This window comes from Crossiella sp. CA198 (assembly GCF_052078295.1).
Classification (GTDB): Bacteria; Actinomycetota; Actinomycetes; order Mycobacteriales; family Pseudonocardiaceae; genus Crossiella.
Genome location: NZ_JBQJIM010000043.1, coordinates 1 through 57671, shown reverse-complemented (window position 1 = coordinate 57671; position 57671 = coordinate 1). Strand labels below are relative to the sequence as shown.

The 57671-nt window shown below is 71.2% G+C and carries 46 protein-coding genes, 3 tRNA genes, 2 pseudogenes and 1 riboswitch (1 of these 52 running past the window's edge); of the genes and pseudogenes, 18 read left to right on the top strand and 33 right to left on the bottom strand.

From position 1 onward, the window contains the following. Positions 1-33 carry the 5' end (the start) of an anti-sigma factor domain-containing protein gene (locus ACTOWY_RS41960; protein WP_441315160.1) on the bottom strand. 822 nt of this gene lie to the left of the window's left edge, so the window shows 33 of its 855 coding nt (coding positions 1-33); its start codon is at positions 31-33; its stop codon lies off the left edge, out of view. Further along, complete coding sequence (locus ACTOWY_RS41955) at positions 30-608, bottom strand: sigma-70 family RNA polymerase sigma factor (protein WP_441315159.1); 579 nt, start codon at positions 606-608, stop codon at positions 30-32. Before ACTOWY_RS41955 ends, ACTOWY_RS41960 begins: the two co-directional genes overlap by 4 nt. 332 nt (positions 609-940) lie before the next feature. Here ACTOWY_RS41955 and ACTOWY_RS41950 point away from each other — a divergent pair, with 332 nt between their 5' ends. From ACTOWY_RS41950 to ACTOWY_RS41935, 4 genes are all read left to right on the top strand, one after another. Continuing rightward, a complete protein-coding gene (locus tag ACTOWY_RS41950) occupies positions 941-1366 on the top strand; it encodes an SsgA family sporulation/cell division regulator (protein WP_185007996.1) in 426 nt (141 codons plus the stop codon). Between the two features lie 160 nt (positions 1367-1526). Beyond that, positions 1527-1599 (top strand) — tRNA-Gly (locus tag ACTOWY_RS41945). Between the two features lie 70 nt (positions 1600-1669). After that, positions 1670-1741 (top strand) — tRNA-Cys (locus ACTOWY_RS41940). A 1-nt stretch (position 1742) separates the two neighbouring features. Then, a tRNA-Val gene (locus tag ACTOWY_RS41935) sits at positions 1743-1817 on the top strand. Positions 1818-1862: 45 nt separating this feature from the next. On the opposite strand, the gene ACTOWY_RS41930 is transcribed toward ACTOWY_RS41935, so the two are convergent. From ACTOWY_RS41930 to ACTOWY_RS41890, 9 genes and pseudogenes are all read right to left on the bottom strand, one after another. Next, positions 1863-2786 (bottom strand): MerR family transcriptional regulator, encoded by a 924-nt coding sequence (locus tag ACTOWY_RS41930; RefSeq protein WP_441315158.1) that lies wholly within the window; start codon positions 2784-2786, stop codon positions 1863-1865. After that, the gene (locus tag ACTOWY_RS41925) at positions 2787-3524 is read right to left on the bottom strand and encodes a hypothetical protein (protein WP_441315157.1); all 738 of its coding nucleotides are present in this window, start codon (positions 3522-3524) and stop codon (positions 2787-2789) included. It lies immediately after the preceding gene. Next, positions 3488-3694 carry a hypothetical protein gene (locus tag ACTOWY_RS41920; RefSeq protein ID WP_441315156.1) on the bottom strand — a complete coding sequence of 69 codons (207 nt, stop codon included), beginning with the start codon at positions 3692-3694 and terminating at the stop codon, positions 3488-3490. The genes ACTOWY_RS41925 and ACTOWY_RS41920 overlap by 37 nt, the downstream gene beginning before the upstream one ends. A 58-nt stretch (positions 3695-3752) precedes the next feature. Beyond that, positions 3753-4763, bottom strand: coding sequence for an MsnO8 family LLM class oxidoreductase (locus ACTOWY_RS41915; protein ID WP_441315155.1), 1011 nt, complete (start codon positions 4761-4763; stop codon positions 3753-3755). Positions 4764-4833: 70 nt separating this feature from the next. Next, positions 4834-5616, bottom strand: coding sequence for a class I SAM-dependent methyltransferase (locus tag ACTOWY_RS41910; protein WP_441315154.1), 783 nt, complete (start codon positions 5614-5616; stop codon positions 4834-4836). A gap of 37 nt (positions 5617-5653) precedes the next feature. Further along, positions 5654-5965 (bottom strand): annotated as a pseudogene (locus ACTOWY_RS41905) (hypothetical protein); the annotation flags it as partial. Positions 5966-5991: 26 nt separating this feature from the next. Next, complete coding sequence (locus ACTOWY_RS41900) at positions 5992-7347, bottom strand: MmgE/PrpD family protein (RefSeq protein ID WP_441315153.1); 1356 nt, start codon at positions 7345-7347, stop codon at positions 5992-5994. Then, positions 7344-8033, bottom strand: coding sequence for a haloacid dehalogenase type II (locus ACTOWY_RS41895; protein ID WP_441315152.1), 690 nt, complete (start codon positions 8031-8033; stop codon positions 7344-7346). Before ACTOWY_RS41895 ends, ACTOWY_RS41900 begins: the two co-directional genes overlap by 4 nt. A gap of 53 nt (positions 8034-8086) precedes the next feature. Next, positions 8087-8644: a CGNR zinc finger domain-containing protein gene (locus ACTOWY_RS41890; protein WP_441315151.1), complete on the bottom strand. Its 558-nt coding sequence runs from the start codon at positions 8642-8644 to the stop codon at positions 8087-8089. A 179-nt stretch (positions 8645-8823) separates the two neighbouring features. Here ACTOWY_RS41890 and ACTOWY_RS41885 point away from each other — a divergent pair, with 179 nt between their 5' ends. Continuing rightward, positions 8824-9834: an SAM-dependent methyltransferase gene (locus ACTOWY_RS41885; RefSeq protein ID WP_441315150.1), complete on the top strand. Its 1011-nt coding sequence runs from the start codon at positions 8824-8826 to the stop codon at positions 9832-9834. Between the two features lie 70 nt (positions 9835-9904). After that, positions 9905-10090, top strand: coding sequence for a CsbD family protein (locus ACTOWY_RS41880; RefSeq protein WP_441315149.1), 186 nt, complete (start codon positions 9905-9907; stop codon positions 10088-10090). 43 nt (positions 10091-10133) lie between these two features. Here ACTOWY_RS41880 and ACTOWY_RS41875 read toward each other — a convergent pair whose 3' ends face one another. Beyond that, positions 10134-10757 carry a helix-turn-helix transcriptional regulator gene (locus ACTOWY_RS41875; protein WP_441315148.1) on the bottom strand — a complete coding sequence of 208 codons (624 nt, stop codon included), beginning with the start codon at positions 10755-10757 and terminating at the stop codon, positions 10134-10136. Positions 10758-10964: 207 nt separating this feature from the next. After that, entirely contained in the window at positions 10965-13781 is a 2817-nt protein-coding gene (locus ACTOWY_RS41870) for an ATP-binding protein (protein WP_441315169.1), read from the bottom strand. A 1061-nt stretch (positions 13782-14842) separates the two neighbouring features. On the opposite strand from ACTOWY_RS41870, the gene ACTOWY_RS41865 reads away from it, so the two are divergent. Beyond that, positions 14843-15160, top strand: coding sequence for a hypothetical protein (locus tag ACTOWY_RS41865; protein ID WP_441315147.1), 318 nt, complete (start codon positions 14843-14845; stop codon positions 15158-15160). Between the two features lie 178 nt (positions 15161-15338). Here the strand turns inward: ACTOWY_RS41865 and ACTOWY_RS41860 are convergent, their stop codons facing one another. After that, positions 15339-17396: a response regulator transcription factor gene (locus ACTOWY_RS41860; protein ID WP_441315146.1), complete on the bottom strand. Its 2058-nt coding sequence runs from the start codon at positions 17394-17396 to the stop codon at positions 15339-15341. A 91-nt stretch (positions 17397-17487) separates the two neighbouring features. Next, the gene (locus ACTOWY_RS41855; RefSeq protein ID WP_441315145.1) at positions 17488-18651 is read right to left on the bottom strand and encodes a cytochrome P450; all 1164 of its coding nucleotides are present in this window, start codon (positions 18649-18651) and stop codon (positions 17488-17490) included. A 175-nt stretch (positions 18652-18826) separates the two neighbouring features. Between ACTOWY_RS41855 and ACTOWY_RS41850 the strand changes: the two genes are divergently transcribed. Both ACTOWY_RS41850 and recQ read left to right on the top strand, forming a co-directional pair. Next, positions 18827-19597, top strand: a complete 771-nt coding sequence (locus ACTOWY_RS41850; RefSeq protein WP_441315144.1) for a hypothetical protein — start codon at positions 18827-18829, stop codon at positions 19595-19597. 171 nt (positions 19598-19768) lie between these two features. Then, the gene (gene recQ / locus ACTOWY_RS41845; protein WP_441315143.1) at positions 19769-21616 is read left to right on the top strand and encodes a DNA helicase RecQ; all 1848 of its coding nucleotides are present in this window, start codon (positions 19769-19771) and stop codon (positions 21614-21616) included. A gap of 9 nt (positions 21617-21625) precedes the next feature. Here recQ and ACTOWY_RS41840 read toward each other — a convergent pair whose 3' ends face one another. Further along, entirely contained in the window at positions 21626-24937 is a 3312-nt protein-coding gene (locus tag ACTOWY_RS41840) for a GH92 family glycosyl hydrolase (protein WP_441315142.1), read from the bottom strand. Between the two features lie 291 nt (positions 24938-25228). Between ACTOWY_RS41840 and ACTOWY_RS41835 the strand changes: the two genes are divergently transcribed. Together ACTOWY_RS41835 and ACTOWY_RS41830 are read left to right on the top strand one after the other, a co-directional pair. Beyond that, positions 25229-26167: an endonuclease/exonuclease/phosphatase family protein gene (locus ACTOWY_RS41835; RefSeq protein WP_441315141.1), complete on the top strand. Its 939-nt coding sequence runs from the start codon at positions 25229-25231 to the stop codon at positions 26165-26167. A 43-nt stretch (positions 26168-26210) separates the two neighbouring features. Then, a complete protein-coding gene (locus ACTOWY_RS41830) occupies positions 26211-26798 on the top strand; it encodes a TetR/AcrR family transcriptional regulator (RefSeq protein WP_441315140.1) in 588 nt (195 codons plus the stop codon). A gap of 178 nt (positions 26799-26976) precedes the next feature. Here the strand turns inward: ACTOWY_RS41830 and ACTOWY_RS41825 are convergent, their stop codons facing one another. Genes ACTOWY_RS41825 through ACTOWY_RS41790 form a run of 8 tightly spaced genes read right to left on the bottom strand, consistent with a single transcriptional unit; the run spans position 26977 to position 36307 of the window. Then, positions 26977-28353: a rhamnulokinase gene (locus tag ACTOWY_RS41825; protein ID WP_441315139.1), complete on the bottom strand. Its 1377-nt coding sequence runs from the start codon at positions 28351-28353 to the stop codon at positions 26977-26979. Further along, positions 28350-28571: a LuxR C-terminal-related transcriptional regulator gene (locus ACTOWY_RS41820; RefSeq protein ID WP_185008067.1), complete on the bottom strand. Its 222-nt coding sequence runs from the start codon at positions 28569-28571 to the stop codon at positions 28350-28352. The genes ACTOWY_RS41825 and ACTOWY_RS41820 overlap by 4 nt, the downstream gene beginning before the upstream one ends. 38 nt (positions 28572-28609) lie before the next feature. Further along, a complete protein-coding gene (locus tag ACTOWY_RS41815) occupies positions 28610-30637 on the bottom strand; it encodes a bifunctional aldolase/short-chain dehydrogenase (RefSeq protein WP_441315138.1) in 2028 nt (675 codons plus the stop codon). After that, positions 30634-31806: an L-rhamnose isomerase gene (gene rhaI, locus ACTOWY_RS41810; RefSeq protein WP_441315137.1), complete on the bottom strand. Its 1173-nt coding sequence runs from the start codon at positions 31804-31806 to the stop codon at positions 30634-30636. Before rhaI ends, ACTOWY_RS41815 begins: the two co-directional genes overlap by 4 nt. Positions 31807-31822: 16 nt before the next feature. Continuing rightward, on the bottom strand, positions 31823-32884 hold the full coding sequence (rhaS, locus tag ACTOWY_RS41805) for a rhamnose ABC transporter substrate-binding protein (protein ID WP_441315136.1): 1062 nt from the start codon (positions 32882-32884) through the stop codon (positions 31823-31825). After that, entirely contained in the window at positions 32881-33807 is a 927-nt protein-coding gene (locus ACTOWY_RS41800) for an ABC transporter permease (RefSeq protein WP_441315135.1), read from the bottom strand. Before ACTOWY_RS41800 ends, rhaS begins: the two co-directional genes overlap by 4 nt. Next, positions 33804-34796: an ABC transporter permease gene (locus tag ACTOWY_RS41795; protein WP_441315134.1), complete on the bottom strand. Its 993-nt coding sequence runs from the start codon at positions 34794-34796 to the stop codon at positions 33804-33806. Before ACTOWY_RS41795 ends, ACTOWY_RS41800 begins: the two co-directional genes overlap by 4 nt. Then, entirely contained in the window at positions 34793-36307 is a 1515-nt protein-coding gene (locus tag ACTOWY_RS41790) for a sugar ABC transporter ATP-binding protein (RefSeq protein ID WP_441315133.1), read from the bottom strand. Before ACTOWY_RS41790 ends, ACTOWY_RS41795 begins: the two co-directional genes overlap by 4 nt. Before the next feature lie 160 nt (positions 36308-36467). Here ACTOWY_RS41790 and ACTOWY_RS41785 point away from each other — a divergent pair, with 160 nt between their 5' ends. Next, positions 36468-37478 (top strand): LacI family DNA-binding transcriptional regulator, encoded by a 1011-nt coding sequence (locus tag ACTOWY_RS41785; RefSeq protein WP_441315132.1) that lies wholly within the window; start codon positions 36468-36470, stop codon positions 37476-37478. Between the two features lie 2 nt (positions 37479-37480). Here ACTOWY_RS41785 and ACTOWY_RS41780 read toward each other — a convergent pair whose 3' ends face one another. After that, the gene (locus ACTOWY_RS41780) at positions 37481-38692 is read right to left on the bottom strand and encodes a PucR family transcriptional regulator (RefSeq protein ID WP_441315131.1); all 1212 of its coding nucleotides are present in this window, start codon (positions 38690-38692) and stop codon (positions 37481-37483) included. 210 nt (positions 38693-38902) lie between these two features. On the opposite strand from ACTOWY_RS41780, the gene ACTOWY_RS41775 reads away from it, so the two are divergent. Further along, positions 38903-39217 carry a hypothetical protein gene (locus tag ACTOWY_RS41775; RefSeq protein ID WP_441315130.1) on the top strand — a complete coding sequence of 105 codons (315 nt, stop codon included), beginning with the start codon at positions 38903-38905 and terminating at the stop codon, positions 39215-39217. Here the strand turns inward: ACTOWY_RS41775 and ACTOWY_RS41770 are convergent. Further along, the gene (locus ACTOWY_RS41770; protein WP_441315129.1) at positions 39214-42390 is read right to left on the bottom strand and encodes a family 78 glycoside hydrolase catalytic domain; all 3177 of its coding nucleotides are present in this window, start codon (positions 42388-42390) and stop codon (positions 39214-39216) included. The genes ACTOWY_RS41775 and ACTOWY_RS41770 overlap by 4 nt on opposite strands. Before the next feature lie 158 nt (positions 42391-42548). On the opposite strand from ACTOWY_RS41770, the gene ACTOWY_RS41765 reads away from it, so the two are divergent. Beyond that, positions 42549-43382: a hypothetical protein gene (locus tag ACTOWY_RS41765; protein WP_441315128.1), complete on the top strand. Its 834-nt coding sequence runs from the start codon at positions 42549-42551 to the stop codon at positions 43380-43382. Here the strand turns inward: ACTOWY_RS41765 and ACTOWY_RS41760 are convergent, their stop codons facing one another. The 3 genes from ACTOWY_RS41760 to ACTOWY_RS41750 all read right to left on the bottom strand — a co-directional run bounded on the left by ACTOWY_RS41760 (position 43383) and on the right by ACTOWY_RS41750 (position 46657). Next, a complete protein-coding gene (locus ACTOWY_RS41760) occupies positions 43383-43988 on the bottom strand; it encodes a lytic polysaccharide monooxygenase auxiliary activity family 9 protein (RefSeq protein ID WP_441315127.1) in 606 nt (201 codons plus the stop codon). A gap of 158 nt (positions 43989-44146) precedes the next feature. Continuing rightward, positions 44147-45610, bottom strand: coding sequence for an NADP-dependent phosphogluconate dehydrogenase (gene gndA, locus ACTOWY_RS41755; protein ID WP_441315126.1), 1464 nt, complete (start codon positions 45608-45610; stop codon positions 44147-44149). Positions 45611-45706: 96 nt separating this feature from the next. Beyond that, positions 45707-46657: an alpha/beta hydrolase gene (locus ACTOWY_RS41750; RefSeq protein WP_441315125.1), complete on the bottom strand. Its 951-nt coding sequence runs from the start codon at positions 46655-46657 to the stop codon at positions 45707-45709. A gap of 92 nt (positions 46658-46749) precedes the next feature. Between ACTOWY_RS41750 and ACTOWY_RS41745 the strand changes: the two genes are divergently transcribed. After that, positions 46750-47763, top strand: coding sequence for a helix-turn-helix domain-containing protein (locus tag ACTOWY_RS41745; RefSeq protein ID WP_441315124.1), 1014 nt, complete (start codon positions 46750-46752; stop codon positions 47761-47763). A gap of 5 nt (positions 47764-47768) precedes the next feature. Here the strand turns inward: ACTOWY_RS41745 and ACTOWY_RS41740 are convergent, their stop codons facing one another. Both ACTOWY_RS41740 and cobN read right to left on the bottom strand, forming a co-directional pair. Continuing rightward, a complete protein-coding gene (locus ACTOWY_RS41740; RefSeq protein ID WP_441315123.1) occupies positions 47769-49709 on the bottom strand; it encodes a PIG-L family deacetylase in 1941 nt (646 codons plus the stop codon). A 91-nt stretch (positions 49710-49800) separates the two neighbouring features. Continuing rightward, the gene (cobN, locus tag ACTOWY_RS41735) at positions 49801-53406 is read right to left on the bottom strand and encodes a cobaltochelatase subunit CobN (RefSeq protein ID WP_441315122.1); all 3606 of its coding nucleotides are present in this window, start codon (positions 53404-53406) and stop codon (positions 49801-49803) included. A 35-nt stretch (positions 53407-53441) separates the two neighbouring features. Further along, positions 53442-53575: riboswitch (cobalamin riboswitch) on the bottom strand. Positions 53576-53581: 6 nt separating this feature from the next. On the opposite strand from cobN, the gene ACTOWY_RS41730 reads away from it, so the two are divergent. Genes ACTOWY_RS41730 through ACTOWY_RS41720 form a run of 3 tightly spaced genes read left to right on the top strand, consistent with a single transcriptional unit; the run spans position 53582 to position 56816 of the window. Beyond that, positions 53582-54697 carry a hypothetical protein gene (locus ACTOWY_RS41730; protein ID WP_441315121.1) on the top strand — a complete coding sequence of 372 codons (1116 nt, stop codon included), beginning with the start codon at positions 53582-53584 and terminating at the stop codon, positions 54695-54697. Beyond that, on the top strand, positions 54694-55320 hold the full coding sequence (locus ACTOWY_RS41725) for a precorrin-8X methylmutase (RefSeq protein ID WP_441315120.1): 627 nt from the start codon (positions 54694-54696) through the stop codon (positions 55318-55320). Before ACTOWY_RS41730 ends, ACTOWY_RS41725 begins: the two co-directional genes overlap by 4 nt. Further along, positions 55317-56816, top strand: a complete 1500-nt coding sequence (locus ACTOWY_RS41720) for a precorrin-2 C(20)-methyltransferase (RefSeq protein WP_441315119.1) — start codon at positions 55317-55319, stop codon at positions 56814-56816. Before ACTOWY_RS41725 ends, ACTOWY_RS41720 begins: the two co-directional genes overlap by 4 nt. Here ACTOWY_RS41720 and ACTOWY_RS41715 read toward each other — a convergent pair. Then, positions 56791-57537, bottom strand: a complete 747-nt coding sequence (locus tag ACTOWY_RS41715) for a cobalt-precorrin-6A reductase (protein ID WP_441315118.1) — start codon at positions 57535-57537, stop codon at positions 56791-56793. The two genes, ACTOWY_RS41720 and ACTOWY_RS41715, sit on opposite strands and share 26 nt — an antisense overlap. Before the next feature lie 9 nt (positions 57538-57546). Next, positions 57547-57671: pseudogene (locus tag ACTOWY_RS41710) on the bottom strand (IS630 family transposase); the annotation flags it as partial.

Genomic DNA, 57671 nt, shown 5'->3' with positions numbered 1-57671 from the left:
GGGGCAGTCCTGGCCCCGGTAGTCCGTGTTCACCGCTGCTCCCCGAGATCCCGGTCCTGTTCGTTCCCGCCGGTCAGCAGGGTGCGCAGCCTGCGCACCGCGGCGAACATGCGTGATTTCACCGTGCCGAGCGGGACACCGGTCAGCGCCGAGACCTCGCACTGGGTGTAGCCCCCGTAGTAGGCCAGCACGACCACTTCCCGCTGTTCCCCGGTCAGCTCGTGCAGGGCGTCGCGCACCTTCTCGCCGAGCACGCCCGCGATCGCCGCGATGTCGGCTCCGGGGTGCTCCTGCTCGCTGACCAGGGCCTGTTCGGCCTGGGCGGCCGATCGTTTGCGCTGGGTGTTCTCCCTGCGCACCGCGTCCACCGCGCGGTGGTGCACCACCGTCAGCAGCCAGGTGGACACGCTGCCGCGCTGCTCCTGGTAGCGGCCGGGATCCCGCCACAATGTGAGGAAAGCCTCCTGGACCACGTCCTCGGCGAGCTGGGTATCAACACAGACACGTTTGGCCAACGAGTACGCCTGTCGGCAGTACCGGTCGTACAGGCTTGCGAACGCTACGCGGTCGCCTTCCGCCAACCGGGTGACAAGCTCGCCGTCGGTCACTCCTCCGGCGGGCCTGTCAGTCTGGGCGGCGGTGCTAGCGTGGTCGAGCCGTGCAGCCGGGGATCTCGGCCGATCAGCAACCAAGGGGTTCCTCACATCCAGCGTTCGCACGAGGGCGCGGACCGGTTCAGGCTAGACCTCGATGCCAAATCCAGAGACGATGACTGACCACTCAGCGCAACATTCTGGTCGCCCACCGAAGTAGTTCTGCCCCGGATGGGTGATCTATCGACAATAGGCGAGCGCAACTGGCCACTCTCGCGTCACAAATACATCGCACGGCCGTTCCCAGGGCGGCAGGCAACGGCAGCAGTGCAGAAAGGCGGGCGACGATGCGCAACGACCATGTGACCCTCCGCTCCACGGCGGTCTTCGATCTTCTGGCCCCGCGGACCCCCGCGGTCCCGGTGCAGGTCGAGCTTCGCTACGACACCCGTGACCCGTACGCGGTGGTGGCCGCGTTCCGGACCGGGCGCACCGGCTGGGTCGACTGGGTCTTCTCCCGTGACCTGCTCGCCGACGGCCTGATCGCCGACGCGGGTGACGGCGACGTCCGCATCCGCCCGGCCGTGGACGACCCCGAGGTCGTCGTGATCGAACTCAGCTCCCCGTCCGGCCACGCCATGTTCGAGGCCTCCGCGCAGGAGCTGGCCGACTTCCTGGACCGGACCTACGACCTGGCCGCCCCGGGCAACGAGAACCTGTGGGTCAACATGGACGAGGCCCTCTCCCAGCTGCTCTCCAACGACCTGAGCTGAGGAAACGGCGCGCGGTGCGGCGCGCGCCCGCGGTGGGGGACCCCCCGATTTGATCCGGATCCCCCTCGTCGGATAAGGTTCTCCTCGTTGGACGGCAAGAGCGAAAACCCCCGGTAACACAGGGGGAAGCAGCACGGAAACTTCGCCAGGCCGAACGCACGCGGATGTAGCGCAGCTGGTAGCGCATCACCTTGCCAAGGTGAGGGTCGCGGGTTCGAATCCCGTCATCCGCTCTGGGCGGCTCGTTCACGGGCCGGACCTCTGGAGGATCACGATCTTCGGATCGGACGTCTGACAGGGAACGGCGGAGTGGCCGAGTGGCTTAGGCAAGGGCCTGCAAAGCCCTGTACGCGGGTTCGATTCCCGCCTCCGCCTCGGACGATTAGCTCAGCGGGAGAGCACTACCTTGACACGGTAGGGGTCACTGGTTCAATCCCAGTATCGTCCACCACCGGATAGCCGGATCATGTTCGCAGAAGGCGTGAACTTGGTCCGGCTATCTGTTTTGTGGGGCTTCGGCCCCACACCCCATCCGGGTGGGCTTTGCCCCCGGCGCCCAAATCTGGCCGCGTTGGTACGGCGGGTCGCCGTTGGGTTCCGGCCGCCATTGGGTTACCGGGGGGCAGTCGGACGGCGTTCTGTGGGGAATGGGTTGTTGTGGAAGGATTTCAGGGGTGCGCGGGGGCTGGACTCTGCCGGGTGCTCGCCAGGACTCGAAGAGGTGTTTCAGTAGTTGGGCGTGTGCGGGGGGTAGGCCTCGCGCCGTCGCGTCTGCGAGCGGATGGCGGAGAAGGGCTGGGGAGCGGATCAGGGCGGTGAGTTCGGTGGGTAGGAGTCGCAGTAGGTCGGCGGCGAGTGTGGTCACCCGAGGGTCCTCGGATTCGGCCTCGCTGATCTCGTCGAAGCGCTGGCACAGCCCTCGCAGGTGGGTCACCAACCGCGGGTCGGCGAGTAGGGACCGGCAGCGCGGCCAGCTCTGGGGTGGCGCGGCGGTCCAGCACGGTGAGGTAGTCGCGGTCTCGCGGGTCGCCGCCCTGTAGGGGAAGGCGTCCTGGATGAGCTGGGACAGTTCGGAGATCGGTTCGCTCGTGGTGGCGTCGTCGCGGTCCAGCAACCGGCGCAGCCTGCGTCGCCGGTCCCGCAGTTCGCGCTCCTCGCGGTCCAGGTCGGCCTCCAACCGGGCCAGGATGTTCGCCAGGCTCCGGGCCTCGTCCTCGGCGAGTGCGTCGCGTGCTTCAGCCAGGGTGAGTCCCAGTTCGGTCAGCTGGCGGATGCGGGCCAGGCGCACCGCGTCGCGCACCGTGTCGGACCGGTAGCGGTTCGCCAGCCGCGCCGGTTCCGGCAACAGCCCGATCTGGTGGTAGTACCGGATCGCGCGGGTGGACCCACCGCCGACCTCGGCCAGTTCTCCAATCAGCATTCACGGTCCAGACTGCTCGGCATCCCGGATCGAGACCAACTCGGCGGCGGCGTGCCGGAAGGTACGCGGATCATCAACGCCGACATGGATGACCCGCACCGGTCCGATGCGCTGTCCCAGCCGTGCCCGGACGGGCTCGGCCAGCCGGATGACCAGAGAGGTTGTGCCCCGGCCGTTGGGCAGGACGAACCTTCCCTCGGCTAGGTCGAGTCCCAGGTGGATGCGCTGTCGCTCGTTGTCGGTGATCATGTTGCTGTGCAAGGGCACCACCGCCACCACGTCGTACCCCGACCGCAGCACCAGGCAGTCTGGGGGCAGTTGGTGCGGCCGGGTCAGTGGCACCGCCCAGTAGCCGAGGACGATGCTCAGTGAGCAGACGCCGACGATGTCGTGGATCAACCGCACCGTCTGCCACGGGATCACGTTGTGCAGCAACACCATCTCGATGACGATGACCGACATGATGACCACGAAGACCCGGCCCCGCCCCACACTGTGGCCGAAGGTCCCGGCCTCTCGTCGGCGGCCGCGCAGCAGCAGGCGGAGCACCGCGGCGAGACTGGCGAACTCCCGGGTGATCGCCCAGGCCATCGGGGCCGGGAGTACTTGGTAGTAGGAACGCTGGAATGCCGTCCGGACTGGCATTCCGGCCCGACGGCGGCGAAAGGTCAGCACGGTCGCGTAGCCCATGGTGCCCGCGATCAGCGCGATGTGCGGCCCTTCCAGCGCGAGCAGCAACCACAGCGCGTCCCGCCACCGGACCAGCCCGCGAGCAGGACGATGGCCTCACGGGCAACGACGATAACCGGAATGACCACCAGCAGTCGCCGCCACCGCGCCGCCCAGGGGCCACCGGCGCCGGTGGGCAGTTCGGTGACCAGCGGCGGGCCAGACGCGATGGCGACCATGACACCGCATGGCCAACCTTGACGCCGCGACAATGTCAAATGGCGACCATGGCGCCGTCTAGCGCGTACTTGTCGCGCTGTTCCTGGTTGCCGCTGCCAGGTGGCGGTAGGAGTTGAGCATGTCCTCGCGGCTGTGGGTGCTCAGCGTCACCAGGACCTCGTCGGCTCCGGTGCGGTTGATCAGGTCGTCCAGGGCGGTGGCCATCTCGGTGGGGGTGCCGTGGAGCTGGCCGCGCAGTGCCTCCTCCAGCAGGGTGCGTTCGCGTGGGGTCAGGGTCATCGCCAGCACGTCCTCGGGGGGACGCAACGCGGGGAACTCGCCGTGGGTGCGGGAATGGGCGGTGGACCAGGCTTCGGGGAGTAGTAGGTGGCGGGCTTGTTCGGTGGTGTCGGCCGTGGCGATGGTCGCGGCGACGATGACGTAAGGGTGTGCGGACCAGGTCGAGGGGCGGAAGTTGGTGCGGTAGCGGGTGATCGCGTCCGTTGCCCGGGGGCCGCCTGCTACCAGGGGGAGGCCGAAGGTGGCGGCGATGTCCGCGCCGGCGCCGGTGGCGAGGATGAAGGGGGAGATCGGTAGGCCCTCGCTGGGGTGGGCGTGCACGCCGGGGTGGGTTTGCTGGTCGCCGGTGAAGTAGCCGAGTAGTTCGGTCAGACGGGTGGTGAAGGTGTCGGCGGCTTCCTTGTCCTGGCCAAGGGCGCGGCGGACGCCGTTGGTGAAGCCGACTGAGCGACCCAGGCCCATGTCGATGCGGCCGGGGTAGAGGGCTTCCAGGACGCCGAACTGTTCGGCGACGACCAGGGGCTGGTGGTTGGGCAGCATGACGCCGCCGGTGCCGACCCGGATGGTGGCGGTGGCGGCCGCGATGGCCGCGGCGAGCACCGTGGGCGCCGAACCGGCCAGGCCGGGGACGCTGTGGTGCTCGGACACCCAGAACCGGTGATAGCCCAGTTCTTCGGCCTGCTGGGCGAAGCGCACGGTGTCCCGCAACGCCTGCGCGGCGCTCTGGCCTTGCCGGGTGCTCGACCGGTCGAGGATGGAGAGCCGGATCGGGCGCGTTCCGCTGGTCACGTCGGGAACAACGCTGGTGGGCTGGGGAGATTCCCGTGGGGTGGGTGGGGTGGTCAACGACACCGGGGCCTTACCGGGGTCCGTAGCGGACCCAGTCCGGGCCGCCGCCCTCCAGGTTCACGCCCTTCTCGATGATCGCCAGGTTGTGGTGGAAGTGCAGGCTCCTTACCGACCGGTCGGTAGGGGCGCGATCGCGGGGGCTTGACGTCAGGACTTCCTCGTGGTTGAGGCCGTCTACCAGGGTCTTGAGGAAGCCGAGGCTGGTGTGTGGGGAGTTGAAGTCCTCGCTGGTGCCGCCGAAACGGGGCCAGTAGGAGGTCTGCAGGTCCTCGATCGCGTAGTAGCCGCCGTCGCGGACGTGCGGGAACAGGGTGCGGAAGGTGGTCAGCACGTGGGCGTTCTGGTGACTGCCGTCGTCGATGACGATGTCCAGCGGGCCGGTCCGGGCCACGACCTCGGCCAGGGCCTGGGGATCGGACTGGTCGGCGCGCAGGATGTGGATGCGTTGCTGGGCATGGGGAGTCTTGTCGTGCACGTCGACGCCGTAGATGGTGGCGCGTGGGAAGTAGTGCTTCCACATGCGCAGGGAGGCGCCGCCCGCGGTGGGATTGTCGAAGCCGCCGATGCCGATCTCCAGGATGGTCAGCGGGCGGTCGCGCAGCGGTTCGAGGTAGCGCGGGTAGTGCTGGGTGTACTGGTGGATTCCCCATTTGTCCGACTCGTGGCGGCTGGCCAGTTCGGTCAGGGTGGGCTGGTCGCGGTGGTCCAGGGTGGCCAGCAGGCGTTGGGTGGCGGCGAAGGCGACCGGTGGGCGGCGGAAGGACTCGATGTTCCCGGAGTCGCGGAGTTCCACCTGACGGGTGGCGGGGCCCCCCGGCGTTGCGGGGACCGAGGAGTTGGCGGAGCAGTTCGCCCAGGTCCTGGTGGATGGTGGCGTGCGGGTCGGCGGATCGGGCCTGGGTGTGGGTGGCGCCTGAGTCGGTGATGGTGACCAGGTGGTCGGTGGTGGTGTTGTGGTGGGACAGGCGGAGTTGGACCTCGATCGTGGTGTCGGGGCCCAGGCGGGGTGGGTCGAGGCGGTAGGCGATTTCGTCGGCGGCGATCTCGGTGCAGCGGGCCGGGCCCACCTCGTTGATCACGGTGGTGAGGTCGGCCGGGTGGCCGCCCGCGGCCGAGATGAGCCGGGTGAGGTCGGTTGGCATGGTGTTTCGCCCCTGATGTCGCTTCCCTAACCCAGTTCTAGCAGGCGGGTGAGGTGGTTGATGTCGGGGAGGGTGTGCAGGTTGTCGATCGTGGACTTGAGTTCGACGGCTTGGGCTGGGGTGAGGATGCCGGCGGTGAGGGCGGTGAACTTGTCGTCCAGGTCCTGTGTGGACAGTGGGTTTTCGTGACTGCCCATGGGGTGTTCGACTTCCCGGTGGTGGGTAACGCCGGCGTTGGTGGTGAGGTGGACGGCGGAGCCGATGGACTGGTGGGCGTGCCGGTCGAATCCGGGGTCGCCGGTGATGGTGATTTTGTGGGCCAGGGCGGCGATATCCGGGTCGGCGCGGCGGTCGGTGAGGATGTCGGTGAAGGCGACGTGGCCCTGGTGCGCGGCGACGGCCAGGACGTACTGGACGCTGTGTGAGCGCAGCGGGTTGTTGTCGATGACCTGGTAGGACGACTCGGGCGCGCGGATGGTGATCTGGTCGATGTCCTGTGCGGACAGGGATTCCGTGGCCATGATGTCGAGCAAGGCGTCCAGGCTGGCTGGAATGAAGACGCAGCAGGCGTTGCGTTTGTAGAAGAGCCGGGTGATCTCGTGGCGGGTGCCGAGGCCGTCCAGCAGCGCGTGCTGGTCCCACTGGCCGGTGAACGCCTGGCCGAACGGGTATTTGCCGCCGAGGATGTCGGCCGGGCCGCGGAAACCGGTGGCGGCCAGCAGCGCCGCCTGCACGCCGGCCTGGGCGGCCAGGCCGATGTTGAGCGGGCGGGACTGTTCGGTCGGATCGTCGACCCAGGACAGCAGGCCGCCCGCGCTGGTGCCTGCCAGGCCGAGTGCGTTGCGGAACCGGTCGTTGTCCAGGCGTAGCAACAGGCCCGCGGCGACCGCGCTGCCCAGGGTGCCTGCCACCGTGGTCGGGTGGAAGCCGCGGGCGTACTGCGCGCCGGGGCCCAGCGCGTAGCTGACCCGGGCGGCGATGTCGACACCGGCCACGATCGCGGCCAGCACCTCAATGCCGGTGGCGTGTTGACGTTCGCCGACGGCCAGCGCCGCCGGGCCGATCACGGCGATGGCGTGCACGTTGGCGGCGGGGTGATGGCTTTCGATGTCGCAGTAGTAGGCCAGGGTGCCGTTGGCGAGCGACGCGGTGGCGGCGTTGGTACGCAAGGAGGATCCGACCAGGCGGGACTCGGGGGTGCCGCCGGTCTCGCGGACCAGCCGGGCCAGCAACGGCATGATCGGGTACTGGCCGGAGGTGGCGGCGAGTTGGGCGCCGAGGCAGTCGTAGAGGGCGGTGCCTGCCTGGCCGAGGACCTCGGCGGGCAGCCGGTCGGGGGCGAAGGCGGTGAGGGCGTCGAGGAGTTGCTGGGTCGGCGTCATCGGGCGTACCCCAGGAGTGCGGGCAGGCCGCGCAGGTCCGGCAACTCGGCGGCGGGTTCCGGGGTGTCCGGGTGCCGGGTCTGGGCCTGGCGGTTGATCCACACCGTCGGGATGCCCATCGGCACCGAGCGGGGCAGGTCGACGAACTGGGACTGGGCCACGTGCACCACCTCGTGCGGCCGTACCCCCGCGTGCGCCAGCACCAGCTCGAACAGGGCGGGATTCGGCTTGTACGCCCCGGCCACCTCGCCGGTGATGACGTGCGTGAACGGGTCGCCCAGCTTGCGCGCGCTGACCTCGATGATGTCCTGCTGGCTGTTGGAGATCGTGGCCAGCGGGAGGTGGCGGCGCAGCTCGGCGAGCACCGGGACGGTGTCCGGGAAGGGGTCCGCCTGGGCCATCGCGTCGCCGAGGGTGGCCAGCTCCGCTTGCGGCAGCACGATTCCGTGCTCAGCCAGGGCCGCCGCGGCGGTGCCGGCGAGCAGTTCGCGGTAGCGCTGGAACGGGCCGGACACCGCGGGCAGCGCGTGCCGGTGGTACCAGCGGTCGTGGAACTCCCCGACGTCCAGCTCGACTCCGTGGACGGCGAACAACGTCGCGAGCTGGGCGCGCAGCGCGGAGTCCCAGTCGATCAGCGTGCCGTAGCTGTCGAAGGTGACCAGCCTGACAGCAGTATTAAGAATCATACCAATGACAGTAGAAGCGACTGTCGTCAGCAGTCAATGACTCTTAACTACTGTCATTTCGGATCGCGCTGCTTCCGGCGCTCGCGGTAGGCGGTGACGTGCGCCCGGTTGCCGCAGCCCTTGGTGTCGCAGAAACGGCGGGAGCTGGGCCGGGAGGCGTCGACGAAGACGTTGCCGCAGCCGGTGCCCTCGCAGATCCGCAACCGGGCCGCGCCGCCGTCGGCGATGACCGTCAGCAGCGCGACCACGCAGGTGGTGGCCACCCGCTCGGCCAGCGGCGCCCTCGGCCGGACGTAGTGCCAGTGCCATCCGCCGTCGTGGTCGGTGAGCTGCGGTTGCGCGCCCAGCTCGCGCAGCAGCGCGTTGAGGTCCTCGACCGATTTGCGTACCGGGGTGCCGCCGAAGACGAACCGCAGCCGGGGCCGTAGCGCACGCAGCCGCTCCAGGTCGGTCGTGACCAGGGGCCGGTCCAGCGCCCAGCCGCGGGCGCCGAGCAGTCCGGCCAGCTCGGCTTCGGCGGTCAGGGTGTCACGCCCGGTCAGCACCTGCTGGCTGTTGACCAGATCGACGGCGGTCAGCACGGCCCGCCCGGTGTAATCACTCAGGGCCATGGAAACTCCCCATCAGCGCGACCGAACTATCAGTAGTTCAGCCTAGTATAGAGATGACATCGGCCGAGTGGCGTCAGGTCACCGAGTTCGAGGATGCCTGCTCCGGGCGACGGCTGTCAGGCCGCCGGTTAGCCTGGGCGGGTGGATCGTCTGGTGGGAGTTGAGCACGGGTGACGCGGGTGCTGTTCTCGGCGTCGGAGGAGTACTTCGCGGCCGCCTCGCGTGGGCTGCGGGAGCTGGCACCGGGCGGGAAGGTCGAGCGGCTCGGCCCTGACCTGGGCTGTCTGACCACCGACGGCACGCTGGCGGAGATCGCGGACGCGGCGCGGGCCAAGCCGGTGGTGTTCGTGCGGCACCTCACCGAGGAGCTGCTGCGACTGCCCGCGGCCGAGGCCTCCCTGGACGCGCTGACCGCGGCGGCCGGCCCGCTGCTCGCCGAGCGTCTGGACACCGGGGCCGAAGTGGCCGTGCAGGCGTGGGTCAGCGGTAAGCGGGCGGTGGCCTACGGTTCCCAGGAGCTGTACACCGAACTCGGGAAAGCGTTGGCGGAGCAGGGTTTCCCAGTCCACCGGTCCGGGGCAGGGCAGGTGCTCTCGGCGGTGATCTCGGACGCGCATGTGTCGCTGGGCTTCGCCGGGACCACGCACGCGCTCAGCGACTGGCCGGGAGGCAGGGTTCGGCTGGCCAAGCCAGCCGGGCAGATCTGCCGGGCCGAGTTCAAGCTGGAGGAGCTGTTCAAGCTGGTCGACCTGCCGCTGCCGCGCGGCGGGACCGCGGTGGACCTGGGCGCGAGTCCTGGCGGCTGGACCCGGATCCTGCGCGAACGCGGCCTGGAGGTGTGGGCGGTGGACCCCGGCGACCTGGACCCGCGGCTGCTGACCGATCCACTGGTGCACCACGAACGCACCACCGCGGGCCGGTTCTTCGAGCGCACCCGGCAGCGGTTCGCGCTGGCCGTCAACGACATGCGGATGGACGCGGTGCTCTCCGCGCAGGTGATGGTGGACGCCGCCGAGCGGCTGCTGCCCGGCGCGCTGTGCGTGGTGACGCTCAAGGTCGGCACCAACCGGCCCTACGACACGGTGCGGGTGGCGCTGGACCGGCTGCGGCAGCGCTACGAGATCCTGGAAGCCCGGCAGTTGCAGCACAACCGGCACGAGATCACCGTGGTGGGGCGCAGGCTCGGCTGAATCGGGTTGGATCGGCTGGCTGCGGGCACCCTGCCCCACGACAGCCCGAACTCGAGCAGGGGAGCTTCCGATGAGCACCGAGAAGAAGATCGACGCCAAGGCCGACCAGGTCAAGGGCAAGATCAAGGAAGCCACTGGCAAGGCGACCGATGACGAAGGCATGGAAGCCGAAGGCCGGGGTGACCAGGCCAAGGGCGATCTGAAGCAGGGCGCGGAGAAGGCCAAGGACGCGGTGCGGAACATCGTCAAGGACTGACCTCGCGCGCTGGGCGGGCGGCCGCGGACCTCGCGGCGCCCGCTCAGATCATCCCGGCGCGCAACGCGTAGGCGACCGCGTGCGGCCGGTTCTTCAGGTTGAGCCGCTGGGTGACGCCGGAGATCACGTTCTTCACGGTGCGCTCGGAGTAGCAGAGCTGGGTGGCGATCTCCGCGGTGTCCCAGCCGTCGGCCATCAACCGCAGCACGTCGACCTCGCGCGGGCTGAGCCCGGCGGCGTTCATGCTCTTGGGCGCGAGCAGTTCACGTTGCAGCCGCTCGACGTGTTTGAGCAGCTCACCGAGCATGGCGGGCGGCAGCACCCCGCCGCCGGCGGCGGCCGCGCGGATGCTGTGCACCAGCCGGTCGCCGGTGGCCGCGGCCCTGGGCAGCACCGCCACCACCCGGCATTCCACCGCGGCGAGCAGTTCGGACTCGTCGAGCTGGTTGACCACCAGGACCACCGGCACGCCGCCGTTGGCCGCCGCGCGGCGCAGCACGGAGAGCAGTTCGGGGGTGAGCGAGTCGGCCACGACCACCCTGGCGTCCGAACGCGGTGACTGCAGGCCCTCCTCGACCGCCATCTCCGGACGGGTGCGCAGGGTGCTGGACAGGCCTGCGGCGGTGAGTGGATCAGGTGCGCACACCGCCACGCGAATTGCTTCCACAGCGTTCTCCCCGTACCTGGTGGACCGACACCGCAATCCTGACGCTGAGTGACGCAAGAGACATCGGCCACCTGACGGTGTGCTCTCGACAGGGTGTTGACCTGCGGGGACCGGGGGACGAACGGGCACACCCGGTGGTGCGCTCGGGCAACCCGCGGGTACCTGCGGAGGTGACCTGCGGAGGACAGCCCGTGTCCTCCGCGGATGTCATCCGGCCTGGTCAGCCGCCCGGCGACGGAAGACCTCGCGGGCGATCTCGACCCGGCCGCGCACACCGAGTTTGCCCAGGATGTGCGAGATGTGGGTCTGCACGGTGCGTGGCGAGAGGAAGAGCCCGGCGGCGATGCCCGGGGTGGACTGGCCGTCGGCGACCAGGTCGGCGATACGCAGTTCGGTGGGGGTGAGCGCGGCCCACCCGGAGACCTCGCGCTGGGCGCGGCGGCCACGCACGCCCCGGCGGACGCCGTGCTCGCGCAGGCGGCCCTCGGCGCGGCGGATGTCCCAGTCAGCGCCGAACTCGCCGTAGTGCGTGACGGCCTCATGCAGCGCCTGTCTGGCCTCGGCGACCTCGCCGCGGCCGGCGAGCACGGCGGCCAGGTCTTCCAGGGTGGCGGCGAGGTCGATCGCGGGGCCGGTGTCCCGGTAGCGCTGGACCGCGGCGCGCAGCGGCCCGGGGTCCGCCTCGGCCAGGCCCTGGCAGCGCAGCACGGCCGCGGCGGCCCGGCCGGGGGTGGTCTCGGCGTCGGCCTCGGACCGGCAGGCGGCCAGCGCGGCGCGCACGGTGTCGGGCTCGCCGAGTTCGGTGGCCAGGCGGACCAGGTCGGGCAGCCACTGGTGGATCAGCGACATCTCGCCGGAGCGGCGGTCCAGCAGCATCCCGGCGAGGGTGGTCATGGCCGCCCGCGGGTCGCCGTCCTGTTCCAGCACCACGCTCTGCGCGGCGACCAGGAAGTCCCGGTTCTCCCGGTCGCCGATGGTAGTGATCGGCAGCGCGCCGCCGGTGCGCAGGTGCTCGCGCGCGGTGTCCCGGTTGTCCTGGCGGGCGGCGATCAACGCGGCGACACCGTGCCACAGCAGTGACGGACCGGGTTCGCGCAGCCCTGAATAGGTGAAACCAACCACGTCCAGGTGATTCGGATCGAGTTCGGCCAGCGCGTCGCCCCACTCCCCCAGCCAGTACAGCAGCACCGCCGCGGTCACCCCGAGCCTGGTGCCGGTGGAACGGTGCGCGGCACCCTCGCGTTCCTGCCGAAGCGCGGCGGCTGCCTCCGGCCAGCGACCCAGGTTCTGCAGGCTGAAGATCCGCCCGTCCTGGGCGTAGGCGTGCAGATCGGCGTGCTCCGGTCCGCCGCGCAGTACCTCCAGGGCACGGTCGATGCTGGTCAGCGCACCGAGATGATCGCGGCGGATGGACTGGTTGAGCCACCGCACGGTCAGCGCGTAGGCGGTGGCGAAGGAGTCGCCGACGCTCTCGGCCAGGTTCAGCGCCTGCCGCGCGGTGACCTCGGCGGCGTCCACGTCGCCCTCGCCTGCACGCTGGAACATGGCCAGCGACACCAGCAACCGGGCCCGCCAGGCCACCGGCAGATCGGTGCGGGACAACGCCCGCCGCACCGCCTCGACCGCCTCGGTGTTGCGCCCCAGGCTGAACAAGGCCCGCACCAGCACGAAGTACATCTCCGCCCGGTGCCCGGTCCGGGTCGCCGCGGCCAGTCCCTGCCGCGCCCGCACCACCGCGTCGTCGTGGCGGCCGACCCCGAGCGACACCCAGGCCAGCACAACCAGCAGGATCTCGCCGTGCTCGTCCTCGACCAGGGGCTGATCCACATCCCGGCAGAGCAACTCGATGGCCACCTCCGGCGCGTGCGCGGCCAGCGCGGTCGCCGTGCCCGCCAGCCACCCCCGCGCCCAGGCGTCCCCCGGCTGCCCGGAGGCGAGCAGCTGCTCGGCCACCCGCAACGCCCCGGCCCCGGACACCGCCAGCGCCTGCGCCGCCTCCCGGTGCAGCGCGGCCCGCAACGCCGCGGACATCCCGTCGTAGAGCGCCTGCCGGATCAACGGATGCCGGAACGCCATCTGCCCACCGGTGTCCACCACGATCCCGGCCGCCAGCGCGTCCTGGAGCCCCAGCACCAACTCCGCCGCCGACCGCCGCATCAGCACCGCCAACTCGGTGACCGCGAACCGCCCACCGAGCAAGGCGGCCATCCGCAGGATCTCCGCTGATCCTTCCGGCACCACCCGCAACCGCCCGGTCAACGCCTCCGCGAACGAGGTCGGCAACTCCACCTCGCCGTCCCCCACCGCGCTGTTGCGCCGCACCGCGTCAGCCAGCTCCCGCAGGTAGAGCGGATTCCCCATGGCCAACTCCCGCAACCGGTCCAGCACCCCCGGGTCCACCTCCCCCACCAGCCCAGCCAGCATCGCGGCCGCCTCATCGGCCCCCAACGGCTCCACCACCAGCAGCGGATGCCCCCGCCGGGCCAACGCCGCCCGCAGTTCGAGCACCTCCCGTCGCCGAGGCACCGGCCGACAGGTGGTGACCAGCAACAACGGCAACTGATCGACCGCCGTCACCAGCCGATGCCACAACAGGAAGGAGGCCTCATCGAGGTACTGGAGATCGTCGACGACGAGCACGGTCGGCCCAGCCGTGCACAACTCGTCCACCAACCCCGCCAACAACTCGATCTCAACCCAGGCGACATCGGCGGCCTCCAGCAACCCCAACCGCCGCTCCCGCAACATCCCCGCGATCCGCGCCCGCCGAGGATCCCCCGACCGAGGCCCCACCTGCAGCAGGTCCAACATCACCTGCAACGGCGACCGCTGCGACATCGGATCCGCCACCCCGGCCAACACGTCATACCCCGCCGCCCGCGCCGCCCCCAACCCTCGCGCGACCAGCGCCGACTTCCCACTCCCCGGCTCCCCCTCAACCCACACCACCGCACCCGTCCCCCGGCCCAGGGCGTCCACAGCCGACCGGAGGACCTCGAGTTCCTTGTCGCGACCGATCCACATGTCCGACGGGGGTCCGGGCAGCATGCGCAGTAACTTACGACCCGGCGGATGTCGAGGGCCAGCAGGCTGGGGGTCGGGCCGGAGGTGTGGCTGGTTCTGGACATGCAGGTCAGACGGGTTGCGGGCGCGAGACCGGTGCGACGGTGGGCGGGGTGTGGGTCTGGGCGGGGTGCGGGCCGACAAGCTGGAAGTCCGGCCGGTGGCGCGGGGACCTGGCCGGCGGGCCGCGAACGGTCTGCGAAGTCGCCGGGATGCCCGGTTCCGGCGTGTCCGACGCCCGCTTCATGTGCTCCGAGCGCGGATCCCGTCCCCGGCCCGCCGGACCGGCCTGCCTGGCCAGCACAGCTTGGCCCGGTCTCACTCGTTGGCCCCGCCGGGCACACCAGCCCTGCGGCCCGTCCTACCCGGGGCGCCAGCCCTACTGGGCACGTCTGCCCCAGCTCGCGGGTCCACTCAGCACGTCCGGGTGCACATGATCGCGGGTCCGCAGGGCCGCGGGTGCACGACCCAGCGTGGGCCCGCCAGCGTGGGCCCGGCGGGCCTGCGAGTGCGGCTTGCCTGGCACGTCCGGGCTCTCCGCCGCTGGACCCACTTGCTCGCCGCGTCGGCCGCCCTGCTGACACGGCTGTGCCGCGCTTGCCGGCGCCACTGTTCTCCTGCGCAACGCGGGTAACACCGATTCGGTTCCTTGCCGTCTGGATCTTGCCCGGGAAACCCGGCCTCGAACGTCCAAACCAGCTCTGCCCGAATCCACCTCACCTTACCTGACCAGCGAGTTCACCCACTTCGCGATACCAGGACAAGAAGCGAGAGCCACCCGAAGGTGTGGTGAATTGGTGTTCGGCAGCGGAGACAGTGGTCGGCGGTGGAGACATCGGTGGTCTGTGGTGGAAATTGTGTCCGGTCGAGGGGCGGAGGTGTCCAGAAGCGGACTTCGGGGTGTCCGTGCGGGCAAGACCGGTCGGGTGTCTGGGCAGATCTTGGGGGGTGGGGGTATCGGGCGGGGGCTGGGGAGTAGTGGACTTCTGAGCGGTCCGATCGGCGGGTTGTGGAGGCGCGGGATGGCGAGCGGCGACACCGGGTACGGCGGGCTTGCGGGTGATCTTTTCCTTCGGCTGGCCGCTGATGGCTTGCTGGCGTTGGACACCGAGCAGGCGGCGGGGATTGTCGCGGAGCTGGTGCGGACCTTGGACTCGGTGTGCCTACTGCTGCGGTGTGCCGGGGAGGACGAGCGAGAGTCGGCCGCGGACTGGTTGATTCCCGGGGAGCGGGTGGCCGCGGTGGCGGTCGACCGGCGCAGCCTGGAGGCGGCGCGGCAGGAACTGCCGAAGTACATCGAGGCGTTTCGGCTGGTGCGGGATCGGGCCGCCGCCTCCTAGCCGGTCGTCGCCGTTGCTGGCCGCGATCATCGCCGCCGCTGGCCGCGATCGTCGTCGCTCCTGGCCGATCGCCGCCGCTTCGAGTCGGTCTCCGCCGCCTCTGGTCGATCTTTGGGCGGGCTGGTCGATCTTCGGGCCGGTCGGTGGCGGCGATCGGCTAAGTCGACCTCCTGGTCGGTCAGTCGATCTCCGGGCCGGTCCAGGCGAGCAGGTCGCCGCGGCCGGTGATGGCCAGTTTGCGGTAGACGCTGGACAGGTGGAACTCGACCGTGCGGCGGGCCAGGCTCAGGTCTTCGGCGATCTCGGTGTTGGTGTGGCCGCGGGCGACCCTGCGGGCGATCCGGCGTTCCTGCGGGGTGAGCAGTGGGCGGTCGGGCGGGGTGCGGGCGCCCAGGCGTTCGCCCAGGGCCGCGGCGCCGCAGTGGTCGACGAGTTCGCGGGCGCGGGCGAGGTGGGGCACGGCTTGCTCGGCGGATCCTGTCTCGTGCAGGGCTAGGGCCAGGTCGTAGCGGGCGTGCGCCTCCGACAGCGCGGCGCCCGCGGCGAAGAGGTGTTGTGCCGCTTCGGTGAGCAACGCGATCCGCTGGGCGCCGTGGCGGGTCAGCGCCCTGGCGTAGGCGGCGAAACCCAGCGCGCGCGGGGTGCCCCAGGCGGTCGCGGCGGCCTGGTCGGCTTCGGCGAGGGCGACCGCGTCGTCGTGGCGGTCGGCGCGGAGCAGGGTGAGCACCGCCTCGAAGCGCCAGGGCAGGAATTCGGCGTTCAGCTCGGCCCAGCCGGTGACGTGCCGGCCGCAGTCGAGTTGTGCGGCCAGCGCGGTGTCCAGGTCGCCGTTGGCGGCGGCGACCGCGCCCCGGCCGCGTAGCAGGCACATCGAAGAGCCGGTGTCGCGGATGTCGCCGTCGAGGCGGTATTCCGCGAGCACCTGTTCCGCCCGCCGTAGTGCTCCAGTGTGCACCAGGGTTTCGGCCAGGTTGGCCGCAGCGGTGGCCACGATCGGGTGGTTGCGGGCCAGGCCGTACTCCGCACACGCGGTCAGCAGACTGTCCAAAGTGGACACTGTGGCACCCAGTTTTCCCTGTCGCCGCAGGTAGTAGCCCTTGGTCAACTCGCAGCCGAAGCGCTGGATCTCGGCGCCGTCGGCGGGCAGGTCGGCGTCCAGTCGGCGGCAGGCGCGTTCGGTGGCCTCGTCGTCCCCGGCGAGCAGCAGCGCGGACAACGCCAGCCAGCAGGCGTCCCACTCCCGTTTGACGTTGGCCTCGGCCAGCACCGCGGTGGCCAGCTCGATCGCGTCGCCCGCCCGTGGCTCGCGCAACGCGGCCAGGCAGGAGCGGACCGCGGCCAGGCCCCGGCGGGCGACCGGATCGGCCAGGTTCGCCTCGGACAGCCAGCGTTCCAGCCTGCTCAGCCGGGTCGTGCCACCCGGGCGGAACAGCGCGAACCCGGCCCTGGTGAGCTGCAACCGCACCGCGGCGGCCGGATCGTGCTGGTGCACCCGGTCGGCCGCCTCGTCGAACAGGCGCAGCACGTCCTGGGTGCTGGGCAACCGGGTCGCCAGTCGCCGCAGCAACCCGGTGGTGGCGGTGACCTCGGCCGGGGTGTCCGGGCGCCGCAGCTCCTGCAGCAGGCAGGTCACCGCGGCCAGCGGGTCGGTGTCGGTGAGCATCGCGGCCAGCCGCTGGGTGTAGTCCACCCGCTCGGCCACCGGCAGCGGTTCGGCCAGCGCCTGTCGCAGGTACTCCGCCGCCGCCCGCCAGTCCCCTCGGTCCAGCGCCTGGGCCGAGGCGGCACGCAGCGCGTCGGCCGCCCAGTCCAGGCCGACCGGACCGATGAGCACCAGCTGGTCCGCGGTCCGCTCGGCCGCACCGGGCAGCGCGCGCAGGAGTTCGGCCGCCCGCAGCCGCACGGTGATCCGCGCGCCCACCGGCAGTCCACACAGGACGGTCTGCGCGGTCTCGGCCGCCCGGAAGGACAGCGGCACCTGGTTGACCAGCACGCCCGCCGCGGTCAGCACGTCCACCGCGGCGAGGGTGTCCGGCAGGCTGAGCTGGGCGAGTTCCGCGGTGTCCCGCAGTGGCGCGTCCGGACCGAGCACGGCCACCGCCACCGCCACCGCGCCCGCGTGCGGTCCGAGGCCCTCGAACACCGGCGGCCCCGGCGGACCGTTGACCTCCCGCTGCGGGTGGCGGACGTCCGGGACCCCTTCGACCGCGCGCAGCGCGTCGACGTTCAGTCCCAACCGTCCCGACCGGGGCGACCCTGCCACGTCACGCTCCCACCTAGACCCGGTTCCGACCGTAGTCCTTCAGCGGGCGCGGGCCGAGCCGACTTCAGGTTCCCCGCACTGAGACGCGCAGGCCACGCAGCTCGTACGCGGCGATCTCCGGTCGGAACGCCACCGTCGGCGCACTCTCCAGGGTGATCCCCGGCTGGGTGAACAGGGCGTGCAGGAAGAGGTCGCTCTCCAGCATCGCGATGTACCCGCCGGGACAGCGGTGCGCCCCGTCACCGAAGGCCAGCGCCGCCGGACCTGGCCCGCCGGCCAGCTCGCGACCTGGGCAGATGTCGGCCGGACGGTCGCCGACAGCGGCCGGGTCGACGTTGGTCGCGCTGATCTCGATCTCCACCAGATCACCGGCCGGGATGGTCACCGGCCCGGCCTCACCGGCTAGTTCGATCGGGGCGCTTGTCCGTCTCTTCAGGGTGTTGACCACGGGTTCCAGCCGGAGCAACTCGTGCAGGATGGCGAGCCGGTCCGGTTCCTCGGCGGTGCGGTAGCGCTCGCGCAGGTCCGGGTCGGCGAACAGGTGCCAGGCGGCCAGGTTGATGAACTCCCTGGTGGTGACCATGCCGGCGGCGGCGAAGGTCAGGCATTCGCCGAGGATCTCGCTGTCCCGGCAGCCCTCGTCGATCAGGTGCGAGATCAGGTCGTCCCGGCGCGCGCGGCGGCGGGCGCGCACCGCGGGCCGGACGTCGCCGAAGTGGAACCGCAGCCAGGCCAGGTTGAGCGCCAGGAACCCGGGCGGGCGGACCGGGAAGAACGCCTCCAGCCGGCCAGCCATGCCGGGCTTGCTGTCGGTCAGACCGACCACCTCGGCCACCACGGTCAGCGCCAGCTCGAAGCTGAGCCGGCCGAGGTCGACGCTCTTCTCCTTGTGCAGCAAGGCGATCTGCTGCTCGACCACCCGGCGCATGAGCGGCCGGTAGTGCTCCTCGACCCGGCGCGGGGTGAAGAACCTGGCGGTCTGCCTGCGATGTTCGCGGTGCTCGGGACCGTCGCGGTAGAGCACGGGACGCCGCAGCTTGCTGGGCAGCTTGTCCATCCGTTCGATGGCCAGCCCGGCCTGCCGGGTCTCGGTGCTGCGCAACACGGTGCGGCCCGCGGCCAGGCCACGGACGGACCAGTGCCCCGCGGCCACCTGGGTGACCGGGCAGTCGGACGCGCCGTCTCGGATGAGCCGCCGATCCTGGCCTGTGCCCGCCTCGCCGCCCATGTCACACCCTGTCTCGCGGTCCCTGCCGGAACGTTACGCGGTGGCCCAGTCGTGACCGCCGCTTCCCCGGTTCGTTGCAGCCCGTCGCCCGTAGTGGTGAACGAACCTGGTGCGCGCTAACGACATTGCGTCACCCCGCGACCACCGGGCACCAGCCTTCGCCCAGGGAGCGACCATGACCCACCAATTGCCCATCATGCCCGAAGCGCCGCCGCAGCCGCCTCCGCCCAGGTTCAGCGGACTCGCCCTGACCGCGCTGATCCTCGGTCTGGTCGGACTGCTCGGCTCGCCGATCATCATCCTCAACAACGTCACCGCGATCGCCGCCGGAGTCGGCCTGGTGCTCGGGGTGATCGCGGTGTTCGGCACCCGCAAGACGATGGCCGCCATCGGCGCCGGGCTGTGCGTGCTGGCCATCGTCATCACGGTGGTGGTGCAGGCGGCCGTGGTCAAGGCACTGGTTGAGGCACTCCAGGACACCGCCAACCAGGGCCAGGTCAGCGATGGCGACCCGGGCAAGGCGAAACCGGCCGACAACCCGCCACCCGCGGAAGCACCGACCTGGGGCAAACGCTACACCTGGCAGGACGGGCTGGCCGTCGAGGTGGCCAAGCCGGCCACGTGCAAGCCTGGCAAGTACTCCTCACCGTCCACAGTGGACCGTGCGGCCAAGTTCACCGTCACCGTGGTCAACGGCACCAGGGAACCCGTCGAGACCGGTCTGTTGCTCGGACTGAGCGACGCCCAGTTCGACGGGCGGGAGGCCAAGCCGATCAGGGACTTCAACGGCCCCTGCGGCACCGGCACGGACACCGGCACTGTGCTGCCGGGCAAGAGCTTCAGCTACGAGGTTGCCTACGCCGTCGGCGCCAGACCGGGTGAGATGCAGCTCGCCTTCCAGCCGGGCTTCGGCCGGGACAAAGCGGTCTTCGTCGGCCCGGCCTGAGTCCACCGTCGGGGAAACCCGTGCAGCCTCTTTTTTCGCCGTGGATCTTGGTCCAGGGGCAGGTCAACCGGGGTGGCCGCCGGAAAGCTCACCGTCGGTCACCGGCCCGGCCCACCCGTTCGGAACGCGGTGCGGCACAGCGTGTCGGCGGGTGTCGGTAATCTCGGCCCCGTGACTTCGACGGAAGCCGGATCGGACGTGACGGACGCGACGCAGGTACTGCGCCGTGTCTTCGGTTACGACTCGTTCCGCGGCGAGCAGCAGGCGATCATCGAGCATGTCGTCGCGGGCGGCGACGCGCTCGTGCTCATGCCCACCGGCGGCGGAAAGTCGTTGTGCTACCAGATTCCCGCCCTGGTGCGGCCCGGCGTCGGCGTGGTGGTGTCGCCGCTGATCGCGCTGATGCAGGACCAGGTGGACGCGCTGACCGCGGCCGGGGTGCGGGCCGGGTTCCTCAACTCCACCCAGCTGCCCGACGAGCGGCAGCTCGTGGAGTCGTTGTTCCTGGCCGGGGAGCTGGATCTGCTCTACCTGGCGCCGGAACGGCTGCGGATGGAGTCGACCCTGCGGCTGCTGGACCGCGGCCGGGTGTCCTTGTTCGCCATCGACGAGGCGCACTGCGTGTCCCAGTGGGGGCACGACTTCCGGCCGGAATACCTGAATCTGTCCCAGCTGCACGAGCGCTGGCCGGATGTGCCGCGGATCGCGCTGACCGCCACCGCCACCGAGGCCACCCACACTGAGATCGCCACCCGGTTGAACCTGACCGAGGCCAGGCATTTCGTGGCCAGCTTCGACCGGCCCAACATCCAGTACCGCATCGTCGGCAAGAACGATCCCAAGCGGCAGCTGCTGGACCTGCTGGGCACCGAGCACAAGGGCGACGCGGGCATCGTCTACTGCCTGTCCAGGGCGTCGGTGGACAAGACCGCGGAGTTCCTCTCCGCCAACGGTTTCGAGGCGGTGCCCTACCACGCGGGGCTGGACTCGGGCACCAGGGCGCGCAACCAGGCCCGGTTCCTGCGCGAGGACGGGCTGATCGTGGTGGCCACCATCGCCTTCGGTATGGGCATCGACAAGCCCGACGTGCGTTTCGTGGCCCACCTGGACCTGCCGAAGTCGGTGGAGGGCTACTACCAGGAGACCGGCCGCGCCGGGCGGGACGGGCTGCCGTCCACGGCCTGGCTGGCCTACGGGCTGCAGGACGTGGTGCAGCAGCGCAAGATGATCGACACCTCCGAGGGTGACGACGCGCACCGGCGCAAGCTGGGCCAGCACCTCAACGCGATGCTCGCGCTGTGCGAGACGGTGGAATGCCGCCGGGTGCAGCTGCTGAACTACTTCGGGCAGCAGGGGCAGCCGTGCGGCAACTGCGACACCTGCCTGAACCCGGCGGAGCCCTGGGACGGCACGGTGGCGGCGCAGAAGCTGCTGTCCACGGTCTACCGGCTCAAGCGCGAGCGGAACCAGAAGTTCGGCGCCGGGCAGGTGGTGGACATCCTGCTCGGCAAGAAGACAGCCAAGATCATCGAGCACAACCACGACGCGCTGACCGTCTTCGGCATCGGGGCCGATCTGCGGGAGCAGGAGTGGCGGGCGGTGGTCCGGCAGCTGCTGGCGCAGGGCCTGCTGGCGGTGGAGGGCGATTACGGCACGCTGGTGCTCACCGAGGCCAGCGCGCAGGTGCTCAGCCGTCAGCGCGAGGTGCTGCTGCGGCGCGAGCCGGAGCGGCCGGTGAGCAAATCCAGTCAGGCCAAGGCGAAGAAGGCCGCGGTGGTGGCGGATCTGTCACCGGAGGCGACGGCGTTGTTCGAGCAGCTGCGCGCCTGGCGGGGCGCGGTGGCCAAGGAGATCGCCAAGCCTGCCTACGTGATCTTCCACGACGCCACGCTGCGCACCATCGCCACCGAGCGCCCGGCCACCCTGGCTGCGCTCGGCGGCATCAGCGGTATCGGCGAGGCGAAGCTGGAGGCCTACGGCCAGCAGGTGCTCGACGTCCTGCACGGAGGCGCCGAATGAGGTTATGACTCAGGACAGGGTGAGCGCGTACAACTCAATACGCGGATCGTTGGGCAGGGTGATGGAGCGGATCGCCTTGGCCGGATCCAGCGGCACGGTCTGGCCGAACAGCCTGACCGGCGGGCCGTCGATCCCGGTGCCCGCCTTGATCCGGTGTGGCATCTCCAGCAGCACGGTGGTGCCTGCCGGGGTCGAGCCCGCCCAGTCGCCGACGACGACCGCGGCCTCGACAGTGGCGCCGTCGGCGTAGCGGATGGTCAGTGGCGCGGTGACCGGGCCGTTGTGGCTGGCGGAGACCAGTTTCAGGCTGCTATGCCTGCCTTCGGGCAGCAGCAGGGACTGGCCGCGGGACTCGACGAAGTTGGGCTTGGTCCCGCTGGGATCCGGGGCGGCGTAGGTGGTGGCCGCCCAGGTGACCGGGCCGGGTGCCGGCAGCAGGGCAGCGTCGTAACTCCAGCCACCGCCGTCGAAGTCGCCCTCGGCGGAGGCGGTCACGGTGGCGGTGCCGTCGTGCTCGGCCACGGTGGCCAGGTTCACCGCGCACTGGGTGCCGCTGGTGCTCGCGCAGGTGGCGGCGGTGCGCAGTTCGACGGTGAGTTCGCGGATGACCTTGTTGCCGTCCAGGGCCTCCGCCCGCACCAGCACCGGGTACTTGCCGGCCGGCGTGCCAGCCGGGACGGTGAGGGCCAGTGGCACGGTCTGCTGGGTCGGCAGCCGCTGGGAGCGCAACAGGATCGGCGCCTGCGGGCCGTCGAGCCGCCAGCCCGCCGGGGCGGTGGTCCGGATCTGGGCGGCCAGGACGCCCGGGGACTGGCCCAGCACGTCCAGCGGCAGGGTGGCCTGTTGCGGGCTCGCCGAGGTGGGCAGCACCGCGGTGGGCTGGCGCAGGGACGCGTCGAGGTGGTGGCGCGGGTCGGCTGCCGAGCGGTTGATCGACGGCGGCTCGTCCTGGCGGCCGGTGCCCCACTGCGACGGGGTGCTGCCCAGGGTGTGCGCCAGGGTCCCGCCGCGGGCGAGGTCGGCCCAGGACAGCCAGGTCCGGGTGACCGGCCGGTTGTCCAGCGACACCCGTTGCACGTAACGGTTCGCATCGCTCGCGCCGGGCGCGGTGACGGTGAGCGTGCCGCCCTGGCGGCCGCCCCAGTCGCCGATGCGCACGGTCGCGGTCGGGAACTGCGGACTGGACAGGGCGAGGAAGTTGGCGCCGCTCATGGTCGGGTACAGCCCGAGAGAGGAGAAGACATACCAGGCTGACATGGTGCCCAGGTCGTCGTTGCCGGTCATGCCGTCCGGGCCGGTGGTGAACAGGGTCATGGCGGCGCGGACCACGGTCGCGGTCTTGGCGGGCGCGCCTGCCCACAGGTACATGTAGGGCGCGTGCAGGTCGGGTTCGTTGTTCGGGTTGTAGGTGGGTTTGCCGTAGTAGTCGTAGGGATCGGTGATCCAGTCCTTGCGCGCGGTGCCCGCCGGGTCGCGCAGCAGCTTGTCGTAGGCGAAGAAGCGGTCCAGTCGCGCTTCGGTGGCCTTGCGGCCGCCCATCAACTCGACCAGTCCGGCCGGGTCCTGGGGTACCAGCCACTGGTACTGGTGGGCGCCGCCCTCGTGGAACTGGTGCCCGGCGCCGACCGGGTCATACGGGGTGACCCAGGTGCCGTCCTTGGTGCGCGGGCGGAACTGGCTGATGCCCTTGTCCCACAGGTTGCGGTACCACTGGCCGCGTTCGCCGAACATCCGCGCGTCGGCGCGTTCGCCGAGGGCGTCGGCGAGCAGGGCCAGCGAGGCATCGGCGGCCGCGTACTCCATGGTCGCCGAGGCCGGGTGCACGCAGTCGTTGTCGCCGCCCTTGTGCGCACAGTCGACGCCGAGTTTGAGACCGGAGGGGATGTAGCCACGCTTGTTGTAGTAGTCAACGCCGGACCGTCCATTGTAGACGGAGTTGGCCGGCGGGGTGGCGGTGGCGTTCTTGCGCAGCAAGGTGTACGCCTCGCGTTCGTGCCCGGCGAGCAGGCCCTTGGACCACGCCTCGACCAGGAACGGGGTGACCGGGTCACCGGTCATGATGTTGGTCTCGCTGTTGGCCAGCGCCCAGCGCGGCAGCCAGCCGCCGTCCCGGCCCGCGGCCAGCACGGACAGCGCGACATCCCTGGCCACCTGGGGTTCCAGCATTTCCAGCAGCTGGTTCTGCGGGCGGTAGGTGTCCCACAGGGACAGGTTCTGGTACGGGGTGAAGTCGGTGGCGGTGCGCACCTTGTCGTCGAAGCCGAGGTACTTGCCGTCGACGTCGCCTGCCAGGTTGGGGTGCAGCAGGGAGTGGTAGAGCGCGGTGTAGAAGGCGGTCTGCCGTTCGGTGCTGCCGCCGCCGACGCTCACCGAGCGCAGCCGCTGCTGCCAGGCCTGGTGCAGCTTGGCGCGCACGGCGTCGAAGTCGTGCGCGGCGCCGGTCTCGGCGGTGAGGTTGCGGCGGGCGCCGTCCAGGCCGGTGTAGGACAGGCCGACCTTGACCACGACATCGCGGTCGGTGGCGGCGTCGAAGCTCACCCAGGCGCCGTTGCCGCCCGCGCCGGCGGCATCGCGGGTGTCCGGGCGTTTGGCGGTGCCGCGCCAGGTGCCGAACGCGCTGAACGGACGGTCGAAACTGGCCGTGAAGTAGACGGTGTGGTCATCCTTGCCCGCGCAGAACCCGCCAGCCCGGACCCGGCCCTCGATGGTCCGGTCACCGACGACGTGGATCTCCGAGTCGTGCACGCCCTGGTTGGCCTTGCCGGTGTTGAACAGCACGTTGGCCGCGGCGGTCGCCGGGAAGGTGTAGCGCTGCCAGCCGGTGCGCTCGGTCGCGGTCAGTTCGGCGTTGATCCCGTAGCGGGACAGCCCGACCCGGTAGTAGCCGGGGCTGGCCTGTTCGTCGGCGTGGGAGTACTTGGAGCGGTAGCCGGTGTGCTCGACCGAGTCGACCGGCCCGGTGGTGGGCATGATCGGCAGTTCACCGGCCACCCCGCAGCCGACCCCGGAGAGGTGAGTCTGGCTGAACCCGTGGATCTGGTCCTGCTTGTAGTCGTAGCCGCCCTGGCCGCCGGTGTCCGGGCTGACCTGGACCATGCCGAAGGGCGCGCTGGCCCCGGGAAAGGTGTTGCCGAAGTTCTGGGTGCCGACGAACGGGTTGACCAGCGTGGTCGGGTCGGCCACCGGTTGCGCGGAGGCGGTCGCGGGCGCGAACAGCCCGCCGGCCAGCAACGCCACGGCCAGCGCGGGCGCGAGTGAGCGCGTCCGGGCGGGTGCGGGCTTCCTGGCGTGCGCGACGGTTCTGCCGGGAGATGGTGACAAGGTTCCGCCCCCTCGCTGACAACGTTGTCGGAGTCAGAGCGACCATGCCACGGAGGGCCGACCCACGAAAAGGGCCTGTCCGGGGAACTGTCCGATTTTGGCCCTGACTGCCGGAACCCAGCGCTGGGCCGGGGGGCGGGGACTGGCAGGAGGCGCGACGGGCGACGGCGATCCGAGGCGGGCGGGCGGGCGACCCGCGGCGTGCGGCGGGCGGGCGGCGGGCGGCGGGCGGCAATCCTCGGCGGGCGGCCGTTGAGTGGCTGGTCGGGGTACTCGGGCAGACTGGCGGGCATGACCGTTGTTGATGTTCGGCCGCGGCGGCGGGTGCTGGCTTGGCTGGGCTGGGCAGGGCTGGCGCCGGTGACGTTGCTCGTCGTGGTCCGGGTCACGGGGCTGGATGACGGGAATGTGCTGGCGTTGCCGATGGCGGGGTTGCCGTTGGTGGCGGTGGGGACCGTGCTGGTCGCGGTGGTGCTGGGGGTATTGCGGTTGCGGGCGGCCTGGCTGGCCGCGGTGCTGGCGTTGGTGCAGGTGGTGGTGATCATGCCGCGGTTTGTCGCCACGGGGGGCGAGGCCGGGCCGGTGCGGTTGCGGGTGGGGACGGTGAACAGCCTGGTGGGGCGGGTGGACGCGCGGGCGTTGGTGGAACTGGTGCGGACGCAGCGGCTGGATGTGCTCGCGGTGCAGGAACTGCCCTCGGCGGGAGTGCGGGCGCTGGCGGCGGCGGGGATCGATTCCGTGTTGCCGCATCAGGAGTTGCGGCCGGAGGCGGACACCTCGCTGTACTCGCGGTTGCCGTTGAGCGCCGGTGGGTTGCTGGCCGCGCCTACCGAGTGGCCGCAGACGGTGGCCAGGGTCGAGGTGGGTGGGCGGTCGATCCAGTTCGTGGGGGTGCACACGTTCTGGCCGGTGGGGGATCCGGTGCGGTGGGCGCGGGATCTGGACTCGTTGCGGTCGGTGGCGGGGCGGGATGTGGTGATGCTGGGCGATTTCAACGCGACGCTGGATCACGCCTCGTTCCGCAGGCTGTTATCGGCGGGGATGGTGGACACGCACGCGGAGTTGGGGCGGGGGTGGGCGCCGACCTGGCCTGCTGATGGCTGGGCGCCGCCGGTGGTGGAACTGGATCATGTGTTGCACGGGGCGGGGCTGACCGGGGTCTCGGTGGCCGAGCACAGCCTGGGCGGGACGGATCACCGCATGGTGGTGGCCGAGCTGGCCCTAGCCTGACCTGCGCGGAGTACAGTATCGGCTGGTACGGAAGGAGGCTGGGATGGCGATCGGGCGACCCCGGGAATTCGACGTCGACCAGGCCCTGGACCGGGCGCTGGAGGTCTTCTGGCGGCATGGCTACGAGGGCGCGGCCATGTCCGATCTCACCGCGGCCATGGGCATCAACCGGCCGAGCCTGTACGCGGCCTACGGCAACAAGGAATCGCTGTTCCGCAAGGCGTTGGAGCGCTACACCACCGGTCCCGCGCGGCACGTGTCCGAGGCGCTGGCCGAGCCGACCGCGCGGGCCACGGCCGAGCGGCTGCTCTACGGCACGGTGGACGCGGTGACCGCGGACGGGTGCCCGCGCGGCTGCCTGGTGGTGCAGGGCGCGCTGGTCACCGGGAATGGCGCGGACGGGGTGCGGGCGGAGATCTCGGCGCACCGGATGGCGGTGGAGGTTCAGCTGCGGGAGCGGTTCGAGCGGGCCCAGGCCGAGGGGGATCTGCCCGGGTCGGCGAGTGCGGCGGAGTTGGCGCGGCTGGTGATGGTGGTCAGCCAGGGGATGTCGGTGCACGCGGCGGATGGGGTGGGGCGCGCGGAACTGCGCCGGGTGGTGGAGATGGTGCTGGCGAACTTCCCGCGGTAGGTGGGGAGGGGTGGGCGCCGAGGGTGAGCCGGGCTGGTCGTGGAGGGGCATCGCGGCGACTGGCTTCGGGGTGAGGACCGGCCGGGGCGTGCGGCGGGCGGGGCGTTTCCGGGCTGGTGGGCCCATCGTGGCAGTCGGGCCGGGGGCGCTGCGCGACTGGCCGGGCTCGTCGCGGTTTCTAGCGGGGCGTGTACTGGGTCAGGGTGGTGCTGGTGCGAACCAGGTCGCGGAGTTCGGGCAGGGTTTGGTCGGTGCGGAGTTGGACCAGGGCGTTGCCCAGGGCGGCTGCTTCCACCGGGCCTGCGATGACCGGGAGCCGGCAGGCGTTGGCGGTGAGTTGGCAGAGCAGTTCGTTGGCCGCGCCGCCGCCGACCAGGTGCACGACCTCCACCCGCGCGCCGGAGAGTTGGGCGGCTTCGGTGATGGTGTGGTGGAAGGCGTTGGCCAGGCTGTCCAGGATGCAGCGAACCAGGTGGGGGCGGGTGTGCGGGACTGGCTGGTCGTGGGTGGCGCACCACTGGCGGATGCGGGTGGGCATGTCGCCTGGGGGTAGGAAGATCGGGTCGTCTGGGTTGATCAGGGTGTGGGTGGGCAGGTCGGCCGCCGCCTTGAGCAGGGGGGTCAGCTCGGATTGGGCGTTCCAGGTGCGGAGGCATTCCTGGAGTAGCCAGAGGCCCATGTTGTTGCGTAGGTAGCGGATGGTGCCGTCGAGGCCGCGTTCGTTGGTGAAGTTGGCTTCGCGGCTGGCGGGGGTGAGGACGGGATGGTCCAGTTCTACGCCGGCCAGGGCCCAGGTGCCGCAGGAGATGTAGGCGAAGTGGCGGGTTTGGGTGGGGATGGCGGCGATGGCGGAGGCGGTGTCGTGGCTGGCGACCCTGGTGACCGGGATGGGGTGGGGGAAGCCGAGGTCGGGTTTCAGGCTGCCCGCTGGGGTTCCTGGGTCGCGCAGTGGGGGGAAGATGTGGGGTGGGATGCCCAGGTCTGCCATCAGGGCGGTCAGCCACTGTCCACTGTGGACGTCCAGGAGCTGGGTGGTGGAGGCGTTGGTGCGTTCGGCGGCGCGGTCGCCGGTGAGCCAGTAGGTGAGCAGGTCCGGGATCAGCAGCAGGCAGTCCGCCGCGGGCAGGCGCGGTCCGTCTACTTCGGACATCAACTGGAAGAGGGTGTTGATGCGCAGGAGTTGCAGGCCGGTGTGGGTGTAGAGCTGGTCGGGTGGGATCTTGGCGAGTACCCGGTCCAGCTGGCCCTCGGTGCGGTGGTCGCGGTAGTGCACGGGCAGGCCGAGCAGGCCGCCGTCTGGCGCGAGCAGCGCGTAGTCCACGGCCCAGGAGTCGATTCCGATGCTGTGCACGGGATTTCCGTCGGCGGTGAGTTCGCGCAGGCCGTGCAGCACGCCTTGGTGGAGCTGGACCGGGTCCCAGTGCAGGGTGCCAGCCAGGGTGACGGGGGTGTTGGCGAAACGGTGGACCTCGGTGAGGGTCAGCCCGCCCGAGCCGGCCTCAACCGACATCACCCGGCCGCTGGAGGCGCCGAGGTCCACCGCCGCGACCCTCACACGAGGCCCCGGCGTACCGCCCATACGATCACCTGGATGGAGCTGGAGAAGCCGAGCTGGTTGCACATCGCGCGGGTGCGCCTGCGCACGGTGCGCTCGGACAGTTCCAGCCTGCGGGCGACCGCGTCGATCGGCAGTCCGGTCGAGAGCAGCCGGAGCAGGGTGACCTCCTCGTCACTGAGCACGGCGTGGTCTCGGATGTTGTCGGCTACCACCATGGTGGTCCCTCCTGGCGTTTCGTTGATCCTCTGGTAGCTCATCTCAGGAACGCCGCCGTCACTCCGCTGTCCACCGGTATGTGCACCCCGGTGGTGCGGCTGAGTTCGCCCGCGGTCAGCACATAGACCGCGGCCGCGACGTGTTCCGGCAACACCTCTGCCTTGAGCAGGGTGCGTTGCGCGTAGTAGCTCCCCAGTTCGGTTTCCGGAACGCCGTACACGGCGGCGCGTTGCGCGCCCCAGCCGCCGGCGAAGATCCCGGAACCGCGGACCACCCCGTCCGGGTTGATCCCGTTCACCCTGATGCCGTGCTCCCCCAGTTCCGCCGCGAGCAGGCGGACCTGATGTGCCTGGTCGGCTTTTGCCGCACCGTAGGCGATGTTGTTCGGACCGGCGAAAACGCCGTTCTTGCTGGCGATGTAGACGATGTCGCCGCCGAGGCCCTGCCGGGTCATGGTGCGGGCCGCGGTCCTGGCGACCAGGAACGAGCCCCTGGACATCACCCGGTGCTGGATGTCCCAGTCGGCGTCGGTGGTCTCGGTCAGCGGTTTGGAGATGGACAGTCCGGCGTTGCTGACCACCAGGTCGACCCCGCCGAAAGCCAGGCAGGCCTTGGCGAACGCGGCCTCGACCGAGGCTGAGTCGGTGACGTCGGCGACGACCGCCGCGGCGATGTCGGGGCCGCCGATCTCCGTGGCCGCGGCCGCCGCCTTGGCACCGTCCACATCGGACACGATGACGCAGGCGCCCTCGGCGGCCAGCCGGGTGGCGGTGGCCTTGCCGATGCCGGAGGCCGCGCCGGTGACCAGCGCTACCCGGCCCGCCAAGGGTTTCGGCGCCGGGCGGCGGCGGAGTTTGGCCTCTTCCAGGTCCCAGTACTCGATGCGGAACTTCTCCGCCTCCGGGATGGGCTGGTAGCTGGAGAGGGCTTCGGCGCCGCGCATCACGTTGATGGCGTTGACATAGAACTCGGCGGCGACGCGGGCGGTCTGCTTGTCCGGGCCGTAGGAGAACATGCCGACGCCGGGCACCAGCACGATGGCCGGGTCCGCGCCGCGCATGGGCGGGGAGTCCGGGGTGGCGTGCCGGGTGTAGTAGGCGCGGTAGTCGTCGCGGTAGGCGGCGAACTCGGCGGCGGCGTTGGCCGGGTCGGTGAGCAGCAGGGGCCGGATCTTGGTGCGCAGGAAGTGATCCGGGCAGGAGGTGCCGAGCGCGGCCAGCGCGGGCAGGCGGTCCCGGCTGAGGAAGTCGAGCACCTCGGGGGTGTCGGTGAAGTGGCCGACCTGGTTGCGGCCGGTGTCGGTGCGGCTGGAGGTGGAGGCCAGGCCGCGCAGCAGCGGGGCCAGTTCCGCCGCCCTGGCAAGGCGTTCGGACTCGGGCAGCGGTGTCCACTCCGGACGTACGGTGCCGAATGGTTCGGGTCGGCCGCGGTCCTCGATGAACTCCTGGGCGCGGCGGATGATCTCCAGGGAGTGTGCCTGGCACTGCGCGGAATCCTTGCCCCAGGCGGTGATGCCGTGGCCGCCGAGGATGACGCCGATGGCGTCGGGGTGCTCGCGGTGGATCGCGGCGATGTCCAGGCCGAGCTGGAAACCGGGCCGCCGCCAGGGCACCCAGGCCACCCGGCCGCCGAAGCACTCGCGGACCAGGGCCGCTCCCCCGGCGGCGGTGGCCAGCGCGATCCCGGCGTCCGGGTGCAGGTGGTCCACGTGCGGGGCGTTCACCAGGCCGTGCATGGCGGTGTCGATGGACGGGGCCGCGCCGCCCTTGCCGTGCAGGCAGAAGTCGAAGGCGGCGACCATCTCGTCCTCGCGTTCGACCCCAGGGTAGACCTGGGTCAGGGCCCGCAGGCGGTCCAGGCGGAGCACGGCCAGGCCCGACTCGGTGAGCGTGCCCAGATCACCGCCGGATCCCTTGACCCACAACAGTTCCACGTCGGTTCCGGTCACCGGGTCGACGGCGGTGGCCTTGGCGGAGGCGTTGCCGCCTGCATAGTTGGTGTTACGCGGGTCCGCGCCGAGCGCGTGGCCGCGGGCCAGCAGGGCGGTCACCTCGGGGTGGGTCACGCGCCCCACCCCAGTCCGCCGCCGATCCGCTCGGCCTCGATGTGCTCCTGGTACCCGCTGCGGTAGAACGCGCCCAGCGGGTCCGGGTCCAGGCCCTGGTCCTGACGGAGTTCGGCCAGCAGCGGGCGGACGTCGGTGCTGAAGGCGTCCATCACCACCGCGTGCGCGCCGAGCACATCGCCGTCGCGTTGTGCCTCCCGCAACGCGTCCCGGTCCACCAGCAGTGCCTTGGCGGTGGCCTCCTGCACGTTGAGGATGGAGCGGATCATCGCGGGCACGCTGGGTTCCAGGTTGTGGCACTGGTCGAGCATGAACTCGATGCCGCTGTCCGGGGCCAGGCCGCCCGCGCCGTGGATCTCGTGCAGGATGCGGAAGAGCTGGAACGGGTCGGCCGCGCCGACCATGAGGTCGTCGTCGGCGTAGTTGCGGCTGTTGAAGTGGAAGCCGCCGAGTCGCCGCTCGCGCAGCAGCACGGCCACCAGGAACTCGATGTTGGTGCCGGGCGCGTGGTGACCGGTGTCCACCAGCACCTGGGCCCGCTCGCCGAGCCGGAGGCAGTGCGCGAACGCGGTGCCCCAGTCGGGCACGTCCATGGTGTAGAAGTGCGGTTCGAAGAACTTGTACTCCAGCAACAGCCGCATGTCCGCGGGCATGGCCGCGTACACCTGCGCCAGGCCCGCGGCGAGGCGGTCCTGGCGGGCGCGGATATCGTCCTGGCCGAGGTAGTTGGTGCCGTCGGCCAGCCACACCGAGAGCACGCTGGAGCCGGTCTGCCTGCCGATCTCCACGCATTCCAGCAGGTGGTCCACTGCTTTGGCGCGAATGGCGGAGTCCGGGTGGCAGATGCTGCCGAGCTTGTACTCGTTGTCCTGGAAGACGTTCGGGTTGATCGCGCCGAGCCGGATGCCGCAGCTCGCGGCGTAGCGGGCCAGCGCCGGGTAGTCCTCGACCCGGTCCCAGGGGATGTGCAGGGCGATGCTGGGGGCGACGCCGGTGAACTCGTGCACGCAGGCCGCGTCGTCGATCTTCTCCTCCGGCGTGCGCGGCACCCCGGCCTTGGCGAAGACCTTGAACCGGGTGCCGGAGTTGCCGTAGGCCCAGGAGGGGGTTTCGATCCGCTGGGCGCGCAGCACGCGTTTGGCGTTGTGCCGCAAGGTGTTCTCACTCATGGTCGGCTCCCCCCTCTCAGAAGTCGAAGCGGTCGACGTTGTCCGTGGTGAAGACCGTCGGTGGCCCCAGTACGATCTCACCCGATTGGCCGATCGTGTACTCGCCGAGGCTGCCCGCGGCGAACTTCTGCCCTTGTGAACCAGTCACCCTGCCCGAAGCGAGCGCCGCCGCGGCCTGGGTGGCGAGGTAGCCGAGTTTGGCCGGTTCCCACAGTGCGAAGGACTTCACCGTGCCGTTCTTGACGAAGGCCCGCAGCTGGTTCGGCGTGCCCAGGCCGGTGAGCGCGACTTTGCCCTGGTAGGCCGAGGAACTGAGGTAGCGGGCCGCGGCGGCGATGCCGACCGTGGTGGGCGAGATGATGCCCTTGAGGTTGGGGTGCGCGGCCAGCAGGGCCTGGGTTTTCTGGAAGGAGGTCTGGTCGTCGTCGTTGCCGTAGGCGGTCTCGACCAGTTTCAGCTTGGCGTATCCCGGTTTCGCCAGTTCCTGTTTCATGATCTCGATCCAGGTGTTCTGGTTGGTGGCGTTGGCGGTGGCCGAGAGGATGGCGAACTCCCCTTCGCCGCCAATGGTTTCGGCGAGCAGTTCGATTTGTTTGACCGCGATGTCGGTGGAGTTGACCTGGTTCACGAACAGGTCGCGGGCGTCCGCGGCCACATCGGAATCGAGGGTGACCACCTTCATGCCCTGGGCGCGGGCGGTTTTCAGTGCGGGCGCGACCGCGTTGGGGTCGTTGGCGGCCAGCACCAGTGCGTCCTGGCGTTGCTGGGCGGCGGTGTTGATGTAGGTGACCTGGGAGGCGGCACTGGCGTCGGAGGGTCCGGTGGTCTTGACCTCGGCCTGGAGTTCCTTGCCCGCGTTCTCCGCGCCGCCGCGGACCACGGTGAAGTAGGGGTTGTTGACCTGCTTGGGCAAGTAGGTGATCTTGAGTCCGGTGCGCAGCGGGGCCTGCGGGTTGGCAGTGGTGGCGCTGCCGGTCGGGCCGCCGTTGCCGGTGGAGTTCTCCCGGGTGGTGCCGCCGCAGGCGCCGAGCAGCAACGCTCCACTGAGGACGGTCGCGAGCAAAACTGGTGGTCTCATGGGTCCTGCCTTCCGCGGAGAGGGGCGAGCACGCTCACCAGCAGCAGCAGGCCGGTGACGATGGTGAGGACTTCGGTGGGGACGTCGTTGAGGATGAGCACGTTGCGCAACGCGCCGAGCACAAGCACGCCGGCGATCACGCCGAACAGGGTGCCGCGGCCGCCGAAGATGGACACGCCGCCGAGTAGCACGGCGGCGACCACAGCGAGTTCCAGGCCGGTGCCGTTGTCCGCGCGGGCACTGGAGAAACGCAGGGTGTAGACGATTCCGGCCAGGGCGGCGACCGCGCCGGCCAGGGTGAAGGCGAGGAACTTGACCTGGCGCACCCGGATGCCGGCGAACCGGGCGGCCTCGGCGTTGGCGCCGATGGCGAACACCGCGCGGCCGTAGGAACTCGCGTGCAGCAGCACCCCGAACACCACGGCCAGCAGCGCGAACAGCAGCATGGGCCAGGGAATTCCGGTGCCGGGCACCGGCTCGGTGCCAAAACTGCTGTAGCTGGGCGGGAAATCGGCGACGGCGGTGTCGCCGAGCAGGACCAGGGCCAGGCCGCGGTAGAGCGCGAGGGTGCCGATGGTGACGGCCAGGGAGGGCAATCCCAGTGCGGTGACCAGGAATCCGTTGACCGCGCCGCAGAGCGCGCCTGCCAGGATCACCACCGGCAGGATGGCTTCCAGGGGCCAGTTGGCCTGCCACAGCACGCCGATCAGCGCGCTGGACAGGCCGAGCACCGAGGCCACCGACAGGTCGATCTCGCCAGCGACCACGACAATGGTGAGCGGCAACGCGATCAGCGCGATCTCGCCGATGTCCAGGCCGAGGTAGAACAGGTTCTGGCTCGATCGGAAGCCGCTGCCCGCGCTCAGCGCGATGACCAGCAGCACGAACACGAGCGCGGTTTCCCAGCGCAGCAGGGTTTTCACCCGGTCACCTCCGTCGGGCGGCGGGCGGCGCGGCGTAGCGCGGCGGCCAGCCGGAGGGCGAGCAGCCGGTCCACGGTGATCGCGGCCAGCAGCAGCGCGCCGGTGATCGCCTGCTGCCAGAACGCGGGCACGCCCAGCACGGCGAGCGAACTGGCGATGGTGCCCAGCAGCAGCGCGCCGAGCGCGGCCCCGTGCGCCGAGCCGGAGCCGCCGAAGATGGCCACCCCGCCGACCACCACCGCGGCCACCACCTGGAGTTCCAGGCCGGTGCCCGCGGCGGCGTCGACCGTGCCGTAGCGGGCGGTCCACAGCGCGCCGGCGAGGCCGGCGATCAGGCCCGAGGCCAGGAAGACGCCGAACACCCTGCGCCGCACCGGGATGCCGGCCAGCACCGCGGCCTCCGGGTGCGAGCCGATGGCGTACAGCTCGCGGCCGGAACGGTAGTTACGCAGGTAGTAGGCGGCGGCGAGGACCACGAGCAGGGTGAGCAGCACCAGGTTCGGCAGGCCGAGCAGGGTGCCGCCGCCGAAGCCGAGCAGGGCCTCGGGCAGGTCGCCCGCGTTGACCTGTTGTCCTTGCGCGATCAGGTAGTCCAGGCCGCGGAAGACGTAGAGCGTGCCCAGGGTGACCACCAGGCTGGGCACCCGGCCGAGCGCGACCACCGCGCCGTTGACCGCGCCGCAGACCAGGCCGATGCCCAGTCCCAGCAACAGGATCAGCGGGAACGGCAGGTCAGGGTTGGCCGCGGCGGTGCTCGCGGTGAGGAAGGCGGACAGGCCGAGCACCGAGCCGACGGACAGGTCGACGTTGCGGGTGAGCACCACCGCGGTCTGCCCGACCGCGAGCAGCGCGATCAGCGCGGCGTTCAGCAGCAGGTCCTGGATGCTGTGCCCGGCAAGGAAACGCGGGTTCACCAGGGCGGTGCCGAGCAGCACGACGAGCAGGGTGGCGAGGATGCCGAGTTCGCGGAACCGGGCCAGTGCGCTCATGCCGGGACCGCCTGTCCGGTGGCGGCGAGCGCGATGTTCTCCTCGGTGGCGCGTTCGCCGCGGAGTTCGGCGGCCAGCCTGCCCTCGTGCATGACCAGCACCCGGTCGGCCAGGCCGAGCACCTCGGGCAGTTCGGAGGAGATCATCAGGATGGCCACGCCTTCGGCCGCGAGTTCGCCGAGCAGCCGGTGCACCTCGGCCTTGGCGCCGATGTCCACACCCCGGGTGGGTTCATCCACGATGAGCACTTTGGGCTTGCGGGACAACCACTTCGCGAGCACCACCTTCTGCTGGTTGCCGCCGGAGAGCCTGCCGACCGGATCGCCGAGCCGGGCGTATTTCAGCCGCAGTCGCAGTGCCCAGTCGGTGGCCAGCGCGGTTTCGGATCTGCGGCGGAGCAGGCCGCCGCGACTCAGCTCGGGCAGTGAGGCCAGCGCGATGTTGCGTTCGATCGAGGCGGCCAGTACCAGGCCCTGGGCCCGCCGATCCTCTGGCACAAAGCCGATCCCGGCGGTCATGGCGGCTCGCGGCGACCCCTGCCGCAACCGGCGGCCCTCGATCTGGACAGCGCCCGCGTCCGGCCGGTCGATGCCGAAGATCGCCCTGGCCACCTCGCTGCGCCCGGCGCCGACCAGTCCGGAGAGGGCGAGGATCTCGCCGGCGCGCAGCTCGAAGGAGATGTCGGTGAACACGCCCTCGCGGGTCAGCCGGTCGACCCGCAGCCGGACCTCGCCGACAACGTTGTCAGCTTGCGGGAAAAGGGCGGCGAGGTCGCGGCCGACCATCCGGCGGACCAGGTCGGCCGGGGTGACCCCGGTCAGTTCACCGGTCCACACCAGGCCGCCGTCGCGCAGCACGGTGGCGTCCTGGCAGAGCGCGAACACCTCGTCCAGGCGGTGCGAGACGAACAGCACCGCCACCTCCTGACGCAGCAACGCGCGGGTGACCTCGAACAGCCGGGCGACCTCGGCCGGGGACAGCGCGGCGGTCGGCTCGTCCATCACGATCACCCTGGCGGCGAAGGACAGCGCCTTGGCGATCTCCACCACCTGCTGGTCGGCGATGGACAGGCCACGGGCGGGCGCGGCCGGGTCCAGGGTCACGCCGAGGCGGGTGAACAGGTCTTTCGTCGCCTGATGCAGGGCGGGGTGGTCGATCCGGCGGCCGCGGCGGCGCGGCTGGCGGCCCATGAACACGTTCTCCGCCAGGGACAGATCCGGGAACAGCGCGGGTTCCTGGTGGATCACCGCGATCCCGGCGACCCGCGCGGCGGCCGGGTCGGCGAGGGTGGTGACCTGGCCGTCGACGAGCAGTTCGCCGCGGTCCGGCCGGTGCACGCCGCCGAGCACCTTGATCAACGTGGACTTGCCTGCCCCGTTCTCGCCGAGCAGCGCGTGCGCGCGGCCGGGGCGCAGTTCGAGCCCCGCGCCGGTGAGCGCGCGGACGGCGCCGAAGCTCTTCTCGATCCCGCGCAACGCGAGGACCGGCGGCCGATCAGACGACGATGTCACCCGGCAGCTCCCTTGTTCCTAGGCCCTGCCCCCGATCGGGATGAAACGTTTCAATCCTGCGGTGCCAGCCAGTTTGGGAGGGTTACAGTGCCCTGTCAAGGACAGCCGGAGGGGTTTTGATCCGGTGCACCCGGCCAGCCGAACGGAGCGAAGGCGGACCATGGGCCATTCGGTGAGCGTGCGTGAGGTGGCCGAGCTGGCCGGAGTCTCCCTGGGCACCGTGTCGAATGTGCTGAACTCGCCGGACCGGGTCGCCCCACGCACCAGGGAACGGGTGCTGGCCGCGATGAGCGAACTCGGCTTCGTGCGCAACGAGTCCGCCCGCCAGCTCCGGGCCGGGACCGGGCGAACGATCGGCCTGGTGGTCCTGGACGTCAGCAACCCGTTCTTCACCGACGTCGCCCGCGGCGTGGAGGAGGCCGCCACCGAGGCTGGCCACTCGGTCATCCTGTGCAACAGCGACTCCAACCCCGACCGCGAGCACCGGCACCTGGAAGTCCTTGCCCAGCAACGGGTGCACGGCGTGTTGATCACTCCCAGCCGGGACTCCCTGGCGGAGATCCGGCGGCTGCAGCAGCGCGGGGTGTCGGTGGTGCTGCTGGACCACCCGGCCCCGGCCAAGGACATCTGCTCAGTGGCGGTGGACGACCGGACCGGCGGCGCGCTGGCCATCAATCACCTGCTGGCGCAGGGATTCGCCCGGATCGTGATGGTCACCGGGGCGGCGCATGTGCGGCAGGCGGCGGAACGGCGCTTGGGCGCCTACGACGCGCTGGGCAAGGCCGGGCTCGCGGAGTCGGCGCTACAGGTGATCGAGGTGCCCTCGCTGACGGTGGCCGCCGGGTTGCGGGCCGGGGAGGAGATCCTGGCCCGGCCGGACCGGCCGCGGGCGGTGTTCTGCGCCAACGATTTGCTGGCGCTGGGGGTGTTGCAGGCGATGGTGCGCTCGGGGGTGCGGGTGCCGGATGAGCTGGCGATCGTCGGGTACGACGACATCGAGTTCGCCGCGGCCGCCGCGGTGCCGCTGACCTCGGTGCGCCAGCCCCGGCACCTGATCGGGCGGACGGCGGCGCAGCTGGTGATCGCGGAGACGTCGAGTCCTGGACAGCACGAGCATCAGCGGGTGTTCTTCACCCCGGAGCTGGTGGTGCGGGAGTCCAGTCGCGGCTGAACTCACCTGGGTGCGAAGTCGCGGACGGTCAGGGCTGCGGCCAGGATGCGGGCGCCCGCCGGATCGGCCGGGCTGTGGCCGGTGAGGGTGGCGATGCGGCGCAGCCGGTAGTTCAGGGTGTTGCGGTGGATGTGCAGTTCCGCGGCGCTGCGGTGCCGGTTGTGGCCGGTGTCCAGGAAGGTGCGCAGGGTCCACAGCAGGTCCTGGTGCGCGGTGAGCTGGTCCAGGATGCGGTGCAGGCGTTCCCGGCCGGGGCCCGGTCGGCAGAGCTGGTATTCCAGCAACACGTCGTCGAGCTGGTAGGCGCCGGGTGGGCGACCCAGCCGGGTGGCCAGGTCGGAGATGTCGGTGGCCTCGTCCACGGCGTGCGGGATCTCGGCCCGGCTGAGCGCGGTGGCCAGGCCGGTGAGCAGGGTGGTGCCCGCGGCCAGGTGCAGGCGTTCGGCCAGGGTCAGCGCGGCGGCGACCTGCCCGGGGATGTCCGGGTCGTCGGCGGGCAGGAGCAGGGTGCCGCCGGTGTGGTTGAAGGCGGCCAGGGCGTGCGCGGGGAGTTCGGCCTGCAGGCGGCGGACCAGGGCGCGGGCGGCCAGTTGCAGGTCGGCGCCGTCGGTGTGCGGGGGTGGGCCCAGGCGCAGGTGCAGGACCAGGTGGGTGTGCGCCAGGGCCAGGCCGAGGCGTTCGGCCAGGGGTTCGGCGGGCGCGCCGGTGAGCAGCGCGGTGACCAGGGCGCGGCGGGCCTCGCGGTGTTCGGCGTCCAGGACCTGTTGTTCGTGCAGGTAGGAGGCTGCCACGGCGGGCACGGCGACGCTGAGGTAATGGAACAGGCCGGGCACGCCGGCGAGGAGTTCGGGGATCTCGTCCGGTTCGGCGAGGGCGGCCATCGCTTCCCAGCCGACCTGGGCGGCGATGTGGTAGGTGCTCAGCACCACGTCCAGGGGCACGCCCTGCTGGGCCCGGCGGATGGCGGCGGCGATCTGCCCGGTCAGCTCATCGGGCCGGGGCGGGCGTTGTTCGCGCAGGCAGCGCAGGTAGAGGTGCAGGTTGAGCGCGATGGCCGCGCTGATCTCCTGGTTGACCAGTTGCGGCGGCAGCTGCTGGTAGCCGGCCGCCCTGGCGAAGAAGGCGGCCAGCACCTGCTCGGCGATCCGCGGGATCTGCTCCTCGGCCCGCCGGTACAGCGCCGCCCGTGGATCGGGCGCGGGTAAGTCCACCACCGCCTGAGCCTTGCCGACCGTTGCGGTAAGCGCAATCCACTCCCGGGGTGCTACCCAGGTAGGCAGCCGCACCAACGGTGACCGCCCGGATTGTGCAGCTGCCCAGCAGTCCTCCCCTGATCGAGCGATACGCGACTTCCGTTGCGGGCGCCGACGGCAGAATCGTGGGCTCCAGGCGGCGGGAGGACGATGGGACAGGATGACGGGGCCGTGCCGAAGTCAGTGGCCGAGTGCATGAAATTACTGCGGCGCAAGGGTTTTCGCCAGAGCTTGGTCCGGGACGAGGTGACCAGGACGGATGCGGTGATGTTCAACCGGGTGTGGCGCGGGGTGCGTGAGACCGTGCTGGCCTACTCCGAGTCCGAGGCGCTGGCCTACCGGGTGCGCACGGGTGACGCGGACGTGACGGATCCGTTCACGGTGGACCCCGATCAGCGGATGTGGCATCACGGCGGCGAGTTCCTGGATGTGGCCAGACAACTTCTCGCGCTGCCCCCGCCGCCGGGGCACAGCGCCTTCGGCTAGCCGGTGGTGAAGGTCCAGGTGCCGGAGCCGACCTCGTATTCCGCGTGGCGAGGGGTGACGCGGAGCCGGGTGGCGCCGGGTGGGGCGGTGATCTCACCGGGGGGCAGGTGGATCTCGGCGGTGGCGCCGACCGGGACGGTGGCGGTGAGGGTCAGGCCGGTAGCGGTCTTGGCCCAGCTGACCCCGGCCTGGCCGCGGACGGTGCTGATGCCAGTTCGGGCCCAGTCCACGCCGGTGCGGGCGTCCGGGCGGATCAGGATCCGTTCGTAGCCGTTGGACAGCGGGCGCAGGCCGCCGACGTTCTCGTAGAGCCACTGGGTGACGGTGCCCTGGAAGTAGTGGTTGCGGGAGCGGGAGTCCTTGTGCCACATCTCCCACATGGTGTCCGCGCCCTGGTCGATCCAGTAGCCCCAGCTCGGTTCGGTGCGCTGGGTGGCGATGGCGTGCGCGAGGTCGGCGTGGCCGTGTGCGGTGAGCACCGGCAGCAGCACGCTGGTGCCCAGGCAGCCGGTGTTGAGGTGGTTGCCGCGCCTGCGGATGTCGGCGGCCAGACTGTCCACAACGGACTGAATGGCCTCCGCTGGCACCAGGTCAAAGGCGAGGGGGATGGCGTTGCTGGTCTGCCGGTAGCCCTGGTCGCGGTCGCTGTTGTAGTGGCCGCCGCGCAGGAAGGTGCGGTTGAGGGTGTCCCTGGCCGCGGCGGCGACCGCCCGGTAGCGGGCCGCGATGTCCTGGTGCCCCAGCAGCTCCCCCAGTTCCGCGACGCCGATCAGCGCGCGGTGCAGGTAGGCGGTGGCGGTGAGGCGGTTGTCCTCGGGGGCCACGCCCCAGGGCGCGTCCGGGGACAGGAAGTCGCCGAGGGCGGTCAGCGCGAGGCCGTCGCGCATCCGGTTGATCTCCCAGTCCAGGTAGCCGGTGAGCGCGGGCCAGTGTTCGGCGGCCAGCCGGTCATCGCCGTACCAGCGGTGCATTTCCCTGGCCAGGAAAGGAAATACCGTGGTCCACTCGGGGGTGGGGGCGAGTTGCCGGTAGCCCCATTTGCCGCCGTTGGGCACGATCACCGGGACCTGGCCCGCGGTGTCCTGGGCGTCGGCCAGATCGCCCACCCATTTGGCGAAGAACCGTTGCATGCCAAAGGCATAGGCCATGCTGGGCGCGCCGACCTGGGCGTCGCCGGTCCAGCCGTTCTTCTCGTACTTGGGCGTGTCGGTGGGCAGCGCGTGCAGGTTGTTCACGATGGTGCGCCGCATCATCCGGTCCAGCTGCTCGAACATCGGTTCGCCGCACCGGAATTCGCTGACCTCGGGCACATCGCTGTGCACCAGCCTGCCGAGCACCTGCTCCGGTCGCGGGCCGGTGATCTCGACGTAGCGGAATCCCTTGTAGGAGAAGCGGGGTTCCCAGGTCTCCGCGCCAGTGCCCGCGGTGAGGTACTCGTCGCGTTGCTGGCGGAGGTCCTTGACGTGTTCGTTGACCGACTGCACGCTGCCGTCCGGGTTGAGTTTCTCCCCGTGCAGCAAGGAGATCCGGGTGCCTGCCGGGGCGCGGACGGTGATCTGGGTCCAGCCGGCCATGGTGCGGCCCATGTCGACGATGTGCACGCCGGGGCGCAGTTCGGTGATGCTCGCCGGGCGGATGGTCTCGGTGATCCGGATGGGTTCGTTGGGCTGGGCGCGCAGTTTTCCGGTGGGGGCGGGCACGATCCGGGCCGCGGTCCAGGGGCCGGGGGCGTGCCGGGCGTCGTGGGTTTCGCCGGAGTACAGGGAGTTCACCCGGGTGTGGCTGTCGGTGATCCGCCAGGTTCCGTCGGTGCCGATGGTGGTGCGGGCGCCGCCGGGGTGCTCGATCTCCAGCTGGGCCAGCAGTCTGGGCTCGCCGTGCCACTTGGCCAGGTGCCAGTCCCACACGTTGATCGTGGTGAGGCCGTAGAAGCCGCGGCCCAGGGTGACCTCGATCTGGTTGTCGCCCTGGCGGAGTTGCCCGGTGACGTCGTGCACGGCGTAGAGCACGGTCTTGTCGTAGCCGGTGAATCCCGGGTCCAGGACCTGGTCGCCGACCCGGCCGCCGTTGAGCTGGGCCTCGTAGTAGGCCAGGCCGCTGATGTAGAGGCGGGCCCGCAGGACCGGGCGGTCGAGGCGGAAGTCCTTGCGCAGCAACGGCGCCGGTAGCTGGGTGGCGGGCACGGCGACGTTGCGGCCCCACGGGCCTTCGCCGTAGCGGGCAAGCACGGTGGCGGCGGGCCAGGCGCTGTCGTCGTAGCCGGGGCTGGTCCAGCCGGGGTGCGCGGTGTCGGTGGCCCGCCAGCCGGGGCCGGTGCGCAGTTCGACGGTGCCGCCGTCGGCGAGTTCGACGATCAGGCGCAGCAGCAGACCGGCCGGGCCACCGCGGTTGGCGGCCTCGGCGGCCAGGGTCAGCGCGGACCCGGTGGCGCGCACCACCTCGGTGACGTCGACCAGGTGCGCGGCGGCCCAGGAGTTGCCGGAGGCCATGGCGGACAACACTTCCCGGCCGTGGAGGTGCACGGTGAGGTTGTCGTCGGCGGTGGCCACCAGGGTGGCCTTGCGGACTTCGCCGGGCAGGTCGAGGGTGGCGCGGAACCAGCGGGAGCCCAGTGGCGCGGTACTCAGCGTCCAGCCGGGGCCGCCGATCCAGGAGGCCGGGTCCACCCCGGGCGGCGGGGGCGGGGCGGTCGCGCCGATCCAGTCCGCGGCCCAGGGGCGGCCGAGCTGGCCGGTTTCCCACCAGGCCGGGGTGCTCCACGGCGAGGGCCGGTTGTCGCCGTCCCAGACCCGGACCCGCCAGTGGTAGCGGGTGCGCGGGCGCAGCGCCGGACCGGCGTAGCGGACGCCGAGGGTGCGGGCCGAGCGGACCGGTCCGCTGTCCCAGTGCGGGCGGCGGTCCTCGAACTGCCCAGGATCGGTGACCACCTGGACCTGGTAGGCGGTCTGGGTGGCGCCGTTGCGGTCGGCACGCAGGATCCAGGCCAGCCTGGGCACTTCGACGTCGGTGCCCAGGGGGTTGGTCGCGTACTCCACGGTGAGCCGGTCGATGGTCAACGCGCTCACGGCCGTGTCCTCCCCCGCCTCGGCGATCTCGCCACTCGACAGTGCCACCGCCGCCGCGCCCGCGCCAGCGCCGCGCAGGAAGTTCCGCCGGTTCACCCGCCTGGCCATGCCCGCCTCCCGTGACCCCGGCCGCTCGGTCCACAGTGGACAATGCTGGGCCGGTGCCGCCCGAACACGGACGATAGGGAGGCTGGTGCGCGGCAACAATCACGCTGACCGGTGTTGGTCAGCCGCGAACGGGTGAGCTTGGCTGGCAGACTGGGCTGATGCCGCCTGCCGAAGCCACCCGCGTCGCCGCTCGTTACCTGGCCACCGCCGATCGCCTGCTACCCGGCAAGATCGTCGGCTGCTACCTGATCGGCTCGGCCGCGCTGGGCGCCTGGCGGGCCGGGCGCAGCGATATCGACTTCATCGCGGTGCTGGCCGGGGAGTGCGGTGAGCGGGAACTGCGCCGGTTGCGGGTGCTGCACGTGGCGGGCAACCTGCGCACCGCCGGGCGGGCGGTGATCAGGGCCGATCCGAGCATTCCCGGCACCATGAACGGCGCCTTCGTGGCGGCCGCGGACATCAGCAAGCCGGTGACGCGGATCCGGCCGCTGGCCGCGCACAGCGGGCGATCCTTCAAGCGGGGCGCGGGTTTCGACGTGAACCCGGTGATGTGGAAGGTGCTCCTAGAATGCGGGATCCCGGTGCGCGGCGACACCCCGGACCGGCTCGGGCTGGACCCGGAACCGCACCTGCTGCGAGCCTGGAACCTGGACCAGCTCCGCGGCCACTGGCAGCACTGGGCCCGCCGGTGCGTGTCCGATCCGCCCCGGGACAAGCCGCTGATCCCGGCCCACCGGCAGGCCCTGGCCAGGGTGCTCGGTCCGCCGCGGCTGCACCACACCATCGCCACCGGCCAGGTGATCGCCAAGGAAACCGCGGCCGAGTACGCCCTGGACACCTTCGACTCGCGCTGGCACCCGATGCTGCGGGCCGCGCTCGCCCAGCGCACCGGCGAGCCGGGCCCCGAATTCCCGGAGCCCGGCCGATTACCGCGACTGGCCGGTGAGTTCACCCTGGAAGTGATCGCGGCCGCGGAACGGTGCGCGGAATGATCAGAAATTGACGTCGATGCACTGGTAGAACGCGTTGCCGGTGTCCGCGATATCCCACACCGCGAGGATCAGGTGCCTGCCGGACTTGCCGCCGGGCACCGTGCCGGTGTGCGAGACCGCGTTCGGCGGCCGGGCGCCGCCGTTGCTGACACTGATGAACGGGTTCGGATCCAGCGCGGCCCTGGTGAGTTTCGCGGTGGAGTTCCAGCCGTTCTTGGTGATGAAGTACTTGAACGAGGTGGTCGCGTGCGGCGCGGTCAGCCACCAGCTGAACGTGCGGCTCGCGCCGCTGGTCAGCTGGGTGGACGGCCAGCTGCCGCCGCGCGGGTCGTCGAGCTGGGCGAACTGGCCGAGTCCACCGGAGCAGATACTGCCGTCGGCCGGGCCGCGGGCCGGGAATCCCTTGGGTCCCTCGACACTTTGCGGTTCCCACTGGATCGGCCCGCAGTTCTTCGCGGTGCCGAGTTTGCAGAAGTAGGCCCGGCTGTTCGGACCGTTGGTGTATCCATGCGCGCTGGCCGTGGCCGGTACCAGGACGGACAACGCCATCAGCGCCAGGCTCATCAGGCCGACCAGAATTGATCGCTTGATCGGAGTGGTACGCAAGGCAACCTCCGCGATGTTTCCGGCGGCGGGGGTTGCACCTCATGATGACAGCGGCCACACATAACGCGTCAGCGACTATCGTCGGAATCAAGCCATAAATCGCACGAAGGGCCGGGCGTTGTCGGAAATCGGACAACACCCGGCCCCCGGCACCGGAATTACCCGGCCTGTTCGGCCTTGTCCGGGGTGGCCCACAGGGTGTGGAAGGAGCCCTCGGCGTCCACCCGGCGGTAGGTGTGCGCGCCGAAGTTGTCCCGCAGGCCCTGGATCAGCGCGGCCGGCAGCCGGTCGCGGCGCAGGCCGTCGTAGTAGGCCAGCGAGGAGGAGAAGGCCGGGGACGGCACGCCTTCGCGCACCGCGTCCACGACCACCCGGCGCCAGCTGTCCACGCCGCCTGCCACGGCCTCGGCGAAGTACGGGGCGACCAGCAGGCTGGGCAGGTCCGGGCTGGCGTCGTAGGACTCGCGGATGCGGTCCAGGAACCGGGCCCGGATGATGCAGCCACCGCGCCAGATGGTGGCGGTGGAGCCCAGGTCGATGTCCCAGCCGTATTCCTGGCTGCCCGCGCGGATGTGGTCGAAGCCCTGGGCGTAGGCGACCACCTTGGAGGCGTAGAGCGCCTTGCGCACGTCCTCGATGAACGCGTCCCGGTCGCTGTCCTTGACCCAGCCCGCGCCCGCCTCGCCGCCGAAGGCCTCGGCCGCGGCCGCGCGCTGGTCGGCGTGCCCGGACAGGGACCTGGCGAAGGTGGCCTCGGCGATCCCGGTGATCGGCACGCCCAGGTCCAGGGCGCTCTGCACGGTCCAGCGGCCGGTGCCCTTCTGCTCGGCCTGGTCCTGCACCACGTCCACGAACGGCTGGCCGGTGCGGTGGTCGGTGTGCGCGAGCACGTCCGCGGTGATCTCGATCAGGAAGGATTCGAGGTCGCCCTCGTTCCAGCCACGGAAGATCTCGGCGATCTCCGCCGGGGTGGCGCCGAGGCCGGCCCGGAGCAGGTCGTAGGCCTCGGCGATGAGCTGCATGTCGGCGTACTCGATGCCGTTGTGCACCATCTTGACGAAGTGACCGGCGCCGTCAGGGCCCACGTGCACGCAGCAGGTCTGGCCGTCGACCTTGGCCGCGATGGACTCGAACACCGGGCCGAGCCGCGCGTAGGACTCCGTGGATCCGCCGGGCATGATGCTCGGCCCGAGCAGCGCGCCCTCCTCACCGCCGGAGACCCCGGTGCCGACGAAGTGCAGGCCCTTCTCCTTGAGCGCGGCCTCCCGGCGGCGGGTGTCGGCGAAGTGCGCGTTGCCGCAGTCGACCACGATGTCGCCGGGCTCCAGGAGATCGGCCAGCTCGTCGATGACCGCGTCGGTCGGGCCGCCCGCCTTGACCATGACGATGGCCACCCGCGGCCGCTCCAGGGCGTCCACGAACTCGGCCAGGGTCTCCGCCGGGACGAAGGTGCCCTCATCGCCGTGCTCGGCGACCAGGCTCTTCATCCGCTCCACCGACCGGTTGTGCACGGCGACCGGGTAGCCGTTGCGGGCGAGGTTGCGGGCCAGGTTGCGGCCCATCACCGCCAACCCGGTCACCCCGATGCGTGCCGTCGCGGTCCTGGAGGTCTCGCTGCTCATCCTGCCCACCGTTCCGTGTCTGTGGCTGGTGCTACCTAGCGCAACACCAACCCTGCCACTCCTACTCCTTGTTCAACGTGCGGGATCCAGGATCGTTCACGCGGGGGCGTCGCGCAGTGCACGGCGGAGCGCGTCGGTGAGGTCCCGGCCCATGCGGACGGTGACCGCGGCCTCGGGGATGAGGCCCGAGCCGTGGAAGGTTCCCGGGTAGAGGTGCAGTTCGGTGGACACCCCGGCCTGCACCAGTCGCTGCGCGTAGTCGAGTCCCTCGTCCCGGAGCGGGTCGAACTCGCACACCGCGACGAAGGCGGGTGGCAGGCCGGACAGGTCGGTGGCACGGGCCGGGGCCGCGTACGGGGAGACCTCGGCGGTGCCGCGTTTGCCCTCGCCGAGGTAGAAGTCCCAGCTCAGGATGGCGTTGGGCCGGTGCCACATCGGGGTGTCGGTGTAGGCGGTCATGGACGGGGTGTCGAGGCGGTCGTCGAGTTCGGGGATGTTGAGCACCTGGTAGGCCAGCGCGGGGCCACCTCGGTCCCTGGTCAGCAGGGCGACCGCCGCGGCCAGGCCGCCGCCCGCGCTGTCCCCGCCGACCGCGATCCGGGCCGGGTCCACGCCCAGCTCGGCCGCGTTCTTCGCGGTCCACTCCAGGGTGGCGTAGCAGTCATCCAGCCCGGCCGGGAACGGGTTCTCCGGGGCCAGGCGGTAGTCCATGGCGACCACGACCACGCCGACCTGGTCGGCCACCCGCAGCGCGGACCGCTCGGCGAGGTCCAGGTCACCGAGGACGAAGCCGCCGCCGTGGATGTGCACCAGCGCGCCCAGTGGGCCGTCGGCGGCCGGGGTGTAGACCCGGATGGCGACCTCGGGCCCGCCTGCCGGGCCGGGGATGCTCAGCGCGCGCACCGCGACCGGGTTCGCCGCCACATAGGGCGGGATTTCGGCGGCCATCTCCCGCCTGCGCGCGCGGGTGGCCACCGGGTCGGCGAAGTTCACCTGCGGGATCAGCGGGAGCCAGGTGGCCAGTTCGGGATCGATCGCGTAGCTCATGATCAGAGTCTGCGCGGGCGGCGCCCGCCGCGCCCACCGCCAACCGCCGGTGCTCCCCGGCCCCGGACCCGCCGTCTGGCTACGCTGATCGCATGGAGGGCCTGCTGCTGCGCTTGTCCGCGTTGGACGCCGACGCGGCCAGCGAGGTGCGGGTGATCGCCTTCTTCGACTCGCTGATCGCCCGCCGGGTCGACCTGGACACCCTGCTGCGCACCACCGCGACGCTGACCGAATGCCCGGTCGGCCTGGACGCCGCCGATCGCGGACTGGCCCTGGCCGCGGAGGCGGTCGTGCGGGCCGGGGTGTCCACGCCCAGGGGCGCGCGGGTGCGGGAGCTGCCGGACGGGGCCAGGGTGTGGCTGGCCCGGACCGGGCAGGCGCTGCCCCTGGATGACATGGTGCTGGAGCGGTTCGCGATCGCCGCCGAGCTGGTGCTGGCCCGCGGCGCCCTGCCCGAACTGGGTGATCCGGCGCTGGTGGAGCTGGTGCTGGCGGAGTTGGCCGGGGAGGCCGAGCGGTCCAGGGCCCTGCACCTGCTGGGGCTGACGCCGGGGACCCGGGTGCGGGTGCTGGCGGTGGCCGACGGCTCGGTGCGGCTGGGTGGCTGGTCGGCGCCGCTGGGACGGTCGCGGGCGGTGTTGCTGGCCGGACCGCCGGAGCTGGACCTGGTGCGGGCGCCGACGCGGGTCGGGGTGGGCGGCGAGGTGGCCGCGATCGACGCCAGGACGTCCTGGCGGCAGGCGCGGCTCGCGGTGCGGCTGGCCGGATCGCTGCCCTGGGATCCGCCGGTGTGCTGGTGGGAACATCTGGGTTCGCTCGCCGCGGTCGCCGAGGGGTTGCGGGCCAACGAGATCGAGCAGATCGCGGACGTGCGTGCGCTGGACCGGCTGGCGGCCGCGCCGGATCTGCTGCTGATCCTGTCCGCGGTGTGCGGGCACGATTCGGTGCGCAAGGCCGCGGACGCGGTGCACCGGCACCACAGTTCGGTCACCGCCCGCCTGGCGCAGGCCGAGACCGAACTGGGCTTCCCGGTGACCACGCCCGACGGCCGGTTCCGGCTGCGGCTGGCCCTGCTGTTGCGGCGGCTGCGGGACAACACGGACTGAGCGGCTCAGCCGAGCCGGGTCCAGCCGGTGTACGGCGCGTCCCCACCCGGCTCGACCTGCTTGCGGTGCAGCAACTTCCCGTCTCCGGACACGGCGAACAGGTGGGTGCGGCCGCCCGGGTCGACCGCGATCGCGGGCTGGTGCACGACCAGACCACCCAGGTCGGTCCAGTCCAGGTAGCCCAGGTCCGGGGCGGACTGCCGGGTGGCGCTCACCCCGCCGTCGCGATTGGTGGCGCACAAGGTGATCCGCGGGGACGGCGTCTCGGCGATCCCGTGCCGCGGGTGCGGCGCGCTGGCCGCGGCGATCGGGCCGATGCCGCCGTGGCCGTCCAGGATCTCCGGTTTGCCGATCCATTCGCCGGTGCGGGTCTGCCAGGTGTGGCCGATCTTGCCCGCGTGCTCGCCTGCCAGGCGGTAGACCACGTCCAGGGTGCCGTCGGCGCTGAGCGCGACCGTGGGCGGTCCGGCGGGTTCCAGCCCTGGGAAGTCCGGGTCGAGGCGGAAGGCGGCGCCGGATTCGGGCTGGTGCCAGCGTTTGAGCGCCCCGGAACCGGCTTCCACGGCGAGCGCGAAGACCTCGATCCGGCCGCGGGCATCGGTGATCGCGGCCAGGCCGTCCTGCACGCCGGGGCCGCCGCCCAGGTCCTGCCAGCCCTGCGCGGTCCGGGTGCTGAGCCCGCCGTCGCCGTTCTGCACGAACACCCGCACCCCCTCGGCGGCCCGCGCGACCACCGGCTGGCCGATCTGCCTGGCCCGCCTGGACTTCCCGTGCGGGTTGCCCAGACTCGCCCACCGCCGCGGCCAGTCGCCGTCCGGCCGGGACTGGGTCAGGCAGACCACCTGGAAGGTGTCCAGCCGCAACGCGAACACCCGGAGCCGACCGTCCTCCTCCCGCGTCACCGAGACCGCGGGCGCCAGCGGACCACCCGGATCACCCAGGTCACGCGGGCCCAGCCAGCCGGATTCGCCGTCCTGCCACCAGGTTCGCAGTCCGCCGCTGTGCACCGCGAACGCCTGCAACCTCCCGGCCGCGGTGCGCGCCACCCAGTTCGTGCCGCCCCAGTACCGGTGGTAAAGCCGTTGCGGCCAGCCGCGATACCCGGCGGTGTTGGTGATCTGCTGGTCGAACTGGGCGTAGGCGGCGAACTGCTCGTCCTTGTCCCGCTGCTGACCGGCGTCCAGGTTCACCGGGCTGTGCTGGATGTTGTAGCCACGGTAGGTGATCAGCGCGACGCGCTGGGTGGCTGGCAGGCGGCGCACCGCCAGGATGGCCAGCCGGGCGGCGCTGACGTGGTCGCGGTGGTCGTGCAACCGGTCCGCCGCGCCGTGCCGAGGGTCGGGCTGCGGGTCCTGCACCCGGACCACGGTGGGCCGGAACCGTTGGCACAGCCCGATCAGCAGATTGATCAGGTCCTCGCGATCGTAACTCTGCCGCGCCCGCACCGGACCGCCGGCGGGCACCACGGTGACCCGGCGGCTGTTGTCCTGCCACAGGTGGAACAGCGAGGCGGTGTTACCGGTCGGATCGGCCGGATCGGCCTTGGTGTCGGCGTGCTTGTCCGCCCATTCGGGCAAGTTCACGAAGATCAGGTTGACCACCCGGCCGTCCCGCTCGGCCCGGCTGAACTCGACCTGGCGGCGCAACCCGTTGGGGCCGTTGACGGTCAGCGCCTCGGTCCGCCAGTTCGCCACGTCGGCGCTGGGAAAGCCCAGCATCAGCGCGTAGGCGGCGCGGGCCCCGTCGTTGCGGCAGGCGGAGTACTGCTCACGGTCCAATTTGTACCCGGGACGACAGCTCAGCGCCGGAATGTCCGGTTCGGGACTCGGTTTGGCGTAGCCCTCGCCCGCGGTGAGGAACACGGTGGTGACCGGCAGCCGCGCCGTGATCGCGCCGGCCAGGTCCGGGTTCATGAACAGGATGTCGTCGTCCTGATGCGCCACCACGTGCAGGTGGTGGCCCCCGAATGCAACGGCCGCGCACGGTCCCCCCGTGCGCGGCCTCCGCAAGCTTTCCCCAGTTGTCACCTGGCCGAATCTAGCTGTCGCCCTCGAGTTCGCCTTCAGTCGCGAGATAAGCCTCGCGCAACGCGTCCAGGGTGGCCGGTTCCGGGCTCTCCCACAGCTTGCGCTCCGCCGCCTCCAGCAACCGTTCGGCGATGCCGTGCAGCGCCCACGGGTTGGCCTCGGTGAGGAACCGGTGGTTCTCCTCGTCCAGCACGTAGCTCTCGGCGAGCTTCTCGTACATCCAGTCCGCGACGACCCCGGTGGTGGCGTCGTAGCCGAAGAGGTAGTCCACGGTGGCGGCCATCTCGAAGGCGCCCTTGTAGCCGTGGCGGCGCATCGCGGACAGCCAGCGCGGGTTGACCACCCTGGCCCGGAAGACCCGGGAGACCTCCTCGTTGAGGGTCCGGGTGCGCACCGCGTCCGGCCGGGTGCTGTCGCCGATGTAGGCGGCGGGGGCCTTGCCGGTGAGCGCGCGGACGGTGGCGACCATGCCCCCGTGGTACTGGAAGTAGTCGTCGGAGTCGGCGATGTCGTGTTCACGGGTGTCCACGTTCTTGGCGGCCACCGCGATCCGCTTGTACGCCGATTCCATATCGCCGCGGGCGGGCTGCCCGTCGAGTTCGCGGCCGTAGGCATAGCCGCCCCAGACCGCGTACACCTCGGCCAGGTCGGCGTCGTCGCGCCAGTTCTTGCTGTCGATCAGCGGCAGCAGCCCGGCCCCGTAGGCGCCCGGCTTGGAGCCGAAGATGCGCATGGTGGCGCGGCGGTCGTCGCCGTGCTCGGCCTTGTCCGCCTCGGCGTGCGCGCGCACGAAGTTCTGCTCGGCCGGTTCGTCCAGGGCGGCGACCAGCCGGACGGCGTCGTCGAGCAGGGCGACCACGTGCGGGAAGGCGTCCCGGAAGAACCCGGAGATGCGCACCGTGACGTCGATCCGCGGGCGGCCCAGCTCGGCCAGGCCGATCACCTCAAGCCCGGTGACCCGGCGAGACTGGTCGTCCCACACCGGCCGCACGCCCAGCAGCGCGAGGACCTCGGCGATGTCGTCCCCCGCGGTGCGCATGGCGCTGGTGCCCCATACGGACAGTCCGACCGAGGGCGGCCATTCGCCGGTGTCCTTGCGGTAGCGGTCCAGCAGCGAGTCGGCCATGGCCTGCCCGGTCTCCCAGGCGAGCCTGCTGGGCACGGCCTTCGGGTCCACGGAGTAGAAGTTGCGGCCGGTGGGCAGCACGTTCACCAGGCCGCGCAACGGTGATCCGCTCGGCCCGGCAGGCACGTAGCCGCCGTCCAGGGCGTGCAGCAGGTGGCCGAGTTCGTCGGTGGTGCGGGCCAGCCGGGGCACCACCTCGGCGGCGGCGAATTCGAGGACCTTGGCGACGTCCTCGTTGTCCTTGTCCAGCACCGAACGCACCACCTCGGTGGCGCTGCCCTGGACCCAGCCGCCCGCGTCCATCGCGGTGACCAGTTCGCGGGCCTTGGCCTCGATCGCGTCGGTGTCGGTGCGGGAGGCGGAGCCGTCCTCGTTGAGCCCCAGGGCTTCCCGGATGCCGGGCAGCGCGGCGACCTGTCCGGCCCACATCTGCCGGGCCTGGATCATGGCCAGCACCAGGTTGATCCGGGCCTCGCCCTCGGGCGCGGCGCCCAGGATGTGCAGGCCGTCCCGGATCTGCACGTCCTTGACCTCGCACAGCCAGCCGTCCACGTGCAGCAGGAAGTCGTCGAACTCCGCGTCGTGCGGCCGGTCGTCCAGGCCCAGGTCGTGGTCGAGTTTGGCGGCCTGGATGAGGGTCCAGATCTGCGCCCGGATGGCCGGGAGTTTGGCCGGGTCCATGGCGGCGATGTTGGCGTGCTCGTCCAGGAGTTGTTCCAGCCGGGCGATGTCGCCGTAGCTGTCCGCGCGGGTCATCGGCGGCACCAGGTGGTCGACCAGGGTGGCGTGCGCCCGGCGCTTGGCCTGGGTGCCCTCGCCGGGGTCGTTGACCAGGAACGGGTAGATCAGCGGGATATCGCCCAGCGCCGCGTCGGTGCCGCAACTGGCGGACATGCCGACGGTCTTGCCGGGCAGCCATTCCAGGTTGCCGTGCTTGCCCACGTGCACCATGGCGTGCGCGCCGAACTCCTGGGCCAGCCAGCGGTAGGCGGCCAGGTAGTGGTGGCTGGGCGGCAGGTCCGGGTCGTGGTAGATGGCGATCGGGTTCTCGCCGAAGCCGCGCGGCGGCTGCACCATGACGACCACGTTGCCCGCGGTCAGCGCCGCGAGGACGATCTCGCCCTCGGGATCCTGGCTACGGTCCACGAACAGTTCGCCGGGCGCCGGACCCCAGTGGCCTTCGAGTTCCGCGCGGAAGTCGGCGGGCAGGGTGTCGTAGAACTCGCGGTACCTGGCGGCGCTGATCCGCACCGGGTTGCCGGAGAGCTGGGTCTCGGTGAGCCAGTTCTCGTCCTGGCCACCGGCGGCGATCAGCGCGTGGATCAGCGCGTCACCGTCCAGCTTGGCCACGCCGGGCAGGGCGCCCTCGCCTTCGGCCGGGCCGATGTCATAACCGTTGTCCCGCAACGCGGCCAGCAGTTTGACCACGCTGGCCGGGGTGTCCAGGCCGACCGCGTTGCCGATCCGGGAGTGCTTGGTCGGGTAGGCCGAGAGCATCAGCGCGATCCGCCGGTCGGCGGCCGGGATGTGCCGCAACTGGGCGTGCTTGACCGCGATCCCGGCGACCCGGGCGGCGCGTTCCGGGTCGGCCACGTACACGGTGAGGCCGTCCGGGTCGATCTCCTTGAAGGAGAACGGGACGGTGATGATCCGGCCGTCGAACTCGGGGATGGCCACCTGGGTCGCGGTGTCCAAAGGGGACAGTCCGTCGTCGTTGGCCGCCCAGCTCTCCCGGCTGGAGGTGAGGCAGAGTCCTTGCAGGATCGGCACATCCAGCGCGGCCAGCGCGCCGACGTCCCAGGCGTCGTCCTCGCCACCGGCGGAGGCGGCGGCCGGTTTGGTGCCCCCGGCGGCCAGCACGGTGACGACCAGGGCATCGGCCTTGCCGAGTTCGGTGAGCAGTGCGGGTTCGGCGGTGCGCAGCGAGGAGCAGAACACCGGCAGCGCCTGGCCGCCCGCGTCCTCGATCGCGCTGCTGAGCGCCTCGACGAAGGCGGTGTTCCCGGCCACGTGGTGGGCCCGGTAGTAGAGCACCGCGACCACCGGTCCGCTGGTGGTGCGGGCGGTGCGCTCCAGCACGCCCCAGGTGGGGGTGGGCTGCGGCGCGGCGAAGCCGAGACCGGTGAGCAGCACGGTGTCGGAGAGGAAGTTGTGCAGTTCGGCCAGGTTGGCCGGGCCGCCGTGCGCGAGGTAGGCGTGCGCCTCGGCGCAGACGCCGCCAGGCACCGTGGACAGCTCCATCAGCTGGGCGTCCGGGGCCTGTTCGCCGCCGAGCACGACGACGGGCCGGGGTCCGGCGAGCAGCCAGTCCAGGCCCTCTTCCCACATCCGGCGGCCGCCGAGGATGCGCACCACGACCAGGTCCACGCCCTCGACCAGGGCGGGCAGGTCGTCCACGAGCAGCCGGGCCGGGTTGCCGAGCCGGTAATCGGCCTCGCCGGCGCGGGCGGAGAGCAGGTCGGTGTCAGAGGTCGACAGCAGCAGGATCACGCGTGGCTCCACATCCCTCGGGGTCCGCGCCCCATGACGGTCGGGGACGGTGAGCGGAGTGTCTGGCTCCCGGGCTCGCACCCGGTGACAGTGGCGGGACCGCGCCGGACTCACACCGGCTTCCTCCGTGGTTCACCGTTCGAGGCGACCCTACCTGCCGCGTAGCATCCCGCGGGTGCCCGCTTCGCCACATCGCCAGCGCCCGGACGCCTGTCCCGGCGCGATCGAGGTGCACCCGGCGGCCGATGGCGGCCTGGCCCGGGTCCGGGTATCGGGCGGCACGCTCTCCAGGGCGCGGCTGGCGGTGCTGCGAACGGCCGCGATCGAGCTGGGCGACGGGTCGCTTGAGCTGACCTCGCGGGCGAATGTGCAGCTCAGAGGACTGGCGGCCGGGGCTGAGGTCGAGTTGGGGGCGCGGCTGGCCGAGGCCGGGCTGCTGCCCTCGCTGACCCATGAGCGGATGCGGAACATCGTGGCCGCGCCGCTGGCGGACAACCAGGACCTGGTGGACGCGATCGACGCCGCGTTGTGTTCGCGGCCGGAACTGGCCGGGTTGCCGGGGCGGTTCCTGGTGGCCGTGGACGACGGCGGCGTGGTGAGCGGGCTGGGTGCGGATATCGGCCTGGACCTGGTTGGCTCTTCCTGGGCGTTGTCGCTGGCCGGGGCCGATTCAGGGCTGCGGGTGGCCGACCCGGTGGACGCGGTGCTGCGGGCGGCCCTGGAATTCCTGGCGCTGCGGGCCGAGCACGGCGGCACGGCCTGGCGACTGGCCGAGATCGACGGCGGTGTCGCGGAGATCACTCGACGGCTGGGCGGACCGGTGTCCACGGAGCGGCTGGCGGTGCGCGGATCAGTGCCGCTGCCCCCCGGCCCGCTGCCGGACGGGCGCCTGGTCGTGGGCGCGCCGCTGGGGCGGTTGGACCCGGACCAGTCCGGCGCCCTGCTCGCGGTGGAGCAGGTTCGGCTCACACCGTGGCGCGGTCTGGTGCTGCCGCGGACGATCACCTTGGGGCACGGGCTGATCACCGATCCGGACTCACCCTGGCACGCGGTCACCGCCTGCACCGGCCGCCCCGGCTGCGCCAAATCCCTGGCCGATGTGCGCGCCGACGCCGTGCGCCACCTCGGGTTGCCCGGCGGGCCGGTGCACTGGTCGGGCTGCTCCCGGCGATGCGGACGGCCGCGCGGCGCGATCGACGTGCTGGCCACCGCGGACGGCTACCTGATCGACGGACAACCGCACGAGGACACGGCCGCGGCGATCGACGCGGCCCGGAGGAAGCAGCAGTGACCGAGTACATCAAGGACGGCAAGGAGATCTACCGCCGCTCCTTCGCCACCATCCGCGCCGAGGCCGACCTGGCCGGACTGCCCCCGGATGTGGCCCGGGTGGCGGTGCGGATGATCCACGCCTGCGGCATGGTCGACCTGGTGGCCGATATCGGCCACTCCCCCGGCGTGGTGGCCTCGGCCCGCGCCGCGCTGGAGGCCGGGGCGCCGATCCTGTGTGACGCCACCATGGTCGCGGCCGGGGTGACCCGCCGTCGCCTGCCCGCGGACAACGAGGTGCTGTGCTTCCTGGGTGATCCGCGGGTGCCGGAACTGGCCGCGTCGATGGGCAACACGCGCAGTGTGGCGGCCCTGGAACTGTTGCGGGACAAGCTCGGCGGCGCGGTGGTGGCGATCGGCAACGCGCCGACCGCGCTGTTCCACCTGCTGGAGATGATCGCCGGTGGCGCGCCAAAGCCCGCCGCGGTGCTGGGCATCCCGGTGGGGTTCATCGGCGCGGCCGAATCGAAGGAAGCCCTGGCCGCCAACGGTCTGGGCCTGGAATACCTGGTGGTGCGGGGCAGGCGGGGCGGCAGCGCGATGACCGCCGCCGCGATCAACGCGATTGCGAGTGACGAAGAGTGAGTGATCTGGGACGGCTGTACGGCGTCGGGCTCGGCCCCGGCGATCCGGAGCTGGTGACGGTCAAGGCGGCCCGGCTGATCGGCGCGGCGGACGTGGTGGTCTTCCACAGCGCGCGGCACGGGCGCAGCATCGCCCGCGGCATCGCCGAGCCCTACCTGCGGCCCGGCCAGATCGAGGAACAGCTGATCTACCCGGTGACCACCGAGGACAGCGAGGACTATCAGGGTCAGATCGACCAGTTCTACGCCGAGAGCGCCGAACGCCTGGCCGCGCACCTCTCCGCCGGACGCGACGTCGTGGTGCTCGCCGCCGGGGACCCGTTCTTCTACGGCTCCTACATGCACATGCACAAACGGCTCGCGCACCGGTTCCCGACCGAGGTGGTGCCCGGGGTGACCTCGGTCAGCGGCGCCGCCGCCGTGCTCGGCCGCCCCCTGGTCGAACGCGACGAGGTGCTCACCGTCCTCCCCGGCACGCTGCCGCAGGAGGAGCTGGCCGAATGGCTGGCCACCACCGACTCGGCCGCGATCATGAAGCTGGGCCGCACCTTCACCTCGGTACGCGAGGCCCTGCACGCGGCAGGCCGCCTGGACGACGCCTGGTACGTGGAACGGGCCACCACCGGCCGCCAGCGGGTCGCGCCACTGTCCGAAGTGGACCCCGAAGGCGTCCCCTACTTCTCCCTGGCCCTGCTGCCCAGCCAGGCCCACAGCACCATCGACTCCACCCCCGCCGAGTCCGCCACGGGACCGGGTGAGGTGGTCGTGGTCGGCCTCGGCCCCGCCGGGCGCGAATGGCTGACCCCCCAAGCACAGGACGCGCTCGCCACCGCCGACGAACTCGTCGGCTACGGCCCCTACCTGGACCGGATCCCGCCCAACCCGCGTCAGCGCCGCCACCCCTCGGACAACCGGGTGGAGGCCGAACGCGCCGCCTTCGCCCTGGACCTGGCCAAATCCGGCTCCCGGGTCGCGGTCATCTCCTCCGGCGACCCCGGCGTCTTCGCGATGGCCAGCGCCGTCCTGGAAGTCGCGGGCGAAGACCAGTTCGCCGAAGTCCCGGTGCGAGTGCTCCCCGGCCTTACCGCCGCCCACGCGGTGGCCAGCCGGGTCGGCGCGCCACTGGGCCACGACTACTGCGTGCTCTCCCTCTCCGACCGCCTCAAGCCGTGGGAGATCATCGAGGCCCGCCTGGCCGCCGCGGCGAGCGCGGACCTGGTGATCGCGATCTACAACCCGGCCTCGCGCACCCGAACCTGGCAGGTCGAATCAGCCAGGAAAACCCTGCTGACCCACCGCTCCCCCGACACCCCCGTGGTGATCGGCCGCGACGTCGGCGGCCCCGAAGAATCAATCCGCGTGGTCCGCCTCGCCGACCTCGATCCGTCCACTGTGGATATGCGCTGCCTACTGCTGATCGGCTCCTCCACCACCAGATTCCGCACCGGCCCATCCGGCGAACCAGTGGTCTTCACCCCACGCCGCTACCCCGCCTGACCCACTCCACCGCCGCCGCCACGGTCCCCACCGTGTCGGCGGCGGGCAACGCCGGCCGCCGCACCATCACCACCGGCACCCCCAGCCGCCGAGCCGCAACGAGCTTGGCCGCAGTCTGCTCCCCACCACTGTCCTTGCTAACCAACACCTCAATCCGGTACCGCCGCAACAACTCCAACTCACCGTCCACTGTGTACGGCCCCCGATCGAGCAGAACCTCCACATTGTCCGAATGACTCTCCGGCGGATCAACAGACCGACACAAAAACCACAACTCCGGGTTGGCGAAGGCAGGCAGATCACGCCGACCGGTAGTGAGCAGCACCCGACTTCCCAGCGACGGCACCAGCGCGGCCGCCTCGGCGATCGAGGACACCCAGTGCCAGCAATCCCCCGCCTGCTCAGTCCACCCCGGCCGACGCAACACCAGCAACGGCAGCCCGAGTTCCCCAGTCGCCGCAACAGCATTCCCAGTCATAGTCGCCGCAAACGGATGAGTGGCATCCACCACCACATCAACAGCCCGCTCCCGCAACCAGGCGACCAGCCCCGGCACCCCACCGAACCCACCGATCCGCACTTCGCCCACAGGCAGCACCGGTTCCCGCACCCGCCCGGCAAGCGAGGAAACCACCCTCACCCCGGCAACCCCACCCAACACCGAGGCCAACCGCCGAGCCTCTCCCGTGCCGCCAAGAACCAACACCACCCGCGCAACCACAACCCAACCCTAAGCACCTGGCCAGAAGTCTTGTCCGAAACCTTCGGGTAGCCAGGGGCTGGTCCAAGGGGCGGCAGTGGTGAGGTGCTGCTCGGTGGTTCGGCTGCGGAAGTAGGCGTGGGTCTGGCGGAGGC

Coding starts and splice junctions, on each gene's coding strand:
- ACTOWY_RS41950 (WP_185007996.1), top strand. CDS start 941: ATGCGCAACGACCATGTGACCCTCCGCTCCACGGCGGTCTTCGATCTT.
- ACTOWY_RS41930 (WP_441315158.1), bottom strand. CDS start 2,786: ATGCTGATTGGAGAACTGGCCGAGGTCGGCGGTGGGTCCACCCGCGCG.
- ACTOWY_RS41920 (WP_441315156.1), bottom strand. CDS start 3,694: ATGGTCGCCATCGCGTCTGGCCCGCCGCTGGTCACCGAACTGCCCACC.
- ACTOWY_RS41900 (WP_441315153.1), bottom strand. CDS start 7,347: ATGACGCCGACCCAGCAACTCCTCGACGCCCTCACCGCCTTCGCCCCC.
- ACTOWY_RS41895 (WP_441315152.1), bottom strand. CDS start 8,033: ATGATTCTTAATACTGCTGTCAGGCTGGTCACCTTCGACAGCTACGGC.
- ACTOWY_RS41890 (WP_441315151.1), bottom strand. CDS start 8,644: ATGGCCCTGAGTGATTACACCGGGCGGGCCGTGCTGACCGCCGTCGAT.
- ACTOWY_RS41880 (WP_441315149.1), top strand. CDS start 9,905: ATGAGCACCGAGAAGAAGATCGACGCCAAGGCCGACCAGGTCAAGGGC.
- ACTOWY_RS41870 (WP_441315169.1), bottom strand. CDS start 13,781: ATGTGGATCGGTCGCGACAAGGAACTCGAGGTCCTCCGGTCGGCTGTG.
- ACTOWY_RS41865 (WP_441315147.1), top strand. CDS start 14,843: ATGGCGAGCGGCGACACCGGGTACGGCGGGCTTGCGGGTGATCTTTTC.
- ACTOWY_RS41855 (WP_441315145.1), bottom strand. CDS start 18,651: ATGGGCGGCGAGGCGGGCACAGGCCAGGATCGGCGGCTCATCCGAGAC.
- ACTOWY_RS41850 (WP_441315144.1), top strand. CDS start 18,827: ATGACCCACCAATTGCCCATCATGCCCGAAGCGCCGCCGCAGCCGCCT.
- ACTOWY_RS41835 (WP_441315141.1), top strand. CDS start 25,229: ATGACCGTTGTTGATGTTCGGCCGCGGCGGCGGGTGCTGGCTTGGCTG.
- ACTOWY_RS41830 (WP_441315140.1), top strand. CDS start 26,211: ATGGCGATCGGGCGACCCCGGGAATTCGACGTCGACCAGGCCCTGGAC.
- ACTOWY_RS41820 (WP_185008067.1), bottom strand. CDS start 28,571: ATGGTGGTAGCCGACAACATCCGAGACCACGCCGTGCTCAGTGACGAG.
- rhaI (WP_441315137.1), bottom strand. CDS start 31,806: ATGAGTGAGAACACCTTGCGGCACAACGCCAAACGCGTGCTGCGCGCC.
- rhaS (WP_441315136.1), bottom strand. CDS start 32,884: ATGAGACCACCAGTTTTGCTCGCGACCGTCCTCAGTGGAGCGTTGCTG.
- ACTOWY_RS41795 (WP_441315134.1), bottom strand. CDS start 34,796: ATGAGCGCACTGGCCCGGTTCCGCGAACTCGGCATCCTCGCCACCCTG.
- ACTOWY_RS41785 (WP_441315132.1), top strand. CDS start 36,468: ATGGGCCATTCGGTGAGCGTGCGTGAGGTGGCCGAGCTGGCCGGAGTC.
- ACTOWY_RS41770 (WP_441315129.1), bottom strand. CDS start 42,390: ATGGCCAGGCGGGTGAACCGGCGGAACTTCCTGCGCGGCGCTGGCGCG.
- ACTOWY_RS41765 (WP_441315128.1), top strand. CDS start 42,549: ATGCCGCCTGCCGAAGCCACCCGCGTCGCCGCTCGTTACCTGGCCACC.
- gndA (WP_441315126.1), bottom strand. CDS start 45,610: ATGAGCAGCGAGACCTCCAGGACCGCGACGGCACGCATCGGGGTGACC.
- ACTOWY_RS41750 (WP_441315125.1), bottom strand. CDS start 46,657: ATGAGCTACGCGATCGATCCCGAACTGGCCACCTGGCTCCCGCTGATC.
- ACTOWY_RS41745 (WP_441315124.1), top strand. CDS start 46,750: ATGGAGGGCCTGCTGCTGCGCTTGTCCGCGTTGGACGCCGACGCGGCC.